This window comes from Exiguobacterium artemiae, assembly GCF_033342815.1.
Taxonomy (GTDB): Bacteria; Bacillota; Bacilli; order Exiguobacteriales; family Exiguobacteriaceae; genus Exiguobacterium_A; species Exiguobacterium_A artemiae_A.
Window position 1 is genome coordinate 172,079 of sequence record NZ_JAWPEN010000004.1, and the last position, 43,180, is coordinate 215,258.

At 46.4% G+C, this 43,180-nt stretch carries 42 protein-coding genes and 1 rRNA gene (1 of these 43 only partly in view); 12 read left to right on the forward strand and 31 right to left on the reverse strand.

What is annotated here, in order from left to right; all coding sequences use genetic code 11:
• The 3 genes from R7V76_RS06370 to R7V76_RS06380 form a co-directional block, all read right to left on the reverse strand.
• Nucleotides 1-737, reverse strand: partial view of a DUF4317 domain-containing protein gene (locus tag R7V76_RS06370; RefSeq protein WP_318091654.1) — the 5' portion only. Its footprint begins 460 nt before the window's first position; only the first 737 of its 1,197 coding nucleotides appear in the window; it begins with the start codon at nucleotides 735-737; its stop codon lies off the left edge, out of view.
• Between the two features lie 126 nt (nucleotides 738-863).
• Nucleotides 864-1,043 (reverse strand): hypothetical protein, encoded by a 180-nt coding sequence (locus R7V76_RS06375; RefSeq protein WP_318091656.1) that lies wholly within the window; start codon nucleotides 1,041-1,043, stop codon nucleotides 864-866.
• Between the two features lie 28 nt (nucleotides 1,044-1,071).
• Nucleotides 1,072-1,290, reverse strand: coding sequence for a hypothetical protein (locus tag R7V76_RS06380; protein WP_318091657.1), 219 nt, complete (start codon nucleotides 1,288-1,290; stop codon nucleotides 1,072-1,074).
• Between the two features lie 690 nt (nucleotides 1,291-1,980).
• On the opposite strand from R7V76_RS06380, the gene R7V76_RS06385 reads away from it, so the two are divergent.
• The 3 genes from R7V76_RS06385 to R7V76_RS06395 all read left to right on the forward strand — a co-directional run bounded on the left by R7V76_RS06385 (nucleotide 1,981) and on the right by R7V76_RS06395 (nucleotide 3,259).
• Nucleotides 1,981-2,613 (forward strand): HNH endonuclease family protein, encoded by a 633-nt coding sequence (locus tag R7V76_RS06385; RefSeq protein ID WP_028105361.1) that lies wholly within the window; start codon nucleotides 1,981-1,983, stop codon nucleotides 2,611-2,613.
• 15 nt (nucleotides 2,614-2,628) lie between these two features.
• The gene (locus R7V76_RS06390; RefSeq protein ID WP_318091659.1) at nucleotides 2,629-2,871 is read left to right on the forward strand and encodes a hypothetical protein; all 243 of its coding nucleotides are present in this window, start codon (nucleotides 2,629-2,631) and stop codon (nucleotides 2,869-2,871) included.
• Between the two features lie 226 nt (nucleotides 2,872-3,097).
• On the forward strand, nucleotides 3,098-3,259 hold the full coding sequence (locus R7V76_RS06395) for a hypothetical protein (protein WP_318091660.1): 162 nt from the start codon (nucleotides 3,098-3,100) through the stop codon (nucleotides 3,257-3,259).
• Nucleotides 3,260-3,424: 165 nt separating this feature from the next.
• Here the strand turns inward: R7V76_RS06395 and R7V76_RS06400 are convergent, their stop codons facing one another.
• From R7V76_RS06400 to R7V76_RS06495, 20 genes are all read right to left on the reverse strand, one after another.
• The gene (locus R7V76_RS06400) at nucleotides 3,425-4,912 is read right to left on the reverse strand and encodes an ATP-dependent nuclease (RefSeq protein WP_318091661.1); all 1,488 of its coding nucleotides are present in this window, start codon (nucleotides 4,910-4,912) and stop codon (nucleotides 3,425-3,427) included.
• Nucleotides 4,913-5,016: 104 nt separating this feature from the next.
• Complete coding sequence (locus R7V76_RS06405; protein WP_318091662.1) at nucleotides 5,017-6,057, reverse strand: hypothetical protein; 1,041 nt, start codon at nucleotides 6,055-6,057, stop codon at nucleotides 5,017-5,019.
• Between the two features lie 182 nt (nucleotides 6,058-6,239).
• Nucleotides 6,240-6,719, reverse strand: coding sequence for a 23S rRNA (pseudouridine(1915)-N(3))-methyltransferase RlmH (gene rlmH, locus R7V76_RS06410; RefSeq protein WP_012371884.1), 480 nt, complete (start codon nucleotides 6,717-6,719; stop codon nucleotides 6,240-6,242).
• Nucleotides 6,720-6,791: 72 nt separating this feature from the next.
• Nucleotides 6,792-6,953, reverse strand: a complete 162-nt coding sequence (locus R7V76_RS06415; RefSeq protein WP_318091663.1) for a CxxH/CxxC protein — start codon at nucleotides 6,951-6,953, stop codon at nucleotides 6,792-6,794.
• 355 nt (nucleotides 6,954-7,308) lie between these two features.
• Nucleotides 7,309-8,601, reverse strand: a complete 1,293-nt coding sequence (locus R7V76_RS06420) for a trypsin-like peptidase domain-containing protein (RefSeq protein ID WP_318091664.1) — start codon at nucleotides 8,599-8,601, stop codon at nucleotides 7,309-7,311.
• Nucleotides 8,602-8,707: 106 nt separating this feature from the next.
• A complete protein-coding gene (locus R7V76_RS06425; RefSeq protein ID WP_318091665.1) occupies nucleotides 8,708-9,499 on the reverse strand; it encodes an MBL fold metallo-hydrolase in 792 nt (263 codons plus the stop codon).
• Nucleotides 9,500-9,509: 10 nt separating this feature from the next.
• A complete protein-coding gene (locus tag R7V76_RS06430) occupies nucleotides 9,510-10,346 on the reverse strand; it encodes a two-component system regulatory protein YycI (RefSeq protein WP_290827938.1) in 837 nt (278 codons plus the stop codon).
• Between the two features lie 6 nt (nucleotides 10,347-10,352).
• Entirely contained in the window at nucleotides 10,353-11,669 is a 1,317-nt protein-coding gene (locus R7V76_RS06435) for a YycH family regulatory protein (RefSeq protein ID WP_318091666.1), read from the reverse strand.
• On the reverse strand, nucleotides 11,666-13,516 hold the full coding sequence (gene walK, locus R7V76_RS06440; RefSeq protein ID WP_012371890.1) for a cell wall metabolism sensor histidine kinase WalK: 1,851 nt from the start codon (nucleotides 13,514-13,516) through the stop codon (nucleotides 11,666-11,668). The genes R7V76_RS06435 and walK overlap by 4 nt, the downstream gene beginning before the upstream one ends.
• Before the next feature lie 2 nt (nucleotides 13,517-13,518).
• Nucleotides 13,519-14,229 carry a response regulator YycF gene (yycF, locus tag R7V76_RS06445; RefSeq protein WP_012371891.1) on the reverse strand — a complete coding sequence of 237 codons (711 nt, stop codon included), beginning with the start codon at nucleotides 14,227-14,229 and terminating at the stop codon, nucleotides 13,519-13,521.
• 247 nt (nucleotides 14,230-14,476) lie between these two features.
• Nucleotides 14,477-15,769 (reverse strand): adenylosuccinate synthase, encoded by a 1,293-nt coding sequence (locus tag R7V76_RS06450; RefSeq protein WP_318091668.1) that lies wholly within the window; start codon nucleotides 15,767-15,769, stop codon nucleotides 14,477-14,479.
• Between the two features lie 218 nt (nucleotides 15,770-15,987).
• Nucleotides 15,988-17,340, reverse strand: a complete 1,353-nt coding sequence (dnaB, locus tag R7V76_RS06455; RefSeq protein ID WP_012371893.1) for a replicative DNA helicase — start codon at nucleotides 17,338-17,340, stop codon at nucleotides 15,988-15,990.
• A 19-nt stretch (nucleotides 17,341-17,359) separates the two neighbouring features.
• Complete coding sequence (rplI, locus tag R7V76_RS06460) at nucleotides 17,360-17,803, reverse strand: 50S ribosomal protein L9 (RefSeq protein ID WP_012371894.1); 444 nt, start codon at nucleotides 17,801-17,803, stop codon at nucleotides 17,360-17,362.
• Nucleotides 17,800-19,785, reverse strand: coding sequence for a DHH family phosphoesterase (locus tag R7V76_RS06465; protein ID WP_012371895.1), 1,986 nt, complete (start codon nucleotides 19,783-19,785; stop codon nucleotides 17,800-17,802). The genes rplI and R7V76_RS06465 overlap by 4 nt, the downstream gene beginning before the upstream one ends.
• A 137-nt stretch (nucleotides 19,786-19,922) precedes the next feature.
• The gene (gene rpsR / locus R7V76_RS06470; RefSeq protein WP_012371896.1) at nucleotides 19,923-20,153 is read right to left on the reverse strand and encodes a 30S ribosomal protein S18; all 231 of its coding nucleotides are present in this window, start codon (nucleotides 20,151-20,153) and stop codon (nucleotides 19,923-19,925) included.
• Nucleotides 20,154-20,200: 47 nt separating this feature from the next.
• Entirely contained in the window at nucleotides 20,201-20,728 is a 528-nt protein-coding gene (locus tag R7V76_RS06475) for a single-stranded DNA-binding protein (protein WP_012371897.1), read from the reverse strand.
• Nucleotides 20,729-20,751: 23 nt separating this feature from the next.
• On the reverse strand, nucleotides 20,752-21,039 hold the full coding sequence (gene rpsF / locus R7V76_RS06480; protein ID WP_012371898.1) for a 30S ribosomal protein S6: 288 nt from the start codon (nucleotides 21,037-21,039) through the stop codon (nucleotides 20,752-20,754).
• Between the two features lie 123 nt (nucleotides 21,040-21,162).
• Complete coding sequence (gene ychF / locus R7V76_RS06485; RefSeq protein ID WP_012371899.1) at nucleotides 21,163-22,263, reverse strand: redox-regulated ATPase YchF; 1,101 nt, start codon at nucleotides 22,261-22,263, stop codon at nucleotides 21,163-21,165.
• A 250-nt stretch (nucleotides 22,264-22,513) separates the two neighbouring features.
• On the reverse strand, nucleotides 22,514-22,702 hold the full coding sequence (locus R7V76_RS06490) for a DUF951 domain-containing protein (RefSeq protein ID WP_214766766.1): 189 nt from the start codon (nucleotides 22,700-22,702) through the stop codon (nucleotides 22,514-22,516).
• A complete protein-coding gene (locus tag R7V76_RS06495) occupies nucleotides 22,674-23,603 on the reverse strand; it encodes a mechanosensitive ion channel family protein (RefSeq protein WP_214766764.1) in 930 nt (309 codons plus the stop codon). Before R7V76_RS06495 ends, R7V76_RS06490 begins: the two co-directional genes overlap by 29 nt.
• 184 nt (nucleotides 23,604-23,787) lie before the next feature.
• Here R7V76_RS06495 and yyaC point away from each other — a divergent pair, with 184 nt between their 5' ends.
• On the forward strand, nucleotides 23,788-24,405 hold the full coding sequence (yyaC, locus tag R7V76_RS06500) for a spore protease YyaC (RefSeq protein ID WP_041262072.1): 618 nt from the start codon (nucleotides 23,788-23,790) through the stop codon (nucleotides 24,403-24,405).
• Between the two features lie 84 nt (nucleotides 24,406-24,489).
• Here the strand turns inward: yyaC and R7V76_RS06505 are convergent, their stop codons facing one another.
• The 8 genes from R7V76_RS06505 to rpmH form a co-directional block, all read right to left on the reverse strand.
• Complete coding sequence (locus tag R7V76_RS06505; RefSeq protein ID WP_214766762.1) at nucleotides 24,490-25,254, reverse strand: ParB/RepB/Spo0J family partition protein; 765 nt, start codon at nucleotides 25,252-25,254, stop codon at nucleotides 24,490-24,492.
• Between the two features lie 41 nt (nucleotides 25,255-25,295).
• Complete coding sequence (gene noc / locus R7V76_RS06510; protein WP_440137043.1) at nucleotides 25,296-26,153, reverse strand: nucleoid occlusion protein; 858 nt, start codon at nucleotides 26,151-26,153, stop codon at nucleotides 25,296-25,298.
• A gap of 27 nt (nucleotides 26,154-26,180) precedes the next feature.
• Nucleotides 26,181-26,897, reverse strand: coding sequence for a 16S rRNA (guanine(527)-N(7))-methyltransferase RsmG (gene rsmG / locus R7V76_RS06515; protein ID WP_012371905.1), 717 nt, complete (start codon nucleotides 26,895-26,897; stop codon nucleotides 26,181-26,183).
• Between the two features lie 5 nt (nucleotides 26,898-26,902).
• On the reverse strand, nucleotides 26,903-28,789 hold the full coding sequence (gene mnmG, locus R7V76_RS06520; protein ID WP_318091669.1) for a tRNA uridine-5-carboxymethylaminomethyl(34) synthesis enzyme MnmG: 1,887 nt from the start codon (nucleotides 28,787-28,789) through the stop codon (nucleotides 26,903-26,905).
• Nucleotides 28,790-28,831: 42 nt separating this feature from the next.
• Nucleotides 28,832-30,214 carry a tRNA uridine-5-carboxymethylaminomethyl(34) synthesis GTPase MnmE gene (gene mnmE, locus R7V76_RS06525; protein WP_285801104.1) on the reverse strand — a complete coding sequence of 461 codons (1,383 nt, stop codon included), beginning with the start codon at nucleotides 30,212-30,214 and terminating at the stop codon, nucleotides 28,832-28,834.
• 160 nt (nucleotides 30,215-30,374) lie between these two features.
• Entirely contained in the window at nucleotides 30,375-31,229 is an 855-nt protein-coding gene (gene yidC, locus R7V76_RS06530; protein WP_012371908.1) for a membrane protein insertase YidC, read from the reverse strand.
• Between the two features lie 102 nt (nucleotides 31,230-31,331).
• Nucleotides 31,332-31,682, reverse strand: a complete 351-nt coding sequence (gene rnpA / locus R7V76_RS06535; RefSeq protein WP_012371909.1) for a ribonuclease P protein component — start codon at nucleotides 31,680-31,682, stop codon at nucleotides 31,332-31,334.
• Nucleotides 31,683-31,849: 167 nt separating this feature from the next.
• Nucleotides 31,850-31,984, reverse strand: coding sequence for a 50S ribosomal protein L34 (rpmH, locus tag R7V76_RS06540; protein WP_012371910.1), 135 nt, complete (start codon nucleotides 31,982-31,984; stop codon nucleotides 31,850-31,852).
• A 747-nt stretch (nucleotides 31,985-32,731) separates the two neighbouring features.
• Here rpmH and dnaA point away from each other — a divergent pair.
• The 8 genes from dnaA to R7V76_RS06580 form a co-directional block, all read left to right on the forward strand.
• Complete coding sequence (gene dnaA, locus R7V76_RS06545) at nucleotides 32,732-34,126, forward strand: chromosomal replication initiator protein DnaA (protein ID WP_012368915.1); 1,395 nt, start codon at nucleotides 32,732-32,734, stop codon at nucleotides 34,124-34,126.
• Between the two features lie 187 nt (nucleotides 34,127-34,313).
• Nucleotides 34,314-35,447, forward strand: coding sequence for a DNA polymerase III subunit beta (gene dnaN, locus R7V76_RS06550; protein WP_012368916.1), 1,134 nt, complete (start codon nucleotides 34,314-34,316; stop codon nucleotides 35,445-35,447).
• A gap of 140 nt (nucleotides 35,448-35,587) precedes the next feature.
• Complete coding sequence (yaaA, locus tag R7V76_RS06555) at nucleotides 35,588-35,809, forward strand: S4 domain-containing protein YaaA (RefSeq protein ID WP_012368917.1); 222 nt, start codon at nucleotides 35,588-35,590, stop codon at nucleotides 35,807-35,809.
• A 1-nt stretch (nucleotide 35,810) separates the two neighbouring features.
• A complete protein-coding gene (gene recF / locus R7V76_RS06560; protein WP_012368918.1) occupies nucleotides 35,811-36,965 on the forward strand; it encodes a DNA replication/repair protein RecF in 1,155 nt (384 codons plus the stop codon).
• 10 nt (nucleotides 36,966-36,975) lie between these two features.
• Nucleotides 36,976-38,889, forward strand: coding sequence for a DNA topoisomerase (ATP-hydrolyzing) subunit B (gene gyrB, locus R7V76_RS06565; protein ID WP_200868725.1), 1,914 nt, complete (start codon nucleotides 36,976-36,978; stop codon nucleotides 38,887-38,889).
• 27 nt (nucleotides 38,890-38,916) lie between these two features.
• Complete coding sequence (gene gyrA / locus R7V76_RS06570) at nucleotides 38,917-41,577, forward strand: DNA gyrase subunit A (protein ID WP_290827913.1); 2,661 nt, start codon at nucleotides 38,917-38,919, stop codon at nucleotides 41,575-41,577.
• A 92-nt stretch (nucleotides 41,578-41,669) separates the two neighbouring features.
• Nucleotides 41,670-42,716, forward strand: a complete 1,047-nt coding sequence (locus R7V76_RS06575) for an HD-GYP domain-containing protein (protein WP_290827911.1) — start codon at nucleotides 41,670-41,672, stop codon at nucleotides 42,714-42,716.
• A 361-nt stretch (nucleotides 42,717-43,077) separates the two neighbouring features.
• Nucleotides 43,078-43,180, forward strand: a 16S ribosomal RNA gene (locus tag R7V76_RS06580); the annotation flags it as partial.

Sequence of the window (43,180 nt, forward strand, 5' to 3'; positions counted from 1 at the left end):
TCTTCTTCCGCTGTCACGATTTGTTCGCCGTTTAAGACGTTTTCGATGAACAGCAGGTCCGGTTTGTTCGGTTTGCTGGCTGTGTAGAGGACACGGTTGACGTCCGCGGCATTGTCCGTGAAGCACGGGAATAAAAAGCCGCCGATCGGTGACGCCAGTTTGATGACCGGGTTGATCAACAGGTTCGACTTGAACTCGAGATCGACGTAGTCGAAGACAAGCGACTGTTTCGGCAGTTCCGTCTGATTGAGACTGCTCAGAATAAACGGTGTCGTATAGACTTCATCGTTTTTATTGACCTCCGTCTCGTCCTCCTGCCGTTTTGTCGTCTTGTAGTACTGTCCGCGGATGAACGTGACGACGATATCATTGTCGTACTGGACGTCCTGGACCATCTTCAGTGCAATCTGTTGCATCTGTTCCGTCCAGTCTTCCGTTTCTTCCGTGTAGAGTCCTTCATACAGCAACTGTTGCGTATGTCCGGTTGCTCCTTCTTCCGGCTGCTGAAACTTGACTTCAAACAATTTGATGTCGAGTTTCCCGGTCAGGACTTTCTTGAAATTCGCGAGGAACAACTCCTGCTGCTCGAGTTCAAGAAAGGCGAACGGTCGGCTTTCCTCATAGAAGATTTCACTCGTTTCCTTGCGGATATATACATTATAAATTTCGTTGATTTTAAGTAGTTCCGAGTCGACCTTAAAATGGCGACGGATATCACTGATGTCTTGTTTGTTCATGGTACGGTCTCAGCTCCTTGGCGTTTGAATTCCTCGTGGCTCCTAAAAAAAGGAGTGCCTCCTGTCCAAATCGAACAGAGGTACCCCTTTACTATACAAGATTTGAATCAGATTCGCTGACAGAGTTCAATTCTTTGCCCGTGAACTGAATAAATAATGTCGAATCAGATAAACGACCAGAACAATCAGCAACGCGATGGAAAAGTAGACGATGAAATTCAGTGCGACCGGCAGAAAAATCGACACGACATAAATGATCATCACCGTGACGGCGTAGAACAGTAGAAATAGACTGATGGCTTTCAACGGACTTCTCCTTTCGATGGGGTTCTTGTTACTCCTGTTCGAATGCTCTAAAACTGTAGGAGTTCGTGATTGGTTCATGAATCACCAATTCGTAGCCAAAACCTCGTTCATTTGCCTGCTCAACAATGGATTCAATCTGAATCGAGTTGAGATGACGTTGAACGAAAACAAGTGTAATGATCATCAAGACAATTAGTCCTGCTAAAATAAAACTTGGTTTAATGGACATATGTAATCTTTTTTTCATCCCCTCAGCTCCTTCCTTTATTCATACGTTTTTTCTTATGTAAAGTTCCAGATTTCCCCATTATCCTTCTTGGATGATACAGATTCGTTGGAAATTTGTTTAAGAAAAGTTCAACTAAGGAAAAAATCATACATACAGATCATGTAAAAGAAAGCAGGTGTCTCATGGTGACTCAAATCATCGGTCTCGTGTCAGTCTTCCTGGTTCTCGGCTTGATTTTTACCAATCGTTCTCTTCTGACCATCCTTCTGGTAGTGTTCGTAAGCTCGATTGTTTTGTTTTTTATACGCATTTCACTGGAAAAAAATGCCGCTCTTAGATGCTTTCTTTGATTCGTTTGGTTTTTTATCAAATATTGTTCTAGTTTTTTTAGTCGTCCATTTTTTCAAAAAACGATCAGCGCACGATAAAAGTCTGTAACCAAAGCATCCCAGTAGCGGGTGCTTTTTTCACGTTAAAAGTCCCCGCAATTTTAAATCATTCACTTCGTTTTGATCCGATATTGATTTTAATTTTTTTTATAATTCCTTTCTCCATTACTTTAGGCTTAATTCCCAAAAAATTTTTCCGGTAAAAAGTATTCAACTTTTGTAATGTTTACATTATTTTAACCCTATCCAAAATATTCGATGGCATACTGAGTGAGTTGAGAGGATTCTCTCATCACACTTACATAAGAGGAGGCAGTTCATGTTCCAGAAAATCAAGCTACTCGCCGTATCGTTTGTTTTGTTTCTCACTGCGTTTCAGTTCGACCTCTCACCCGTTTCCGCACTCCCGTCCGGCATCCCGTCAAAAGCGACGGCTCAATCTGAGCTCAACGCACTGACAGTCAAAACCGAAAGTACAATGACCGGTTACTCCCGTGATCTCTTCCCCCATTGGAGCAGCCAAGGAAGCGGCTGTGACACCCGTCAAGTCGTCTTGAAACGCGATGCGGATTCTTATGTCGGCAACTGTCCGGTCACGTCCGGCTCATGGTACAGTTATTATGATGGACTGACATTCACGAACCCGTCCGATCTCGACATCGATCATGTCGTGCCGCTCGCGGAAGCATGGCGTTCAGGTGCAAGCAGCTGGACGACAACGACACGTCAGGCATTCGCAAACGACCTCAACGGTCCGCAATTGATTGCTGTCTCCGCAAGCTCAAACCGTTCAAAGGGTGACCAGGATCCATCGACATGGAAACCAACTCGCGCCGGCGCAAGCTGTGCCTACTCGAAGATGTGGATCAACACGAAAAGCCGTTGGGGCTTAAGTCTCCAATCCTCTGAAAAAACAGCACTGCAAACGATGCTGAACACCTGTACATACTAAGAAGGAGTCGATTCGATGGAAACGAAAACCTCTACTTTCACCGCCACGCACGGTGTGATGACGAATGAAGTCGGCGTCATCAGCGGCGAACTGGAATTACGGACGACCTGCCAGGAAGACGGCAAACTCGAACTCGCCATTTTCTACGTCGGCTCAACTGACGTTTACACATTACCCGGCAAGGATTATCAGCTGCATGATGTCCGCGATCACGAAGTCGTGCACCGGATGTTAGCGACTGTGTTAGAAAGAACATAAAAAATTTAAATGTCCTACAAAAAACATATGTGGAACTGACCTCGCTGTCCGTTCGACATGTGTTTTTGATTTTTCCAATAAGCACAATGAACAATTTCGGCTCAGGTTGAGACTCAATTCTTTATTTTTCATGACTTTTATTTATAAATCGGTTCATTGCTGTTTGATAAAAATATTCGTTATAGTGAAGGAAATATACAGTTTGATTTCGAAAGGAGTCTTTTTAGTGAGAGAAGTGTTGATTGGATCAGGCGTCGCGCTGAGCAGCGCCGGTATTTTCATGTTGTTGTACGGACACATCCCACAAGGTTTTATCGGTTTGGTTACAGTGACTTTTGGTGTAGTCGTAGCCATGTTAACGAAAAAGAAGAAGGTAGAATTAGAATGATCATTACGTAGAAGGAGGCAACGTCATGATTTATGAATTAATACGGGCATCTGAATCTACTACGATTGGCGGATTCAATGACCCTATCGTTAAACCTGTCAGCTTGTCTCATTCTGATTCATTTAGATCATTATTTTATTATGTCCTTTCATATATTAAAACTATTTATAAAGTTTCTTTATATTTTTCTCCATTATTAACTAACCATTGTTTTATAGGTGAAATATAAAATTCCCATCTCTCATTAGCTTGGACTGCGTCTATAACTCGTGTTAGACCAACTTCTTTATTGGAATAGCCTAATCTATCTATTATTTCATCAATATATTTGTGAGAATTATCTTCTTTATGTATATCATGCGCTATTTGAATTACTTGATTCGATGCTGGAAGTTCTTTTAATAAGCTATGAATAAAAAACTCTGGTTGATTATCTTCAGGTAAATTAAATTGCAGGAAACAATCCAAAAGTAAATTTCTCATATCTTGATTTTCTGAAGTTGTCCCTGTTAAAGATTTTTTTATAGATTCCACTTTACTCTCTTTAGATTTATATTCATCACCATCAAGTACAAATAAGAAATCTTTCTTAAGCCTATTAGATAATAAGAGACCTGCTGCTGTTGTAAAGCTATTCCTTGCAGCACCAAACCTTGTAATTTCTGTATACCTCGATAAATTTAATTTTTCAGTTATACTACTGATAATTGCAACAGCAAGAGTATCTTCTACAAAAATTTGTATTGGTTTTTCCATTTCCCCTGTTATTCTAAAAATGGTATCTGGTTTAGTATCAATTAAGCACATAGTTTTTTCTGGAGTATTGTATAAATGTCTAATGTTAACCTCTTTATTCATATTCAATATGTCTAAAGAATGGGTTGAGAATATAATCTGAAGATTTTTTTCTTCAGCTCTAGTATGAATTACTGATATTAATCTTTTAAGTGCATAAACATGTAATAATAAATCAATTTCATCTATAAGAATTAATGAATATTTTGGAGCATTAAATACTTCGGATAAGATTGTGAATATACGTTGTTCTCCTGCAGACATACTGAGTGAAGAATACTTAGTCTTGTTAAATTCGACACCTATATAGTCTCCTTTTGTAGCACTATGTAAATGATAAGAACTATAATCTCTATTCATAATAAAACTAGCTTTTTCTTTTATAATTTTAGATATATCATCACTCAATAGTTTTGTACTGTATTTAATAAAACTCTGTTTCTTTTCTTGTTCTATTTTTGGAACTGCAGAATCTATTCCAATATAATAAACATTTCTAGGAATTCTTCTATCATATTTTGGTGACCACCGATCTAAGTTTTTAGAGTAAATCGTCGACTCTCCTTCGTGTTTATCAACACCTATTCTATAATCATGATATAAAGTTAATTGGCTTCCTTTCCAATGCGAGTCAACCGTTGGAGTAAAAAATTGACTGAATTTATAATTTATTGTTTTAGTATCATCAACGGGTTTATAACAACAAGCTAAAGCATGCAAAATTGTAGACTTTCCTGATCCATTTATACCTATTAACGCTGTCAATGGTGATCCTCTAAAGTCTATTTCAACTTCTTTTAAATTTTTTAAATTATTAATATAAATTTTTTGTATTTTCTGCTGACTGTACTCTGACATAATAAAACCTCGTTTCGGAATTCTCTTACTAGCGAGAAGAATACTTCTCTGAATTATACAAAAATCAGTACTTTATTTTAATTTTAAAATATAATTTTTCCTATTCATTTTTTGTTAATTTGCTCTAAAAATTGAGGAAGGCTAAATTCTTTACGTTGTTTCCAATCACAAATAAACATTTTTATTTCAAAAGATTCATTAAAATTTTCACATAAAACAATTTTATTTTGAAAAGTTTCTCCATAAAAACTTACATAACCCATTAAAGAATTTCCCTTTTTAAATATCACTATTTTATGCGAATCTTTTGGAAAATCTAAAATTTTAAAAATTTCTTTTTCTTGTACTAATTTTACAAATTCATTTTCTCCACTATTTACAATCCAGTTACGTAAAGGATCAAAGCAATCTCTTATTACAAATTCTTGACCTTTTATATATGATAAGTAATTAAAGATAATCTTTGCACAAACTCTAAAATATATATTTAAATCCATTTTAAGCGTTTGATTTACTTCTAAACGGCTACTTTTATAAATAGGATCTACGTTATATAATAATTTTTTTGATATAATTTCTTGCATAGTCTTTTCAAAATAGTTTATGTTTTCTTTACTATTTAATCCTAAATATAATTTTCCATTATAAATACCTAGTAAGAATTCATTATTTTTAAAATTATCTCCTTCAAAAAAAATATATTTCTTTTTTGATTTTTCTATAGTGTTAATAAAGTTTTTTATTACGGTCTTAGAGTCACCAAAAGAAACATCTGCAGTAAAAGAACAAGCTCCAAAAGTATCAATTTTAATTTGAGGAATAATAAAAGCTTTTCCTAAGCTTATATAACCAAACTCCAATTTATCTGGATGTTCTAATGAATTAAGAATTGAAACTTTAGACTTCGTTGATTTTTTTATAGATAGATTCCCTCTTTTTCCTGGTCCGGAAAACTGACGTGGAATTGAAATGATAGAATCTCTCATAAATTCTAATTCCATTTTAGAAAATGCATTATTGCATTCATGGCTAACGTATTCTACAGGTAACTTTTGTATGCCCCCTATTCCTGCCGGAAAAATATGCTCTCCTGAAGAAAAAGAGACAAGCGGCTCTGTTTTTTTTAGGTAAATACAATACTTCATAAACATATCCTCCTTTTTTGTTTCTTTTGTATCTAATTTTTATAGAATACAAAAAGAAATAAAAGAAACACCATCTTAAATTCATGGATTAGCTTCATATTTCAAATACGTTTTATATTTATGAAATCTTTAACAAGTTTCACTTCAAGCTTTAAACCCAAAAATACTATTCATATTTAAGTTTACTTATGATACGGCTCATTCCGATTAATCCGATACGCCCGGTAAATCTGTTCACACAGAATCATCTTCATCAATTGATGGGGAAATGTCATCTTCGAGAACGAAATCGTATCGTTTGCCCGTTGCATGACTTCCGGTGCGAGACCAAGCGATCCGCCGATGACAAACGCGATTTTACTTTTACCGTACGTCGCCAGTCGGTCGAGTTCCGTTGCAAACTGTTCGCTCGTCCGTTGCTTTCCTTCGATAGCAAGTGCGTAGACATGAACATCCGGTCCAATCTTCGCTAAAATCCGTTCGCCCTCTTTTTTCTTCACTTGCTGCATCTCGGCGTCACTTAATTGTTCCGGTGCTTTTTCGTCCGGTACCTCGATTTCTTGAATCGAACAATAGGCGCCAAGACGTTTCGTATATTCGGCAATCCCTTGCTTCAAGTACTTCTCTTTCAGCTTTCCGACCGTGATAATGGTAATTTGCATCATTTTTCTCGCTTTCTGACAGAAAATTCAGGAGTTATCCACAGAGTTATCCACATGTCCACATGTTGATAATTATTTTTTGCTTGACACAAGATATGTCGCGAGCTGGTCACAGTACTCACACGTGACGTTTTTCTCTGCCGGCACCTCTTCCAAAATCGGGTACTCTTCCGTTTCATCGACTACTTCGTCGAGCGCTAACTCGACGTGTTCTAAACAGACATATTTATCCACAGGTATTTTCCTCCTTTTAAGTTATCCACATTTATCCGCTACCAGTATAACAAAAATTGACTTCTCCGGCCGAAAAAAGTTATCCACAGCTTTGACGTTACTCACTCCACTGTTTCGCTATTCCCTTCATTCATCGTGTCCGCTGCACGCGACTCCTACAGGAAAAAGCGCGGCTCGCCCGCGCTGTCAGAGGAAAACGAGACCCGGGCCTCGACGCCGACAGGCAAGAAGCCCGCGGCTTGTTCCTCGCCTGAGGAAAGCGCGTGACCGCGAATCACGATGAGAGCCGGAGACACCCTCTTTTCTGTGCACAAAAAAACTACCCGCACGCATACGAGTAGTTGATCTGAATCTGTTATTGCACCGTCGCCGCTTGCGCCGAAAGTTTGACATCCAATGTCTGTTTCTCGCCGCCCCGGTAGAACGTCACCTTGACGTTATCGCCGACTTTTGCATCCCGGTACAGGACACTTTTTAAATCAGCAAACGAGTTGATGTCTTTACCGTTGATTTCAACGATGACATCATTTTCTTTCATCCCTGCTTTTGCTGCCCCGCTGTTTTTCGTCAAACCGACGACAACAATCCCGCGGTTGACGTCACTCGGTAACTTCAGACGATCTTCCCGGAACCCGCTTGGGAATTCCTGAACGTCACGGATCTGAATCCCGAGTTGCGGGCGAATTACTTCACCGTTTTGTTCGAGATCACGCATAATCGGCAATGCTTCGTTGATTGGAATCGCAAAACCGACCCCTTCGACACTCGCTTCGGCAATCTTCATCGAGTTGATGCCGATCAATTGACCGGACGTATTGATGAGCGCTCCGCCTGAGTTACCCGGATTGATTGCGGCATCGGTCTGAATGACTTCGGTGTTGAAGTCCTGCTGCCCGTCCTTGTTCGTATCGACCGGCACCGTCCGCTCCTGGGCACTGATGACCCCACGTGTGACCGAGTTCGCAAAGATTCCGAGCGGATTTCCGATTGCAAGAACCGTCTCCCCGGCACGTAACGTATCCGAATCTCCAAGTTTGACGACTTGTGTCACTTTTGATGAATCGATCGACAACACGGCTAAATCATATGTCGGATCTTCCCCGAGCACTTTCGCTTCGAGTGCCGTTCCGTCGGACAACGTGACAGACAGCCGGCTTGCACCTTCGACGACATGATAGTTCGTTACGACATACGCTTTGTTGCCGTCTTTTTTATAGATGACACCCGATCCGGCTCCGGTCTCCTGATCGGTACCCTGGAACGAGCTTTGCAGGTTCGTCACGCTGACGACCGCTTCCTTCGTCTGACCGACGGCACTGACGATATCGTTTTCCGATTCCGTTGCTTTCGTCGCCGCCTGTTCCGGCGTCGCGTTTGAGACCGGCGTCGGACTTGTCATTTCGTCACGGACGAACGGCCAGGCAATCAGGGCAATCAACAGCGCACCGATGATCCCGCCGATCAGGCCGACAAAAAAGGCTTTCCCGCCGCCGCGGCGTTTTGGTTCCTGCGGTTCTTCTTCATATGGTTCACGATAGGGACTGACCGGCTCGTCTTCACTGGGCCGTCTTGGCGGAAAGCCGCCTGTCTCATCGGTCGATGCGTAAGGCTGATCTGATTCATTCCGTGGTTCTTCTGGTCGATCCATCGACACACGCCTCCTTCTAGACTCTCTTTACACAAGTATACCCCCATCACGTGGCGAGTTAGCCAAATGTGGGGGTCTTTTGAGCATATTCAGTAATTTCCCATAATCAAAGCTTCAAGAGGGGTGTCGGAATGACCGGATCCGTGTCGAGCAACTGGATTTTGCTAAGGTCGACATCGCGGCTTGCGAGCGTCTGTGAGACACTCATCCGGGCCAGTTCCTTCATGTTGTTGTCCTTACTCAAGTGGGCCATGTGGATCCGTTTCGTCCGGTCGTCGAGCACTTCGCTCATCGCGATCGCGGCGTCTTCGTTTGAAACGTGTCCGTAATCGCCAAGAATCCGCCGTTTGACGCTCCACGGGTAATGCCCCATCTGAAGCATCCCGATATCATGGTTCGCTTCAAAGATGTAGGCATCGGCTCCGCGGATGACACCCTTCATCCGGTCCGACACGTAGCCGGTATCCGTGATGTGGGCCAGCCGTTTGCCTTCGTGGGCAAACTGGAAGAACATCGGATCGGCCGCGTCATGACTGACGTTAAACGACTCGACTTCGATATCGCCGAACTGTTTGACTTCACCGACTTCCCACAGGAACTTCAGTGCGGGATCGATTTTGCCGATCTTCGCTTCCATCGCCGCCCACGTCTTTTCGTTCGCATAGAGCGGGATGTTGTACTTCCGGGCCATGATGCCGACACCTTTAATATGATCAGAATGTTCGTGCGTGACGAACAGGCCGTCAATCTGATCCGGTGACCGGTGAATCTGGTCAAACAGGGCGAGCATCGCTTTCCCGGTCAGGCCGGCGTCAACGAGCAGACGCGTCTGTTCACTTTCGATATAGAGGGCATTCCCCGTCGAGCCACTGGCAAGGACGCTGTAGTATAGGCTCATCGTGCATTCCTCATTTCTCTGAAACGGTATCAAGCCGTTCGATGGTCTGGACTCCGCCGTCGATTGCATTGACGAAATACAGTTCTTCTCCGTTCAGTTCAATCTGCCACGTCGGCGGTAAAATCTGCACCGATTTCGTTCCTTCCGTCACGAGACAGAAGTAACCGAGTTTTTGGCTCGTCATTCGTTTCGAAGCGGGGAACAGACCCTGCTCCGACAGTTGGATGACGGATTCACTCGCCGATAATAACGTGACATCCTGCGCCTGACGGACGACTTTGTTTAAGTGACGTTGTTTGTAGCTAACGATTTCCTTCTGATCGTTCAACTGGAGCACCAGCAGGGACGGACCAATCATCGCGTCATCTTCGCGCGACTGTTGCGGCGTCGAGTACAGCGGTTGCTCCTTGTACGTCTGAACAAACGTCATCTCGTTGTGTTTGCTGTCATATTTCCAAAACGTATAGTCTGTCCCGTACGCAGCCGACGACTGGACAAACGATGTCGCGGAATCGCGCATCGCTTTCGCTTCGAGTGGGAAGGGTTTCGTCAGACGAACCGACCACTCGATTTGATTTTTGACAGACGTGACAGCATCTTGAATCGGTGAACCTGATTTCGGCGTCAATGAACTCGTATCGACTTCCGCCGTCAAATAACCGATGTCTTTCGAGACGGTCTGCAGTTTCTTTTCATCAATTTTTCGTTCTTTCAAAACAGTTTTCCCGTCCGCGTTCGTTGTGACGATTCGGGGATCGATCATTCGGTCCATCAACTGAACGGCAAGATAGGCGTTCAGGATCAGGAACGTCAAAATCAATAACGTTTTTGCTTTACTCCAATCCATGAATCCTTACCCCTCTTTTCCGATAGCTTGATCGACCGTCGTCCATTTCCCGTTGTGTTTGACGAACCAGGCCGGCTTAAACAAGGCATAACGACTCGTTTCAATTTCGTATGTCATCTCATACCCCATCCGGATGCCGGAAATCTCATCCAACAGATCAGCGGATTCAAGCTGTTTTTTTATCTGATCGATCGACGGCAAGGTTGTTTCCCGAAGCAACAACTTCCGATCCGCCCGAATCATGCTGCGGCTGAGCGAACGGATTTGATTTTCTTCGAACGTGACTTTGATGGTCGCGAGATCGAAGTCCGGTTGTTCGAGCAACGGTCCTGTTTCACCGAAGATCGGATACCGGTTCAAATACAAGCGGAACGTCGCCGCCTGTTCTTCATCCGTTTTCGACATCTGATCAAAGTAATACCGGAAGCCGCTGCGTTGCGTTACAGGATCGAGCCATCCGCCATGGATGTTGATATAACTCACGATAGTACTGTAATCGATGGACGAGGTCTGGGTGTTCGGCGACAACGTATTGAAACGGAACGCATTGTAATCCCGGTCATAGGTCGAGACACTGACACCGTCCGTCAGAACGTCGAGATCATCCCGGCTTTTGATTTGCTGCACGTTCGAGTTTTCCGTAAAGAACGCACTCTCGATCCGGCTCAGCGGTTTCGGATCCTGTGCGATGTCATCGTAGACGAAGACTTCTTCCAGTTTTGTTGCACCGCTCGGGACATACGTATAGTCACCGCCCTTGAGCTCGACTTTCGTCATCGGTTTTTTCTTGTCATAGGCGAATAACCGTTTTAAGACCGTTTCATCGCCGATTAACTTAAAGTCTTTAAATCGTCCGGTCGTCGACTCCAGCCGAAGGATCGGTCCTTCATAATCGAGCAGATAAAGCCGTTTGATTGGTTCAGACATCGCAATTTGTTTTTCCCCGAGTAATTCCTCGAGCATCTTCGAACTGATCGGCGTCGGGAAAATCATCTCGACACTCCGTTTACTGACCGGAATGTTGGATGCCTTATCGGTCAAAACAAGAACACCGACATCAAACGAGGCGCCGATCCGGTTTAGAATCGTCCGACCGATGATCTGGGTCTGATAGGCACTTTCACCGTTCGAGTAGACGACAAGTTCCGGATTAATCAGCTGATTTCCTTCAACCGTCTTCGAGGCATCGATTTCATTAAACGACACCTGCTCCTGCTCAATCGACTCACTGCTCGGATGATACGTCCATAACATCGCCGTCTGGACAATCGAAGCGCTGACCAGAAGAATCAACGCGATGGATTTCAGTCGCTGTTTCGTCATCCGATGTCCACCTCTTCGATCACCTCATACGGAAGCGTAAAGTAAATCGTCGTGCCGCGTCCCCACTCGCTTTCTGCCCAAATGTCACCGCCATGCGCCGAAACGACATCTTTGGCAATCGAGAGACCGAGTCCGGTTCCGCCAATCTTCCGGGCCCGTGCTTTATCAACCCGATAGAAACGTTCAAAGATTTTCTGTAAGTTCGCTTTTGGAATCCCGACACCTTCGTCTTTGATGCTGATGACGATTCGTTTTGCCCGTAACATCGTCCGGACGGTAATCGTACCGCCTTCCGGTGAATACTTGATGGCATTCGTCAGGATATTGTCCGCGACCTGGATCAACTTATCCTGGTCCCCGCGGATGTAGACTTTCCGCTTCATGATCTTGCGCCGGAACCGAATCCGTTCCGGTTTTGTCATATCGTGACGGTCTAGGATATCGTTTAAGAATTGAATGTAATCAAAACGGACTTTGTTCATCTTGTATTCCTTGCTGTCCATTTTCGACAGTTGCAACAGATCGGTGACGAGGCGGATCATCCGCTCCGTTTCGTTTTGTGTCGTTTCAAGGAAACGAGGTGCCAGTTCTTCATCCTGGTATGCGCCTTCCGCCAGGGCTTCCAGATAACTCCGCATCGTCGTCAGCGGTGTCCGGAGTTCGTGGCTGACGTTCGCGACGAATTCGCGTCGGTCCTGCTCGACCTGTTCCTGCTCCGTGACGTCATGCAGGACGATGATCATCCCGGTAATCGGACCACTGTGCTTTTTGACCGGCGAGAAGAAGGCCCGGACAAGGAACAGTTCATCCTCACTGCTGAAATCGAGCAGACGGGGCGGCATCGTTCCGTCTTCCGGAATCATGAAGTCGTCTCCAAGTGCGAGGAGATCCTTTAAGTTCGTCCCGACAATACCGGATTCATCGACACCGACGATATCCTTCGCTTGATCGTTCATCAGGATAACCCGTAATGTCCGGTCTGTCGCAATCACGCCATCCGTCATATTTTCGAGGACGCTCGTCAATTTCCGCCTCTCGGCTTCAGTCGTCGCGTTCGCTTCGAGCAATTCATCCGTCAGTTCGTTGAAGGAACGCGCCAACTGACCGATTTCATCGTCGGAATACACTTTAACCTTCCGCGAGAAGTTCCCGCGCCGCATCTCGATCGCTTGACGCCGCATGTCCGAAATCGGACGGGTGATTGTCCGCGATAACAGGACACCGAGAATCGAGGTGATGACAAGTGCAATCACTGTCCCCGTTGCCAAGATCCGTGTGACTTGTTGCATTTGAGAATAGATCGACTCCATCGACGCCCGGACATAAATCATGCCGGTCGTCGCCCCGGTCCGCTCGGAGGTGACAGGGACGGCAAAGATACGGATCTTGTCTTCCGTCGTCGGATCAAGGACGGTATCGACACGAGATGAACTCGTGGCTTGTGCTTTTTTAATCAGTGAATTCGTTGCCCGTTGTCCGACTGCTGACTGATTGTCTTCGTCGGATGTCGCTTGAATGATCGAATCCTGATCAATGATTTGTACTTCGAGAATGTCGTTTCTTGACGTCGAGCCACTACTAAACTCAGACAGCAGCTGTCCAAGAGATTCAGACAACTGCCGTTTGGAGGCCTCATCATCGCCTGTCTTATCGAATTCCTTCCCGACATTGTACGCGACAAGTCCGGCCCGGTCTTCAACAGATTTTGAGAAGTTCGTAATGTACTGTTTTTCAAGAGAACGAACGAAGTAAACCCCAATGACTTGCATCGCGACTAAAATCAACAACGCATAAATGACGACAAGCTTCCACTGGATCGATTTAAAGAAGTTCGTTCCTTTTAACATCGTTATTCATTCTCCCCGTCTTGGAGATAGTAGCCGACACCGCGGCGGGTCATGATATAGATTGGTGTACTCGGGTTGTCCTCGACTTTTTCACGCAGACGGCGCACTGTGACGTCGACGGTCCGTACATCACCGAAGTAGTCGTATCCCCATACTGTTTGAAGCAAGTGTTCCCGGGTCATGACTTGCCCGATATTTTTTGCCAAGTAATGTAACAGTTCAAACTCACGTTGCGTCAGCTCGATTTTTTGATCTTGTCGTGTAACGGTATGAGAATTCGTATCGATATACAGTTCTCCTACTTTGAGCGGACCCGGTCCTGCATTGGCAGGTGCCGCTTCGACGGTATTGACGTTCCGCAAATGTGCCTTCACACGTGCTAATAATTCGCGTGAGCTGAATGGCTTCGTGACGTAATCATTGGCACCAAGCTCAAGGCCGAGGACCGTATCGATTTCGGAATCCTTTGCTGTCAGCATAATGATCGGGACTTTTGAAGTTTTCCGGACTTCCCGGCAAACTTCCATGCCATCCATCAAGGGCAACATGATATCCAGCAAAATCAAATCGGGATTGAACTCTTCGACTTTCTCGAGTGCTTCCACTCCATCATTTGCTACGGCGACACTATAACCTTCTTTTTCTAATTTAAATTTTAATATATCGGCAATCGGTTGCTCGTCATCGACGACGAGGATTTTACGTTCCGTCACTGGGTGTTCCCCCTTAATAATTTCTATTCAATCTATTTTACCTGTTTTTCAGGCATATAGAAAGGTGGCGACGGAAACTCCCGACGCCACTCTGTTGACTTCATCATACGTTCACGTCATGCGTTCCACGTGAAACATTATCTTCATTATACGCCCGTTCCATCGATCTTGTGAATGATTTCGCTTAATCAGAGATGAAAAAAGCAACTCCAGATTCAAAAAATCCGGAGTTGCCGTCTTTAAAACATTAAGCTTCTTCGTATAAATCACGGAGAACGACCGTTTGTTCACGACCCGGTCCGACGGAGAACGTGACAAGCGAGATCCCTGTCAAATCTGCAATCCGTTTGACGTAGTTCTGTGCATTGATCGGCAGATCTTCAAACTTACGGATATGCGTGATGTCTTCTTTCCAACCCGGTAACTCTTCATAGACCGGGACACATGCTTCGAGATCACGGAAGCTTGCCGGATACTCATCAATCTGTTTGCCGTTGAATTCGTACGACGTACAGATTTTAAGCGTTTCGATTCCTGTCAGGACATCGATCGAGTTGAGTGAAAGATCCGTCAAACCGCTTGTACGGCGTGAGTGACGCACGACAACCGAGTCAAACCAGCCGACACGGCGCGGACGGCCTGTCGTCGTACCGTATTCACGGCCGACTTCACGAATCTGATGACCGATTTCGTCAAACAATTCTGTCGGGAAAGGACCATCACCGACACGTGACGTGTATGCTTTACACACACCGACGACGTGATCGATCCGGGCTGGACCGACGCCGACACCTGAAGCGACACCACCGGCTGATGCGTTCGATGACGTGACGAACGGGTACGTTCCGTGGTCGAGATCGAGCAGGACGCCTTGTGCGCCTTCAAAGAGGACTTTTTCCCCTTTATCGAGGCTGTCGTTGACGACGACCGATGTATCGCAGACATACTTCGCGAACTCTTGACCGTAGGCGTAGTATTCTTCGAAGATATCGTCGAACGCAATCGCTTCCGCGTCATACATCTTCGTGAACATCCGGTTTTTCTGTTCGAGGACGATTTTTAATTTTTCAGCGAATGTTTCTTTGTCGAGTAAATCAGCCATCCGGATTCCAATCCGTGCTGCTTTATCCATGTAGCACGGTCCGATTCCTTTGAGCGTCGTTCCGACTTTCGCATCGCCTTTTGCTTCTTCTTCGAGCTGATCCTGCAACTGATGGTACGGCAAGATAACATGCGCACGATTCGAAATCAGTAAGTTATCCGTTGAAACACCACGATCGTGCAGATACTTCAGTTCCTTGACGAGCGATTTCGGGTTGACGACCAGTCCGTTCCCGATGACACATTTCTTGTCTGAGTAAAAAATTCCAGATGGAATCAGGTGTAACTTATACATCTCATTATTAAATACGATTGTATGTCCGGCATTGTCTCCACCTTGATAACGAGCAACGACATCGGCTTTTTTCGAAAGAAAATCGGTAATCTTTCCTTTTCCTTCGTCGCCCCATTGTGTTCCGACTACTACTACTGATGACATATTCTCATCCACCTCCACGTACGATTCAAAACCACGACTAAGTGTAACGCGGAAAAAAAAAGAAGTCAACCAAATACCGAACAATTAAATGTTACATTTCTTTTTCGTTCGTTTAAAAGACGTTTTTAATTCATTTTTTTCCTTTCTCTTCAAGATATTCAAACATAATGATTGAAAAAACGCCTCTGTCCCGGAAGACAGAAGCGTTTTGAACCCGTTTAGGCGGGTGGGGCATACGAATTATTCGGTTCGAGGTCAACGAACTTGTTGAACTCTTTCCGGAAAGCGAGTTTGACGGTACCGGTCGGACCATTCCGCTGTTTCGCGATAATGATCTCAATCGTGTTCGCATCTTCCGTTTCTTTGTTGTAATAATCATCGCGGTATAAAAAAGCGACGATATCGGCATCCTGCTCGATTGCTCCGGATTCCCGGATATCGGACATCATCGGCCGTTTATCCTGCCGGCTCTCAACTCCCCGTGACAGCTGCGATAACGCAATGACGGGGACTTCAAGTTCACGGGCGAGCGACTTCAAGGACCGGGAAATCTCAGAGACTTCCTGTTGCCGGTTATCGCTTGAACGGCCGTTCCCTTGAATCAGCTGCAGGTAATCAATCATGATCATCCCGAGACCATGTTCCTGCTTCAAACGGCGGCATTTCGCCCGGATGTCGTTGACACGGATACCCGGTGTATCGTCGATGTAGATGCCGGCTTGTGACAGACTGCTCATCGCAAGCGATAACTTACCCCAATCCTCGTCCTCAAGCTGTCCGGTCCGGAGACGCTGGGCATCGACATTGCCTTCTGCACAGAGCATCCGCATGACGAGCTGCTCCGCACCCATCTCAAGACTGAAGATGGCGACATTCTCATCGGCACGGGTCGCGACATTTTGCGAGATGTTCAAGGCAAACGCCGTCTTCCCGACAGACGGACGGGCGGCCACGATGATTAAATCGTTGCGCTGGAATCCGGCCGTCACTTTGTCGAGATCACGGAAGCCGGTTGGAATCCCGGTCGTCTCGCCGCTCTGTTTATGCAATTTATCAATCGTCGCATAGGCGCTCGTCAGGACATCCGAAATCGGAATGAAACTGGCACTGCCTTTTCCTTGTGATACTTCGAGAATCTTCCGTTCCGCTTCATTGAGCAGGACGTCGACCTCATTTTGCCGTTCATAACCATCCGTGACGATTTCATTGGCGGTCCGGATCAATCGGCGCAAGGTCGACTTTTGATCGACGACATTGACGTAATAATTGATGTTTGCGGCAGTCGGAACCCCTTCCGCCAGTTCACCGAGGTACGGCAAACCGCCGACTTCCTCGAGGATGCCAAGCGTACTCAGTTCCGCCGTAACGGTTACGAGATCGATGGCTTCTCCGCGATCCGACAACACAAGCATCGTTTCAAAAATCCGTTGATGGGCCGCACGATAAAAATCTTGTGGCAATAATCGTTCGGACGCACTGATCAGTCGATCCGCATCGATCATGATCGCCCCAAGGACGGCTTGTTCCGCCTCAATGCTCTGGGGGGGCGTATTTTGCATTACATCACTCATCACCGGTCCCCTTTTCTACTCACGCTTCTTTAACCTGGACATTTAACGTTGCTGTGACTTCATTGTGCAGTTTCAGTGGTACTTTCGTGACGCCGAGTGTCTTGATCGGGTGCTCGAGTTCGATTTTACGTTTATCGATTTTGTACCCCATCTGTTTCAACTCATCTGCAATCTGTTTGCTTGTGACAGAACCGAAGACACGACCGCCTTCACCTGTTTTTGTTGAAACGATGATCGTTTCTTTTTCAATCTTTTCTTTTAATGCTTGCGCATCTTGTAATGCTTGTTTCGCTTCTTCTGCCGCTTTACGCTCATGTGCTTCATGCTGCTTGAGGTTTCCCGTTGTAGCCGGACGTGCCAATTTCTTTTTGAACAATACGTTGTTTGCGTATGCGTCAGCGACGTCCTTGACGTCTCCTGTTTTACCTTGGCCTTTTACATCTTGTAAGAAAATAACTTTCATTCTGTTTCCTCTCCTTTTGTCTCATCTTCTAAATAGTGGTCAATCGCTTTTCTCAATTCGGTTGCGACGGTCAGGACCGATTCGGTCATCTGTGTCGCTGCATTCGTTAAATGACCGCCGCCGCCAAGTGTCTCCATAATCAGTTGAACGTTCACTTCACCGAGTGAACGGGCACTGATCGCCGTCCTGCCGTCCTGTAATTCCGCAATGACGAACGCGGCACGGATGCCTTGGAGCGATAACAGCTGATCTGCCGTTTGGGCAATCAGGACCTGATCATGAATGACACCGGGCTCGGCCGTCGCAATCGCCATCCCGGCAGCGTAGACTTCTGTCCGCTCGAGGATATGCGACTGCTCGACGTACGTCTCGAGGTCCTGACTTAGGAACTCTTGCACGAGGACTGTATCGGCGCCCTGCGAACGTAAATACGATGCCGCATCGAACGTCCGGGAACCGGTCCGTAACGTAAAGCCTTTCGTATCGACGATGATTCCGGCAAGTAAGGCTGTCGCTTCAAGCATCGCCAGTTTCTGATTCGTCGGCTGATATTCAATCAGTTCCGTGACCAGTTCTGACGTCGATGACGCATACGGTTCGAGATACACGAGAACCGGTTCTTCAATGAAGTCTTCGCCCCGCCGGTGATGGTCGATGACGACCAGGCGTTCAAAACGCTCCAGCAATGCCGGGACGACGACGAGCGACGGTTTATGAGTGTCGACGATAATCAGAAGTGCCTGATCATCAATCAACTGATCGGCCTGGAATGCATTGATGAAACGGGTCTCGAGTTTTGGTTCCTGGCTGATTTCATTCATCATCCGCCGGATCCCTTGTCCGATATCGGCTTCCGGTAGAACGATATGAGCTTCTTTATCGTTCATCTCGGCTAATTTTAAAATTCCAATCGAGGAGCCGAGGGAATCCATATCCGGATTCCGGTGTCCCATGATAAGGACACGGCTTGATTCCTGCATTAAATCACGCAAGGAATTGGCAATGACACGGGCCCGGACACGGGTCCGTTTTTCGGTCGGATTGGTTTTTCCGCCGTAAAAACGAACTTTCCCGTCCCGCTTGATGACGACCTGATCGCCCCCGCGGCCTAAGGCCAGATCGAGACTCGATTGAGCCATCAAACCAAGTGCCGGAATCGGATCACTGCCGCATCCGATTCCGATCGAGAGCGTCAACTGGACACCGCGTTGGCTCGTTTCTTCCCGGACGGTATCGAGAATCGTAAATTTCGACCGTTCCAAAATCCGTAAGTTCTCTTCCGTCGTCACAATGAAGTAACGGTCGGAAGCAGTCCGTTTGATATACGTGCCGTGATCCGCGGCCCAGTGATTCAACAATTGGGTGACGCGGCTGTTCAATTCGCTGCGAAGCTGATCTTCAATCCCTTGTGTCATCTCGTCATAGTTATCGAGATAGATGACGCCGATCACCGTTTGATTATCGACCAGTTGCTGCTCGACCTGGGCTTCTTCTGTCATGTCGAACAAGTAGAAGGTCCGGTTTTCGCTGTTTGAAAAGACACGGTAAACCGATTCGCCGATTTCAAGTGTCGCTTGATCTTCATCGACACCGATCATTTCCACGAACAAAGGATCAAGATCCGTCAAAACGTGTCCCATGGCCAGATCTCCGAAAATTTCACGCATCGGATCATTAAACCAGGTGACACGTGCTTCTTCATCATAAAGTAAAATTCCAATCGGCATGTTCGTCAAAGCATCTTGACCGGTGTCTTCGACTTGAATCGATATACCGGCGACGTAGCTTTCCCAAGACTTCCGACCACGTCGTTCCTCCAGCAGATGAAGGACAAACAGTGCCGTCGTCAAGACGGCTCCAACCGCTGCGATGATTGGGTGATCGACGGCAATGACAAAAAGTAGAGCCACGATTAACAGATACGGAACGAAGCGAAAAAAGCGCTGTTCTCGCTCAGGTGATACTTGCTGACCTAACCCCATCGCGTCCTCCTTGTATACTAAATATACTCGTATGAAAAATTCGGTAACTTGTATATTATAACCGAAAAGGCGGACCGGTTGAAAGCGAAGCGAAAAAAAGCGCCTTTCCTTCGAAAAGGAAAAGCGCTGGACCGTAATCAGTCAGCTACGTATGGAATTAAAGCCATTTGACGTGAACGTTTGATTGCGATTGTAAGTGGACGTTGGTATTTCGCTGAAGTACCAGTCACACGACGTGGAAGAATCTTACCGCGTTCCGAAATGAAACGTTTGAGAAGTTCTACGTCTTTATAATCGATATGAGTGATGTGGTTCGACGTGAAGTAACATACTTTACGACGACGTTTTCCACCTGGACGACGTGCCATGTGATTAACCTCCTTTTTAGAGTAAATTTTTCAGTCCGACGTTTCCATTAGAATGGAAGATCGTCGTCTGAAAGATCGATCGAACTGCCGCCGCTGAACGGATCAGCGCCGAAGCCCGAATTCGATGAAGATGAAGCGGGTGCTGGCGAGGAAGAGTTGTTCTGCTGTTGCTGTGAACCCCATCCTGCAGCATTTCCGTTTCCACCTGTATTTGAATTCGAAGAGTAGCTATCACTATCGGAAGAACGGCTTGCATTGCGTGATTCAAGGAATCGAACACTATCCGCGACGACTTCTGCACGATAACGACGTTGACCATCTTTATCGTCATAGCTACTAATCTGAAGGCGACCCTCAACTCCTGCAAGGCTCCCTTTTTTCAAATACTGAGCAACGTTCTCTGCTTGCTTGCGCCATACGACGCAATCGATGAAGTCAGCTTCTCGCTTCCCATCTTGTCCTGTAAACGGACGGTCACAAGCGAGTGTGAATCGCGTTACCGCAATCCCGCTCTGCGTATAACGCATTTCAGGGTCACGAGTTAACCGACCGACTAAAACGACGCGGTTAATCATCAGAATCACTCTCCTGTTTCAGCTTATTTCTCGTCTTTTGTGATCATTAAGCGAACGATATCGTCACTGATCTTCATGAGACGGTCAAGTTCTTTAGTAGCTGCTGGTTCAGCAGTCACGTTAAGAAGAACGTAGAAACCTTCACGCATATCATTGATTTCGTAAGCAAAACGACGTTTACCCATTTCAGTTGTTTTTTCAACTGTACCACCGTTGTCAGTGAGGACTTTGTTGAAACGCTCAACTAGAGCTTTTCGTGCTTCCTCATCAACTTCCGGACGGATGATGTAAAGTACTTCGTATTTACGCATATCTGTCACCTCCTCTTGGACTGGCGGCTCGATTCATCGAGCAAGGAGCAATAATTCATTACTCACATTTGTTAATACTATCAAAGTATTTTGGTTTATGCAATAACCATTCGTTCGCTTCGCTTAAACGTTGAAGCGGAATGTGACGACATCGCCGTCTTGGAAGACATATTCTTTTCCTTCAGAACGGTAGCGCCCTTGTTCTTTAACAGTTGCCATGTTTCCGGCTGCTGCCAAATCCTCGTAAGCGACAACTTCCGCCCGGATGAATCCGCGTTCGAAGTCCGAGTGAATGACACCGGCACATTGCGGCGCTTTCATACCTTTTTTGAACGTCCAGGCACGAACTTCTTTTTCACCCGCTGTGAAGTACGTCGCAAGACCAAGCGTGTTGTATGCTGCGTGGATCAACTGATCAAGACCTGATTCTTCGATTCCGAGGTCAACGAGGAACTCTTGGCGTTCTTCCGGCTCGAGTTCAGCAATTTCTTCTTCAATCCGGGCACAGATGATGATGACTTCCGCGCCTTCTTTTGCTGCGAATTCACGAACGAGACGGACGTTTTCGTTACTGTCTGCGTCTGCGACTTCATCTTCGCCGACGTTTGCGACATAAAGCATCGGTTTCATCGTCAACAATTGGAAATGCTTGACGATTGCTGCCTGATCTTCCGTTAACTCGGCAAGACGTGCCGGCTTTTCGTCTTCCAGTAATGCCAAAACGATTTCAAGTGCTTCGAGTTCACCCGCTGCATTTTTATCGCGTGACTTGACTTGTTTTTGAACACGTTGGATTCGTTTTTCAACCAATTCGAGATCCGCAAGAATCAATTCAAGGTTGATTGTTTCGATATCATCGATTGGTGAGACTTTTCCTGAAACGTGTGTGATGTTCTCATCGATGAAACAACGGACGACCTGACAAATCGCATCCACTTCACGGATGTTGGCCAAGAATTTATTTCCGAGCCCTTCTCCTTTTGAAGCGCCTTTGACGATTCCGGCGATATCCGTGAATTCGAATGCCGTCGGGATTGTTTTCTTCGGATTGACGAGTTCCGTCAATTTACGAAGACGCGCATCCGGCACCTCGACGACACCGACGTTTGGGTCGATCGTTGCGAACGGATAGTTCGCCGCCTCGACACCTGCTTGTGTAATTGCGTTAAAAAGTGTTGATTTTCCTACGTTTGGTAAGCCAACGATTCCGGCTGTTAATCCCACTTGGAATTCCTCCTTTTCGGTATTTCCTAGGAAATCCGTGCTAGCGGCCGCAGTGGGTAGAATGATTACACCACGTCAGCACATCTTTCACAATTATAGATAGTTCAATTTTTTTAAGCAAGGAGATGCGTCTTCTTTTTTTACAGACAAGATTGTTTCACGCAGGTTTGGCCGTAATTTAACGCAATCGTTTTATTTTTAGTAAAAAAGCCCCGGCAACCGGTAACGGTCGCCAGGGATTTGTCTATATTCACTCAGGTAAAACTTTTTTTAAACGCTTATCGAAGTCACGACGCGGCATCAAGATACTGGCGCCACATCCTTGACATTTAATCCGGATATCCATCCCGACACGGATAATTTGCCAACGGTTCGTTCCGCAAGGATGTTGTTTTTTCATTTCGACATAATCATGAAGATTGTACGTTTTTGGCACCATCGGCTTGACCACCATTCCCTTGTTCTGTATTCATCATGACCATCCGTGGATACGGAATCTTAATTCCTTCCAGTTCGAGTCCTTGCTTGAGTTCTTTCCGGATCAATCGTCCGGCCTGGAAATGTTGCATCGGCGGCACTTCCGCCATCAGACGATAGACGACTTCCGAAGGTCCAAGTGTCTGAACGCCAAGCATTTGAATCGGCTCGATAAACATATCTGTATATTTTTCAGTCGTCGCATTCGCGATTTGATGCAAGACCTGTTCGACCCGTTCCAAATCTTCTTCGTACGAAACTTGCACATCGACCAACGCAAAACTGTTGTCGACGGAGAAGTTCGTCACCTGCAGGATTTGTCCGTTCGGAATGATATGGATTTCTCCATTCAATCCTTTTAACTTCGTCGTCCGGATTCCGAGTTCCGTGACGACACCCTCAATCAAACCAACACGGACGAAGTCACCGACTTTGAACTGACGCTCAAAGATGATGAAGGCCCCGGTAATGATATCCTGAACCAGGTTCTTTGCCCCAAACGAGATGGCAAGACCAGCGATACCGGCACTGGCGACCAATCCCGTGATGTTGATCCCGAACTGACTGAGGACCGTCAGAAGCATGACGATACCAAGAACGTAACGGATCGCATTTTGAAGTAATTTCAGCAACGTTTCATTTTGGCGTTGCGCCAGGGAATCGTGTTCATTAATCTTTCGAATCGTAAATAGTCGTGAAACCGCGCCTGTTAAAATACGCATCAGTATATAAAAACCGGCGATGATAATCAGGGCGATTAATAGCTTGAGCCCAAAGCGGATCCACATGTCTGCGTCCATGACTTGTGCAAAAATCCGATCCACTTGAGCGACTGAATCCTGTACGTCTTTATTGGTAGCCATTCTCTCCATCCTTTCGACTTCTCTCTATTACGACAGTATACGTGATTTTAAATGACTTTCAACCAAAGAACCAATTTCGACGTTAGATTTTCACAAAAACCGGGAAAGGAAAATCATTACAGAATGCCTTCACTCTCACCATGACACCAGGATGCTGACACCAGGAGAAGAAAGGATGATCCAGATGAATTTCCGTTTTCATTCTCACGAAAAAAAGCCCTATTCTTTCTTTTTAGAATATACGGAACCATTCGCCAAGGAACGGCTGGCTGAACAGTTGCATGAACAAGTCAGTGCCATGAAAGAAAATCGTCCTGTCGTTCTTGTCTGTATCGGTTCCGACCGGTCGACCGGCGACTCACTTGGACCGCTTGTCGGGACCTTTTTAGAAAAAAACCGTCCTTCGAACATGCATGTCTACGGGACATTAGCCAAACCAGTTCATGCCTTGAATCTAGCGGAAACGATTCATTCGATTCAAACGACACATTACCGTCCGCTTGTCATCGCCATCGACGCCTGTCTCGGCCGTCTGTCCAGTGTCGGTCATGTCTTCTTCTCCGAAGGTCCGCTTGCTCCTGGTGCCGGTGTCCAAAAAGAATTACCGGCTGTCGGTGACTTTAATATTAAAGCGGTCGTGAACGTCAGCGGCTTCATGGAAATGATGATTCTTCAAAATACACGGCTCCACCTCGTTTATGAGTTGGCGGAACTCGTCGCCGACAGTTTTGCCTTGCTCGATACGAAGCTTGCGGCTGAAACGACACGTACGACCATCTCCTTCACACCACGCTCGATTTAAGGGCAACTTTTTTCCTTTCTTTTATCCTGCACCTGTCAAAAAAGGATCCATTCCAAGTCTGACACTGGAATGGATCCTTTGCTGTTACTCTTCTTCCGGTAAAAGCAGTTCGAGAATCCGATTCAAATCGGCCTCGTCCGTAAAATCAATTTCGAGTTTCCCGGCTTGTTTTGTTGTTTTGATCCGGACAGTCGCTCCGATTCGTTCCCGTAACGTTTCTTCGATGAAATCCAGCTCCGTTGACTGTTTGACGGCCGGACGGACTTGTTTTTTTTCACGTAACTCTTGTTCGAGACGACGGACATTCCAATTTTCACGCATAACACGTTCCGCCATCCGTTCGATTTTCAATGGATTTTTTAACGCCAACAAGGCCCGGGCATGACCCATCGATAACCGTTCTTCCATGACGGCTTGTTGGACCTCAACCGGTAACTGTAATAAACGGAGACTGTTCGTAATATGGGAACGACTTTTTCCGACACGGTTCGCAAGCTCTGCCTGTGTGATGTTAAATTCCTCTAACATCTCGGCATAGGCCATGGCTTCTTCAATTGCACTCAAATCCGCACGCTGAATGTTTTCAATCAGTGCCAGTTCCATGACACGGGTTTCGTTCGCTTCAATAATCAAGACCGGAACACGACTGAATCCAGCTTGTTTTGCTGCCTGATAACGACGCTCCCCGGCAATGATTTCGTAAAATCCCTCGCGCGGGCGGACGACAATCGGTTGAATCATTCCGTGCCGCGTCAAGGAATTGGCCAGTTCAGTCAGTGCCTTCTCATGGAACTGTTTGCGTGGCTGCCCCGGGTTCGGCCGGATGGCTCCAATCGGTATTTCATTCATACGTATCTCTCCTAAACGTAGCGGAAGGCACGACCGCTAGTTTACGGACGTGCCTTCACGATGCGGATCCGCACCTCGACATATTCTTCACAATCAACTTCTTCTTTTTCGACCGTCAAACCGGTCCGTTCAATCATATCGACAGAATCACGGATCGTATTTAAAGCGATCCGTGTATCCCGGGCAAAACTTTTGTGACGCTTTTTCGGAACTTTTGGGGTCAATAACCGTTCGACACGTTGTTCCGTCTCTTTGACATTCCATTCGCGTTCGATGATTTCAACCAAAACCTTAAGCTGTAAATCAGCTGCTTTTAACGGCAGGAGAGCCCGGGCATGGCGTTCCGTGATTTTCCGTTGTTTCAGGGCCTCCCGGACCGTTTCCGGTAACCGCAGCAAACGAAGCTTGTTCGCAATCGTTGACTGGCTCCGTCCGAGTCTGCGTGCCAGCACTTCCTGTGTGATTTCCTGCATTGCAAGCAACCGCGCGTACGCTTCCGCTTCTTCGATTGGTGTCAGTTCTTCACGTTGTAGATTTTCGATGAGTGCGAGGGCAGCCGTCGTCTCGTCTGTCATCTCTTTAATGATAGCGGGAATTGTCTCCCATCCGAGCGATTGAACTGCCCGAAAACGGCGTTCGCCGGCGATGATTTCATATCCTTCGCCTTGTTTTCGGACGACAATCGGTTGCAGTAAACCATGTTCTTCAATCGTGGTCGCTAGTTCGGTAATCCGTTCCCCGTCAAAGACGGTCCGCGGCTGGAACCGGTTGGCGACCAGTTCCGTTAACTTCAACTCACGGACAGTATCTTGTGGATCTAGCTCTAGGGAAACGGGTTGTCCTCCCTTACCGAGCAGTTTGGCAATTGCATTCTTCACGTTGGTGTACCTCGCCTTCATCAGTCATCGTTTCACGTGAAACGGTGTTTAACCCAGTGGATCTTTTGCCGGTGTCCCCGCTTTACGCGGATATTTCCCGGGTGTTAATCGTTTTTTATCGACAATTACGATATTACGCTCACTTTCTTCACCTGGCAATTGGAATTGGAAACTTTCCCGCAAATTTCCACCTAACACCTTCAAGGCTGTCGCGCCTTCTTCGAGTTCTTCACCGAGCTTCGCTGCTTTTAACGCGACGAATTGGCCGCCGACTCGGGCAAGCGGTAAACAGTATTCCGCAAGAACGGACATCCGGGCAACGGCACGCGCCGTCACGACATCAAAATGTTCCCGGAACTGTTTATTTTTCCCGAATTCTTCGGCACGTCCGTGGTGGAAAGCGACACCTTCGAGTCCAAGCTCTGTTGCGAGCATGTTCAGGAACCCGATTCGTTTGTTGAGTGAGTCAATAATCGTCACTTTCAGATGCGGGAACATGATTTTGATCGGCAGACTCGGGAAACCGGCGCCGGCACCGACATCACAAACAGTTTCGACTTTTGTAAAATCAAAATAGAATGCTGCCGTGATTGAATCATAAAAGTGTTTCAGGTAAACACCTTCCTCATCCGTGATGGCCGTCAAGTTCATTTTTTCGTTCCATTCGACAAGCAGTTCATAATACTTCCGGAACTGTTGCAATTGATGGTCCGATACTTCTAATCCTTGCTCCGCTAATGCGGTTACGAATTGCTGTTGGTTCATTCTCTTCACTCCGCAGTCAATGCGTATTGGCCTTGCTCGATATAAACAAGCAAAATCGAGATATCAGATGGATTGACCCCTGAAATCCGTGATGCTTGTCCGATCGAAAGCGGACGCACTTGGTTTAGTTTTTGTTTGGCTTCAATTGCGAGACCACTGATGACATCGTAATCGAGACGTTCCGGAAGCCGTTTTTTCTCCATCCGCATCATCCGTTCGACTTGATCAAGCTGTTTGTCGATGTAACCGGCATATTTGACCTGGATTTCGACCTGCTCCGCTGCTTCCGCAGACAAAGCGACCGGCGGCGGTGTCATGTCGGCAATCATCGCATAGGTGATTTCCGGACGTTTCAGTAACGTGATAGCATGTAGTGCCTCTTTCAACGGCGAAACACCGATTTCCGTCAAGCGCTCGTTGACTTCACTCGTTGCTTTAATGACGACTTTTTCGAGTCGTTTCATTTCCCGTTGGATGTCTTCTTTTTTCTCAGCCAGTTTCGCATGGCGTGTCTCGTTGATCAATCCGAGATCGTATCCGATATCAGATAAACGCAAATCGGCATTGTCATGACGCAACAATAACCGGTATTCGGCACGTGACGTCAACAAACGGTACGGTTCGTTTGTTCCTTTTGTGACGAGATCATCGATCATGACACCGATATACCCTTGTGAACGGGACAGAATGAGCGGATCTCGTTCCTGGACTTTCAGGGCCGCGTTGATTCCGGCCATGATGCCTTGTCCGGCTGCTTCTTCGTAGCCGCTTGTACCGTTGATTTGTCCGGCTGTAAACAGTCCGGCGATCCGTTTTGTTTCCAGTGTTGGCCAGAGCTGTGTCGGAACGACGGCATCGTATTCAATCGCATAACCGGGACGCATCATTTCTGATTTTTCAAGTCCTGGAATCGACCGTAAAATATCGTGTTGAACGTCTTCCGGCAGACTTGTTGACAGTCCTTGGACATAGACTTCTTCCGTGTCGCGGCCTTCCGGCTCAAGGAAAATCTGGTGACGCGGTTTATCACTGAAGCGGACGACCTTATCTTCGATCGACGGGCAATAACGGGGACCCGTTCCTTTAATCATTCCGGAGAACATCGGGGAGCGATGGAGATTCGCGTCGATCAATTGGTGCGTATATTCAGTCGTATACGTCAACCAGCACGGAATCTGTTCCGTAATCATCTGTGTTGTTTCATGACTGAACGGCAATGCGACAGCATCACCCGGTTGAATTTCCGTTTTTGAATAATCAATCGTTTTCCCGTCGATCCGGGGTGGTGTACCGGTTTTGAAACGGGCGAGCTCGAAACCGAGTTCTTCCAGGTGTTTAGACAAGTTGACTGACGGCATCTGGTTATTCGGACCGCTCTCATACGACAATTCACCGATGATGATTTTCCCGCGCATGAAAGTTCCGGTCGTGATGATGACCGCTTTTGCCCGGTACTCGGCTCCTGTATTCGTGACGACGCCGACACATGTATCGTCTTCGATGATTAACCGCTCGACGAGTGCTTGACGTAACAACAGATTCGGTTCATCTTCAAGTGCTTTTTTCATCCGGTTTTGGTATTCGAATTTATCCGCCTGTGCCCGAAGTGCACGAACAGCCGGACCTTTTGATGTGTTGAGCATTTTCATTTGAATATACGTCGCGTCAATCGCCCGTGCCATTTCTCCGCCAAGGGCATCGATTTCGCGGACAACGATTCCTTTTGCCGGTCCGCCGATGGACGGATTACAATACATGAATCCGACCATGTCCGGATTCATCGTCAACATGACGGTTTTTGAACCCATACGGGCGGCTGCAAGAGATGCTTCAATCCCTGCATGACCGGCTCCGATGACGATAACATCGAATTCGCCTGCTTGATAAGCCATAACTGTGGTTCCTCCTTTTAAAAATCAACAACCTGACAACATTTATTTCCCTAAACAAAATTGTGAGAATAATTTATCGAGTAAACTGTCCTGCGCTGTGTCCCCGTTGATTTCACCGAGTGTATCCCACGCCCGGCGTAAATCGATTTGGACCATATCGATCGGCATCGACGCTTCCGCCGCTCCGAGTGCATCTTCAATCATTTGACTTGCCTGTTTGATCAATTGAATATGACGGGCATTCGAGACGTATGTCATATCTTGCCCTTCAACCCCTTGTTCAAAGAAGAGGGATGCAATCGCAGCTTCAAGATCCGTGACGCCCGCTTCTTCGAGCAGGGAGGTTGTCACGACGGGACGTCCGTCCGCAAGCTCATTGACACGCGTCAGATCGATTGCTTGTGTTAAGTCACTTTTATTGACGATGATGATTGCATTCATGCCCCGGATCGCTTCAAATAACAGGACGTCTTCTTCCGTCAATGCATCATTTCCGTTTAAGACGAGTAAAATCAAATCGGCGGAGTTTAAGGCTTGCCGCGATTTCTCAACACCCATCCGTTCAACGATATCTTCCGTCTCCCGGATGCCGGCCGTATCAATCAATTTCAGCGGCACACCGCGGACATTGACGTATTCTTCGATCGTATCCCGCGTCGTCCCGGCGATATCCGTGACGATTGCTTTTGCTTCTTGCACCAATGTGTTGAGCAAAGACGATTTTCCGACGTTCGGACGTCCGATAATGGCAGTCGACAAGCCTTCCCGGAGGATTTTCCCTTGTCGTGCCGTCGCCAGAAGTTCCGTTAGAATCCGGCGGACTTCGCCTGCATCTTTCTGGACGATTTGTTGCGTCATTTCTTCCGCATCGTATTCCGGATAATCGATGTTGACTTCAATCGAAGCAATCGTCTGCAACAATTGTTCGCGTAAATCCTGGACCAGTTTTGATAACCGTCCTTCGATTTGACCGACTGCGACTGTCATCGCCCGGTCTGTTTTCGCACGAATCAAATCCATGACGGCTTCTGCTTGTGACAGGTCAATCCGACCGTTCAAAAAGGCCCGTTTCGTAAATTCACCCGGTTCTGCGAGACGAACGTCCGGCTGTTCGAGAATCAGTTCGAGCACGCGATTGACGGCAACGATTCCGCCGTGACAATTCAGTTCGACGACATCTTCCCGCGTAAACGTTTTTGGTGCCCGCATGACACTGACCATGACTTCATCGACGACTTGTTCTGTCGTCTGTTCAACCAATTTTCCATAATGAATCGTATGTGTCGGGACGTCAGTCAACCGGTTGGCGCCGCGGTAGACGCGATCGGCCGTTTCGACTGCTTTTGGACCGGATAAACGGACAATTGCGATTGCGCCTTCACCCATCGGTGTTGAAATGGCGGCTATCGTATCAAATTCCATCATCAGTTGTTCACACCTCGTTTTCTGCAATCTTTTCTTACAATCTTTTCTATAGTGAATGTTCAGGAATATATAAATGGGTATAACGTGACAACTATACACGAAATAGCGCAAAAGAAAAAGAGCGACACTCTGTAAAACGGAGTATCGCTCTCACTTATTGTTAACGCTTCTTTTTCGGTTTTTTCGGAGCAGGAGTTGCGTTTGCTGCTTCTTGTTCACGTTTTGAAGCAATCGTTGCTTCCGTCTGCGCTTTGATTTTCTCACGCATTGGCTTCATGATGGCAATCGTCACGATGATCGAGAAGATGTAACCGACGACCCAGTACAGTGACAGGGCAGATGGTAACGTCACACCCATGACGAAGATCATGATCGGGAAGACGTATAACATGATTTTCATCTGTGGATTGTCATCTTGTCCCGCCATCGAGAGTTTCTGCTGCAGATACGTAAAGATAGCAGACAGGATCGGTAAGATGAAGTACGGATCCGGTTTTCCAAGATCGAACCAGAGGAACGTATGTTGGAAAATCGCCGGTGTATAAATGATTGCGTTATAGAAGGCAATCAAAATCGGCATTTGAATCAAGATCGGTAAACAGCCGGCAAGCGGATTGACATTGTGCTCTTGGTACAGCTTCATCATTTCCTGTTGCAGTTTTTGCTGTGTTTCCTGATCCTTCGAACTGTATTTTTCACGTAACTTGACCATTTCCGGTTGAATGACCTGCATTCCACCCATGCTCTTCGTCTGTTTGATCATCAACGGCAAGATGACGAGACGAACAAGCAACGTCGTAACGATGATTCCGATTCCGTAATCTCCATTAAAGAAATGCGAGATCTCACGAATGAGCCAAGCCATCGGCCAAACAAAATAATGTTTCCAGAAACCTTCTGTGTCACCAGTAATCGGTTCACCTGTTCCATATGTTCCAGGTGTACAACCGGATAGAACGACCGCGAGTACGGACATCAATCCGAGAGTCAGCCAAATCTTAGTTCTTTTGTTCATAATTCCTCCTAGTAATGTTTACACGTGGTCGGTCCTCGAAGTTCTATCTATATATAGAAGCAGGCGAGTGGCCGCTACAAATCAACAGGATATACTACACGTTTATTTTACCTGTCGCTTCCAGACACCGGATCGTTTAAAGACATGGCGTAAACTGTCAGCAACTTCTTGAGCAGTCATCTTCGCAGCCGGATTGCGTGCGATGATCACAAAATCATAATTCGGGGCAAGCGAGGCTTCATGAAGCTGACACGCTTCACGGACATAACGTTTGACTTGGTTGCGAACCACGGCATTCCCGATTTTCTTACTCACCGATAAACCAATCCGAAAGTGAGTTTGCTGCTCTTTCTTTAGTGCATATACGACAAATTGTCGATTTGCGACAGAGGCTCCTCGAGTAAACACCGCTTGGAACTCTTTGTCTTTCTTGACGCGGTATTCCTTCTTCACCTTGATCACACTCCATCCTGTCATCACGAAATTCGTCGTCTTTCATCATATCATAGAATAAACCTGCTCTGCGAGAGTGGTCTTGTGACAAAAGCACGAACATCCTTCAAAACTACAAAAAAAAGATCACCTCAGGCAGCGCCAGAAGTGATCTCCTCATTGCTCGATTATACAGTCAAGGCTTTGCGGCCTTTAAGACGGCGAGCAGCCAAGATCCGGCGGCCACTCTTCGTTGCCATGCGCGCACGGAATCCGTGAACTTTTTTGCGCTTACGGTTGTTTGGGTTGAAAGTTGGTTTCATTAGTCTGCACCTCCTTTAAAAATTACTCTATAAAAATCATCGTTTTCTACTTTAAGGCAGTCTTGTACATTATATAAAGCAAAAGTGACCTTGTCAATGAAAGTTCATAAGAATTATCACAAGCATTTTCAGTAACACATAACGGAATTCGTGAAAATAGGATTCCCCAGTCGGTTTCATATCATACGATACGATTGATCGATCGGATGGAATGGAAAACGAATCAAACAATCCCTTTTTCAAACTATCCACAGACTTATCCACACTATCCACACTTTCCGTGGATAACTCATCACTTTGTCTACAATAGTATTTTTTAAAATTAACGTCAAGGTTTGTTTATATAATTTTTGACGCTGCTTTTTTTCATTTTGTGCATAACTATTTTTGAACGCTTCCTCTTTCGCAAAGTTATACACATCTTATCCACAGTTTATCCACACTGTCCACAGCCTGTGGGTAACTGCCTGTGCATATGTGGATTTACTTGTGGATAAATCGTTCTAACCATTGCCAGACCTCATTTCATTTGATACACTAATTGTGCATAACAAGAACGCAAGACAAATTGATTCTTCAAGTTATACACAACCTGTGGATAACTTTATACACAGAATTCAACCCCTGTGGATAACGTTATCCACAGTTTTTATGTTCTGGGGATAAGTCGTGTTCCTTCATTAACTTTGTCCTGTGCATAAACCTGTGTATAGTTTTTTATATCATGATAGAAAAAGGGGGGTATTTATGAAAAACGCTGCCGAACTTTGGCACAATGTATTATCTGTAATCGAGGAAGAACAACGTACCCCAAAAGCGAGTTACGACATGTGGTTGAAGTCGACTGAGGGTGTCACGCTCAACGGCACGACCTTGATCGTCTCGGCGCCCGCAGCATTTACTGTCACGTGGTTGGAACGTCAGTACTTATCTCTATTAGAAGATACCGTCGAAGAAGTCACGGGAAGCCGGCTGGATATTCAGTTCATTGAGGAAGGTCAAGCAAAACATATGCTTGATCGTCAAAATGAGGAAGTAGAAGTGATGGAAGTTGCTCCTGCGAAGACAAAAGCGCAAAAGACGCCTAAATCGTCCGATGAGCTGGTGATGAGCGAACTCGGACAGTTAAACGAAAAGTATACATTCGATACGTTTGTCATCGGATCGGGGAATCGTTTTGCTCATGCCGCTTCTTTAGCAGTAGCAGAGGCACCCGCCAAAGCCTACAATCCGCTTTTCATCTACGGCGGCGTCGGTCTCGGCAAAACACACTTGATGCATGCGATTGGTCAATATGTCCAGGATCAAAAACTGGGAACAAAAATCGCGTACGTTTCCTCTGAACAGTTCACGAACGACTTCATCAATTCGATTCGGGATAACAAAACAGTTCAATTCCGCAATAAATACCGGAACATCGATGTACTATTAATAGATGATATTCAGTTCCTCGCCGGAAAAGAACAAACGCAGGAAGAGTTTTTCCACACATTTAATGCCTTGCATAACGATCAGAAACAAATCATCATCTCAAGCGACCGTCCACCAAAAGAAATTCCGACGCTTGAAGATCGCTTGCGTTCCCGTTTCGAGTGGGGCTTGATTACAGACATCACGCCACCGGATCTCGAAACCCGGATTGCGATTCTTCGGAAAAAAGCGAATGCCGAACAACTGGACGTTTCCAATGAAGTCATGCTTTATATTGCAAGCCAGATTGATACGAACATCCGGGAACTTGAAGGCGCGTTAACCCGCGTCATTGCTTACGCTAACCTGGTTGGACGGACGATTGATCCGAATGTCGCAGCTGAAGCCCTGCATAATATCATGCCTGCAAGTGAACCGCGGAAAGTCACGATTCGGGATATCCAGGAATCGGTCAGTAAACACTTTAATCTGCCGTTTGACGATTTAAAAGCTAAAAAACGGACGAAGTCAATTGCTTTTCCCCGTCAAATTGCCATGTATCTGTCGCGGGAGATGACAGAAAGCTCGTTACCGAAGATTGGTGAGGAGTTTGGGGGACGTGATCACACGACCGTCATTCATGCACATGAAAAAATCAGTACGCTCGTCAAATCGGATGGAGAAACGGGAAAAGTCATCGAACAAATCAAGCATGAATTGAAACATTCGTAAAACCTGTGGATAAGCTGTGGATAAAACAGCCTAGTTATCCACAAGTTATCCACACGCGTTTTGGCTCTATACCAAGTTATCCACCGACTTATCCACACTATCCACAGCCCCTAATACTATTATTAAAAAAATATATTATTATGTTATGATGATGTAACGCCCATTTTGAGAGGAGCTTAACGACAATATGCATATTACAATTCAACGGGATACTTTAATCCAAGCAATTCAAGATGTAGCAAAAGCTGTTTCATCCCGGACAACGATTCCGATCTTAACGGGAATCAAACTCGAAGCCCATGGAGACGGTATGACGCTGACAGGAAGCGATACGGAAATCTCGATTGAACGGACGATTTACGCGGAAGAGAACGGAACATCTTATGTGACGGTCCATCGTGCAGGTAGTGTTGTCTTAAACGCCCGCTTCTTCGGTGATATCGTGAAAAAGTTACCCACAGATGAAGTCATCCTTGAAGTCTCACCAAACTTCATGACACGGATCCAATCGGGTACGGCAGAGTTTCACCTGAATGGACTTGATCCGGATGAATTTCCGCGCTTACCGCAAGTCGACGGCGGACAGCAGTTCCGTTTACCGGCTGATCTGTTACGGTCAATGATCCGTCAAACGAGTTTTGCCGTTGCTGTACAGGAAACACGTCCTGTATTGACGGGTGTTAACTTCTCGGCGGATAAAGACATCCTGACATGCGTCTCGACGGACAGTCACCGACTGGCCTTACGACGGGCACAGTTTGAAACGGATAACGAGATTTCGTTCCAAAACGTCATCGTCCCAGGAAAAAGCTTAAACGAATTATCCAAATTACTTAGTGATGGTCACGTCGACATCACGATTACGAATCAACAAATCCTGTTTAAGATGAAACATGTCTTATTCTTCTCGCGTCTTCTTGACGGCAACTATCCGGACACATCCCGTTTGATTCCGGAAGAGTACCGCACGGCAGTCCGCATGAATGCGAAGGAATTACTTCAAGCAATCGACCGTGCGTCACTGCTTGCTCGCGAAGACCGTAACAACGTCATCAAGTTTGCAGCAGAAGGAACGACGGCAGTCGAGATTTCTTCCCACTCACCGGAAGTCGGTAAAGTGTCGGAACAAGTCAGCATCTTATCGCTTGAAGGAGAAGAGTTAAAAATCTCGTTCAACTCAAAATACATGATGGATGCGCTAAAGGCACTCGATGCAACAGATATCGAAATCCAGTTCACCGGTTCGATCCGCCCGTTCATCCTGCACCCGGTTGACCAAGACAACGTCTTACAGCTGATCCTTCCAGTCCGGACAGCATGATTTATACCCAAGGAACCGTTTATGTTCCTTGGGCTTTTTTTGAAATCCGCATATACGTTCGTTCATTTTGCCAAATCGTAAGTTTTTTAGTACAATAAAGAGTACGTCATTTATAATATGTAGGTAGGAGGAGTCAAACCATGAATCAAATCAAGATTTCAACAGAATATGTCACATTAGGTCAGTTCCTGAAACTTTCTGATATCATCTCGAGCGGTGGACAAGCTAAACCATTTCTCGCCGAGGTACCCATTCTTGTCAACGGTGAAGTCGATCAGCGACGCGGTCGTAAATTACGGGATGGAGATGTGATTGACGTAGAAGATTACGGTCAGTTCATCATTAAGAACGAGGGAAACTAACGTGCGACTAGATTCGGTCCGACTCAGTCACTACCGCAACTATGAGTCGTTGGAATTATCTTTTTCCGAAAAGACGAATGTGCTGATTGGAGAGAATGCACAAGGGAAGACAAACCTCCTTGAAGCCATTTACGTTCTGGCTCTTGCGAAGTCCCACCGGACGACGCATGACAAAGAATTGATCCAGTGGGATGCCGAGACAGCCCGTGTCGAAGGACGGATTCACAAGAGAAGAGGATCACATTCGCAGGAAATCGCGATTTCAAGCCGTGGTAAAAAAGCGAAGCTAAATCATCTCGAACAGCGCCGGCTCAGTGATTATGTTGGTGCGTTGAATATCGTGCTGTTTGCACCGGAAGACTTACACATCGTCAAAGGCAGTCCTCAAATCAGACGTCGTTTTTTGGATATGGAAATTGGTCAGGTCAGCCCGGTCTATCTACATGAATTAAGTCAGTATTTAAAAGTCCTCAAACAACGGAATGCATTGCTTAAGCAGTTATCGATGAAAGGTGGGGACGAAACGTTCCTCGATGTCTTGACGGAGCAGATGATTACGCTTGCCGTTAAAATCGTTCAGCGCCGTCATCACTTCATTGCCCAGCTCGAAAAGTGGGCACGTCCGATTCATGAAGGAATCAGTCGCGGACAGGAACAGCTCGTCCTTATTTACCGTTCGGATACATTCAGCAATGATTTGCTCGATGTTGAAGGAATGACTGCTTCTTACATGCAGAAGTTTGGTAAAATGAAGACAAACGAAATCCGAAGAGGTGTGACGTTGTTCGGTCCGCACCGGGATGACTTCGAAATGGAAGTCAACGGTCGGAACGTCCAGACTTATGGTTCACAAGGACAGCAACGAACGGCAGCACTCTCTTTGAAATTAGCAGAGATTGAATTGATTCATGAAGAAGTGGGGGAATATCCATTGCTACTTCTAGACGATGTCTTATCCGAGCTCGATGATCATCGTCAAACCCATTTGCTCGATACGATGCAACAAAAGGTGCAGACCATTCTGACGACAACGAGTGTCGATGGAATTGCACATGAAACGATCAAACAGGCGAAGTTGTTCCACGTGAAACAGGGGGCCGTCATTTTGGAAGAGACATCATACAAAGAAATAGTAGGTGAGAAAACCGATGAGTAATCATGAAGATATGGAATTAGAACAAGGGTACGGTGCCGATCAAATTCAGGTGCTTGAAGGTCTAGAAGCCGTTCGGAAACGTCCGGGTATGTATATCGGATCGACTGCATCGAAGGGGCTTCACCATTTGGTGTGGGAAATCGTCGATAACTCGATCGATGAAGCACTTGCAGGATATTGCGATACAATCAAAGTCACGATTGAACCGGGTAACTCGATTCTGGTCGAAGATAACGGACGGGGAATCCCGGTCGATATCCAAGAGAAGATGGGCCGTCCGGCAGTCGAAGTCATTTTGACAGTCCTTCATGCCGGCGGTAAATTCGGCGGCGGCGGATACAAAGTATCCGGTGGACTTCACGGTGTCGGGGCATCTGTCGTTAACGCCCTGTCGACGAAACTTGAAGTATTCGTCAAACGGAATGAAAAGTTGTATTACCAAGCGTATCACCGCGGTGTGCCTGCTGCCGATTTAGAAATTATCGGTACGTCGGAAGAAACCGGGACGATGATTCGTTTCTTCCCGGATGATGAAATCTTCCAGGAAACTCTCGAATACGATTACGATCTGCTGGCGACACGTCTTCGTGAGCTCGCATTCTTAAATAAAGGACTGACGATTGAAATTACGGATGATCGTGCGGATGAACCGATTACGCGCAGCTTCCACTACGAAGGCGGAATCAAGTCTTACGTCGAGCATTTAAACCGTTCGAAAGAAGTCGTCCATGAAGAACCCGTTTATGTACACGGGAACCGCGACGGGATTGAAGTCGAAGTCGCGTTGCAATATAACGATGGTTTTGCAGCCAACATCTATTCGTTCACGAACAATATCCCGACCCATGAGGGCGGAACACACGAAACCGGTTTTAAGACGGCTTTGACACGTGTCATCAATGACTACGCGAAAAAATTCGGTCTGATGAAAGAAGCCGACGGTACGTTGTCCGGTGAAGATGTACGTGAAGGGATGACAGCGATCGTCTCGATCAAACACCCGAATCCACAGTTCGAAGGACAGACGAAAACGAAACTCGGCAACTCGGATGCACGGACAGCAACGGATACGTTGTTCTCGTCTGCGTTTGAACAGTTCATGATGGAGAATCCGACAAGTGCCCGTGCCATCGTCGAAAAAGGAATGATGGCGTCTCGTGCCCGGATGGCTGCGAAACGTGCCCGTGAATTAACACGACGTAAAGGTGTCCTTGAAGTCAGTTCACTTCCAGGGAAACTTGCCGACTGTTCATCACGTGATGCGACGATTTCTGAAATCTACATCGTTGAGGGTGACTCGGCGGGTGGTTCAGCGAAATCTGGACGTGATCGTCATTTCCAAGCCATCTTACCGATCCGAGGTAAGATCTTGAACGTCGAAAAAGCACGCCTTGATAAGATTCTCGGCAGTAACGAAATCCGGACGATCATTACGGCGCTCGGAACAAGTATCGGTTCTGAATTCAATATCGAAAAAGCTCGGTATCACAAAGTCATCATCATGACCGATGCCGACGTCGATGGTGCCCACATCCGGACACTGTTATTGACATTCTTCTACCGTTACATGCGTCCGCTGGTCGAGCACGGCTACGTCTACATTGCCCAACCGCCGCTTTATGGAATCAAGCAAGGAAAAAACATCACGTACGTCCACAACGAGCGTGAGTTGAACGAAGCACTGGCAGCACTTCCGGAAAACGCACGATACGACATTCAGCGTTATAAAGGTCTCGGTGAGATGGATCCGGAGCAACTGTGGGAAACCACGATGGATCCGAGTGGTCGTCAAATGCTGCGTGTCGAATTACAGGACGCGATCGAAGCAGATGAGGTCTTTGACATTTTGATGGGAGACCAGGTAGAACCACGTCGTGACTTTATCCAGTCGCACGCCCACTATGTGAAGAACTTGGATATTTAACGTTGAATAGAGAGGGTGGCCATACGAATGTCCGATCAACAAGGAATCATTAAAGATATCAACATCAGTCAAGAAATGCGTACATCCTTCATGGATTATGCGATGAGCGTTATCGTCGCACGTGCTTTACCGGATGTCCGTGACGGTTTAAAACCGGGTCATCGTCGTATTTTATATGCGATGAATGACCTCGGGATCCGCGCGGATAAACCGCACAAGAAGTCTGCCCGTATCGTCGGTGAAGTTATCGGTAAGTATCACCCGCACGGTGATTCTGCTGTTTACGACACGATGGTTCGTATGGCACAGGACTTCAGCTACCGGTATGAGCTCGTCGACGGTCACGGAAACTTCGGTTCGGTCGACGGCGACTCCGCTGCAGCCATGCGATATACGGAAGCCCGTATGTCAAAAATCGCAATGGAAATTGTACGTGATATCAATAAAAACACTGTTAATTTTAAAGATAACTACGATGGATCAGAACGGGAACCGGAAGTGTTACCGTCCCGCTTCCCGAACTTGCTTGTCAACGGTTCGAGCGGGATTGCAGTCGGGATGGCAACGAATATCCCACCGCACCAGCTCGGTGAAGTCATCGATGGAGTCCTTGCGTTATCGCATAATCCGGACATCACGATTTCTGAACTGATGCAGCATATTCCAGGACCTGACTTCCCGACAGCTGGAGAAATCTTGGGCCGCAGCGGAATTCGCCGCGCTTATGAAACCGGTCGTGGATCAATCATCGTCCGGGCGAAAGCCGAAATCGAACAGACAAAAAAAGATCGCGAACGGATCATCGTGACGGAGTTGCCGTACCAGGTCAACAAAGCCCGTCTCGTTGAAAAAATTGCCGATCTTGTCCGTGAGAAAAAAATCGAAGGTATCACCGATTTGCGTGATGAGTCTGATCGCCGTGGTATGCGTGTCGTGATGGAGATCCGTCGTGATGCGAATGCGAGTGTCATCCTGAACAATCTCTACAAACAGACATCGATGCAGACGACGTTCGGTGTCAACATGCTTGCCATCGTCAGTGGACGTCCGCGTACCCTGACGCTGAAGGAAATGTTGTACCACTATCTCGAGCACCAAAAAGAAATCGTCCGTCGCCGGACACAGTTTGATCTCGAGAAAGCAGAAGCACGGGAACATCTTCTTGCAGGCCTGCGGATTGCGCTTGATCACCTCGATGAAGTCATTAAGATCATCCGTGCCAACCGCACAGCAGATGCTGCCCGTGAACAGTTGATGGAACGATTTGAATTATCCGAGAAACAATCACAAGCGATTCTTGATATGCGTCTACAGCGTCTGACTGGTCTCGAACGTGAGAAAATCGATGCCGAGTACGATGAGATCATGGCGTTGATTACAGAACTCAAACGAATCCTTGAAAGTGATGAAGTCTTGCTCGAATTGATCCGGACAGAACTTGAAGAGGTGAAAGAACGCTTCAACGACCAGCGCCGGACCGAAATTCGGATGGACCACATCGAGTTTGAGGACGAAGACTTGATTCCGGAAAAAGATATCATCATTACGTTGACAAGCAGCGGCTACATCAAACGTCTTACGACGGATTCGTACCGTGCTCAACGACGTGGTGGACGTGGTGTCCAAGGAATCGGTACAAACGATGCGGATTATGTAACACGCCTCTTGTCGTGTTCGACGCACGATACGATTCTGTTCTTTACGAACCGCGGAAAAGTCTACCGGATTCGTGGCTATGAAGTGCCGGAGATGAGCCGGACGTCAAAAGGTGTTCCGATCATCAACTTGATTCAAATCGAGCGTGATGAGAAGGTCGAGACGATGATTCCGGTCAACTTTAAACGTTACCTCGAAGAACAAGAGGCTGCGGAAGCAACCGAAAACATCATTGATGTCGAAGTCACTGCAGAAGATGCACCGGATGGTCTTGAAGAACCGGAGGAAGCGCTTGATGCAGAAGAAGTGATGCAGGATGAACAGAAATCGTTGATCTTCATGACGCGTAAAGGTCGTGTCAAACGTTCACCGTTATCTGCTTATGCCCGAATCAACAAAAATGGATTGATTGCGATTCGTCTGTTTGAAGATGATGAATTGACATCTGTCCGTCTTGCTTCGACAGAAGATGAAGTCTTTACTGTCTCAAATACCGGAAAAGCGATCCGCTTCCCGATTACGAACGTGCGCTCGATGGGCCGTGGTGCCCGCGGTGTCAAAGCGATGAACTTATCGGCAGACGCAATCGTCATCGGAATGGAACTTGCCCGTGATGAACAGGATGTACTCGTCATTACGGAAAAAGGTTTCGGTAAACGAACGCCAATGACAGAGTTCCGGACACAATCACGTGGTGGTAAAGGATTGATTGCCAGCAAAGTGACGGACCGGGTCGGACAAATCGTGGCACTCCGGATTGTGGATGTCGATGATGACATCATGATCATGACGGAAAGCGGCATCGTCATTCGAACGGATTCACAAAATATCTCGAGTGTCGGACGTAATGCACAAGGGGTTAAAGTGATTCGAATCGAAGAAGGCGACCGTGTTGCGACAGTTGCGAAACTGAAAAAAGAAGATGCTGTCGAGGAAGAGGGTACTGTACTGGAAGAAGGCGAAACGGGTTCGGAAGAACAGACGGTTTCCACTTCTGAAATGAACAGTGAATCTGAGCAGACAGAAGAATAAACGAAGCAGAACGACATACAGCAGAGTGGGGACAACTTGTCTTTACTCTGCTATTTTTCTAAAAATCACTTAGGGAAAGGGACGAGACAACGATGCGTGTGGCAAGTGAGCGACTTATTCTTGGTGACCGGATAACCGAGTCTTTGTTTTTACATACAGATATTCCAATCGTCGAGGCAGGAAAAAAAATCGGGGCAGATGAGTTAAGACGAATCAAACGGTTTTTGATTAAAGAGGTGGACATCGAGGATCGGCCTGAAGGTATGAGCGAAGCTTCGATGATGGATCAAGAACTGGACGACATGACAGAAGACAGTGTATTTGATTCATTGATCGAGACTTATAATCAGGTGTTCACTTCCTGGGAGCAGGGATTGGTTCCAAATGTATACGATGCATTGAGATGGGTGAAGGAATCAATGCCGGAGACGATGCGTCGTGACGACATCTTACCGTATTTCCTAGAGCGCGGAACAGAAGCTTATACGGTTCGACATGCGATTTACCGGGGGGCAATTGCGCAACTGCTCGCAGAGGCAGCGGGAAAAGAGCGCAAGATGATTCACGATTTATGGGTCGCGTCCTATTTTGCCGATTGTGGATTAGCGCGCATCATGGAATGGCGTCATACAAAACGCTATGAAGCGATGCAGCAAGAAATCTTCCACCGTCATCCTGCAATGGCGTTCCAAGCCTTACAAAAGGAAAACATCATTTCCGACACAGTCAAACGGTTGATTGTTCAACATCACGAACGGTTGGACGGTTCCGGATATCCCTTGAAAGTCAAAGGGGATAAAATCATGGATCATACAAGACTGTTCATCGTGGCAGACGTGTTTGCCGCCATGACAAGTTGGCGTCCGTACCGTGAAGCATATAAAGTATATGATGCATACTGCCATCTAAAAGCGCGGCCTATGCAATATGATTCGAAATATGTCATGCTCCTTGGACAGTTGCTCTTACCGATTGAACCAGGTGACCGTGTCTTGATGAGTAATGGAAAGATTGCAACAGTCCTTCGAAAAAACAATGTATTTGACCGCCCGGTGATTGCGTATGAAGAACATAACCGGCGTATTGTTAAAGATTTGATGGAGGACCGGCAGCTGAACATCATTCAGCTCATGGATTAAAGATCTGTGTCATCTGCATTATATATAGAAGGAACACTCTCTTTTTCGTCATAAATCTGATGAAAAAAAGAGTTTTTCTTTTTTTTATAAAAAACACTTGTACAATAATAAATCCCATGGTATATTATTTCTTGTCCTTAAGAGGACGAGCGCACTGCACGAAACAAGAAAAAAACTTCTTTTAAAAAGTTGTTGACTTATTGTTTCAGACTTGGTATTCTAATTGAGTCGCCAAAACAGGCGCAGACGAACTTTGAAAACTGAACGATGAGGCAAAAAACGTATCTTCGGATACAAACAATGAATGAAGCGCAAGCTTCGTCAACGTGACTCCGGTCACAAAAACGAGCAAGTCAAACACTTTATGGAGAGTTTGATCCTGGCTCAGGACGAACGCTGGCGGCGTGCCTAATACATGCAAGTCGAGCGCAGGAAGCTCACGGAACTCTTCGGAGGGAAGTGAA

Excerpts from the sequence above, each read along its gene's own strand:
- dnaB (WP_012371893.1), bottom strand. The coding sequence starts at position 17,340 with ATGAGTGATGTAATGCAAAATACGCCCCCCCAGAGCATTGAGGCGGAA.
- R7V76_RS06425 (WP_318091665.1), bottom strand. The coding sequence starts at position 9,499 with ATGAGCCTATACTACAGCGTCCTTGCCAGTGGCTCGACGGGGAATGCC.
- R7V76_RS06495 (WP_214766764.1), bottom strand. The coding sequence starts at position 23,603 with ATGGCTACCAATAAAGACGTACAGGATTCAGTCGCTCAAGTGGATCGG.
- yaaA (WP_012368917.1), top strand. The coding sequence starts at position 35,588 with ATGAATCAAATCAAGATTTCAACAGAATATGTCACATTAGGTCAGTTC.
- R7V76_RS06505 (WP_214766762.1), bottom strand. The coding sequence starts at position 25,254 with ATGAATGAAATACCGATTGGAGCCATCCGGCCGAACCCGGGGCAGCCA.
- rpsR (WP_012371896.1), bottom strand. The coding sequence starts at position 20,153 with ATGGCACGTCGTCCAGGTGGAAAACGTCGTCGTAAAGTATGTTACTTC.
- rpmH (WP_012371910.1), bottom strand. The coding sequence starts at position 31,984 with ATGAAACCAACTTTCAACCCAAACAACCGTAAGCGCAAAAAAGTTCAC.
- walK (WP_012371890.1), bottom strand. The coding sequence starts at position 13,516 with ATGTTAAAAGGAACGAACTTCTTTAAATCGATCCAGTGGAAGCTTGTC.
- rplI (WP_012371894.1), bottom strand. The coding sequence starts at position 17,803 with ATGAAAGTTATTTTCTTACAAGATGTAAAAGGCCAAGGTAAAACAGGA.
- R7V76_RS06575 (WP_290827911.1), top strand. The coding sequence starts at position 41,670 with ATGCGTGTGGCAAGTGAGCGACTTATTCTTGGTGACCGGATAACCGAG.
- R7V76_RS06435 (WP_318091666.1), bottom strand. The coding sequence starts at position 11,669 with ATGACGAAACAGCGACTGAAATCCATCGCGTTGATTCTTCTGGTCAGC.
- R7V76_RS06390 (WP_318091659.1), top strand. The coding sequence starts at position 2,629 with ATGGAAACGAAAACCTCTACTTTCACCGCCACGCACGGTGTGATGACG.
- R7V76_RS06385 (WP_028105361.1), top strand. The coding sequence starts at position 1,981 with ATGTTCCAGAAAATCAAGCTACTCGCCGTATCGTTTGTTTTGTTTCTC.
- R7V76_RS06450 (WP_318091668.1), bottom strand. The coding sequence starts at position 15,769 with ATGTCATCAGTAGTAGTAGTCGGAACACAATGGGGCGACGAAGGAAAA.
- yidC (WP_012371908.1), bottom strand. The coding sequence starts at position 31,229 with ATGAACAAAAGAACTAAGATTTGGCTGACTCTCGGATTGATGTCCGTA.
- R7V76_RS06465 (WP_012371895.1), bottom strand. The coding sequence starts at position 19,785 with ATGGGGTTAGGTCAGCAAGTATCACCTGAGCGAGAACAGCGCTTTTTT.
- R7V76_RS06420 (WP_318091664.1), bottom strand. The coding sequence starts at position 8,601 with ATGGATCGACCAGAAGAACCACGGAATGAATCAGATCAGCCTTACGCA.
- R7V76_RS06400 (WP_318091661.1), bottom strand. The coding sequence starts at position 4,912 with ATGTCAGAGTACAGTCAGCAGAAAATACAAAAAATTTATATTAATAAT.
- mnmG (WP_318091669.1), bottom strand. The coding sequence starts at position 28,789 with ATGGCTTATCAAGCAGGCGAATTCGATGTTATCGTCATCGGAGCCGGT.
- yyaC (WP_041262072.1), top strand. The coding sequence starts at position 23,788 with ATGAATTTCCGTTTTCATTCTCACGAAAAAAAGCCCTATTCTTTCTTT.
- noc (WP_440137043.1), bottom strand. The coding sequence starts at position 26,153 with ATGAAGGCGAGGTACACCAACGTGAAGAATGCAATTGCCAAACTGCTC.
- gyrA (WP_290827913.1), top strand. The coding sequence starts at position 38,917 with ATGTCCGATCAACAAGGAATCATTAAAGATATCAACATCAGTCAAGAA.
- rsmG (WP_012371905.1), bottom strand. The coding sequence starts at position 26,897 with ATGAACCAACAGCAATTCGTAACCGCATTAGCGGAGCAAGGATTAGAA.
- R7V76_RS06405 (WP_318091662.1), bottom strand. The coding sequence starts at position 6,057 with ATGAAGTATTGTATTTACCTAAAAAAAACAGAGCCGCTTGTCTCTTTT.
- R7V76_RS06430 (WP_290827938.1), bottom strand. The coding sequence starts at position 10,346 with ATGGATTGGAGTAAAGCAAAAACGTTATTGATTTTGACGTTCCTGATC.
- gyrB (WP_200868725.1), top strand. The coding sequence starts at position 36,976 with ATGGAATTAGAACAAGGGTACGGTGCCGATCAAATTCAGGTGCTTGAA.
- mnmE (WP_285801104.1), bottom strand. The coding sequence starts at position 30,214 with ATGATGGAATTTGATACGATAGCCGCCATTTCAACACCGATGGGTGAA.
- dnaN (WP_012368916.1), top strand. The coding sequence starts at position 34,314 with ATGCATATTACAATTCAACGGGATACTTTAATCCAAGCAATTCAAGAT.
- dnaA (WP_012368915.1), top strand. The coding sequence starts at position 32,732 with ATGAAAAACGCTGCCGAACTTTGGCACAATGTATTATCTGTAATCGAG.
- R7V76_RS06380 (WP_318091657.1), bottom strand. The coding sequence starts at position 1,290 with ATGAAAAAAAGATTACATATGTCCATTAAACCAAGTTTTATTTTAGCA.
- R7V76_RS06490 (WP_214766766.1), bottom strand. The coding sequence starts at position 22,702 with ATGGTGCCAAAAACGTACAATCTTCATGATTATGTCGAAATGAAAAAA.
- R7V76_RS06475 (WP_012371897.1), bottom strand. The coding sequence starts at position 20,728 with ATGATTAACCGCGTCGTTTTAGTCGGTCGGTTAACTCGTGACCCTGAA.
- rlmH (WP_012371884.1), bottom strand. The coding sequence starts at position 6,719 with ATGCAAATTACCATTATCACGGTCGGAAAGCTGAAAGAGAAGTACTTG.
- rpsF (WP_012371898.1), bottom strand. The coding sequence starts at position 21,039 with ATGCGTAAATACGAAGTACTTTACATCATCCGTCCGGAAGTTGATGAG.